The sequence below is a fragment of the Vibrio sp. TRT 2004 genome, from assembly GCF_050113735.1.
Classification (GTDB): Bacteria; Pseudomonadota; Gammaproteobacteria; order Enterobacterales; family Vibrionaceae; genus Vibrio.
The window spans coordinates 57,672-115,342 of the sequence record NZ_JBNJOH010000006.1; the positions used below are offsets into that span (position 1 = coordinate 57,672).

The 57,671-nt window shown below is 45.6% G+C and carries 43 protein-coding genes (2 of these 43 cut by a window edge); 21 read left to right on the forward strand and 22 right to left on the reverse strand.

The window, feature by feature from the left end; genetic code table 11:
- The 11 genes from ACQEXR_RS04350 to ACQEXR_RS04400 all read left to right on the forward strand — a co-directional run.
- On the forward strand, positions 1 to 3,089 hold the 3' portion of the coding sequence (locus ACQEXR_RS04350; RefSeq protein WP_427019809.1) for a response regulator. The gene continues 298 nt to the left of window position 1, outside the view; 3,089 of the gene's 3,387 nt are visible here — the last part of the coding sequence; the start codon falls outside the window, past its left edge; the stop codon is at positions 3,087 to 3,089.
- A 654-nt stretch (positions 3,090 to 3,743) separates the two neighbouring features.
- Entirely contained in the window at positions 3,744 to 5,426 is a 1,683-nt protein-coding gene (locus ACQEXR_RS04355; protein ID WP_331416880.1) for an ABC transporter substrate-binding protein, read from the forward strand.
- 172 nt (positions 5,427 to 5,598) lie between these two features.
- On the forward strand, positions 5,599 to 6,585 hold the full coding sequence (locus ACQEXR_RS04360; RefSeq protein WP_331416881.1) for an ABC transporter permease: 987 nt from the start codon (positions 5,599 to 5,601) through the stop codon (positions 6,583 to 6,585).
- A gap of 2 nt (positions 6,586 to 6,587) precedes the next feature.
- Positions 6,588 to 7,613: an ABC transporter permease gene (locus ACQEXR_RS04365; protein ID WP_331416882.1), complete on the forward strand. Its 1,026-nt coding sequence runs from the start codon at positions 6,588 to 6,590 to the stop codon at positions 7,611 to 7,613.
- A 2-nt stretch (positions 7,614 to 7,615) separates the two neighbouring features.
- Positions 7,616 to 8,599 (forward strand): ABC transporter ATP-binding protein, encoded by a 984-nt coding sequence (locus ACQEXR_RS04370; RefSeq protein WP_138972153.1) that lies wholly within the window; start codon positions 7,616 to 7,618, stop codon positions 8,597 to 8,599.
- Between the two features lie 41 nt (positions 8,600 to 8,640).
- Entirely contained in the window at positions 8,641 to 9,636 is a 996-nt protein-coding gene (locus ACQEXR_RS04375) for an ABC transporter ATP-binding protein (protein WP_331416883.1), read from the forward strand.
- 69 nt (positions 9,637 to 9,705) lie between these two features.
- On the forward strand, positions 9,706 to 11,427 hold the full coding sequence (locus ACQEXR_RS04380; RefSeq protein WP_427019810.1) for a glycoside hydrolase family 9 protein: 1,722 nt from the start codon (positions 9,706 to 9,708) through the stop codon (positions 11,425 to 11,427).
- A 1-nt stretch (position 11,428) separates the two neighbouring features.
- A complete protein-coding gene (locus ACQEXR_RS04385; protein ID WP_331416885.1) occupies positions 11,429 to 12,304 on the forward strand; it encodes an N-acetylglucosamine kinase in 876 nt (291 codons plus the stop codon).
- A gap of 9 nt (positions 12,305 to 12,313) precedes the next feature.
- On the forward strand, positions 12,314 to 14,227 hold the full coding sequence (locus ACQEXR_RS04390) for a beta-N-acetylhexosaminidase (protein WP_426951120.1): 1,914 nt from the start codon (positions 12,314 to 12,316) through the stop codon (positions 14,225 to 14,227).
- An 88-nt stretch (positions 14,228 to 14,315) separates the two neighbouring features.
- A complete protein-coding gene (locus ACQEXR_RS04395; RefSeq protein ID WP_138972158.1) occupies positions 14,316 to 16,724 on the forward strand; it encodes a GH36-type glycosyl hydrolase domain-containing protein in 2,409 nt (802 codons plus the stop codon).
- Positions 16,725 to 16,781: 57 nt separating this feature from the next.
- A complete protein-coding gene (locus tag ACQEXR_RS04400; RefSeq protein ID WP_138972159.1) occupies positions 16,782 to 18,194 on the forward strand; it encodes a phosphoglucomutase/phosphomannomutase family protein in 1,413 nt (470 codons plus the stop codon).
- 632 nt (positions 18,195 to 18,826) lie between these two features.
- Here ACQEXR_RS04400 and ACQEXR_RS04405 read toward each other — a convergent pair.
- The 4 genes from ACQEXR_RS04405 to ACQEXR_RS04420 form a co-directional block, all read right to left on the reverse strand.
- Positions 18,827 to 19,108, reverse strand: coding sequence for a hypothetical protein (locus ACQEXR_RS04405; RefSeq protein WP_427019811.1), 282 nt, complete (start codon positions 19,106 to 19,108; stop codon positions 18,827 to 18,829).
- A gap of 22 nt (positions 19,109 to 19,130) precedes the next feature.
- Positions 19,131 to 19,550: a hypothetical protein gene (locus ACQEXR_RS04410; RefSeq protein ID WP_427019812.1), complete on the reverse strand. Its 420-nt coding sequence runs from the start codon at positions 19,548 to 19,550 to the stop codon at positions 19,131 to 19,133.
- Complete coding sequence (locus ACQEXR_RS04415) at positions 19,540 to 19,815, reverse strand: hypothetical protein (protein WP_427019813.1); 276 nt, start codon at positions 19,813 to 19,815, stop codon at positions 19,540 to 19,542. Before ACQEXR_RS04415 ends, ACQEXR_RS04410 begins: the two co-directional genes overlap by 11 nt.
- A gap of 434 nt (positions 19,816 to 20,249) precedes the next feature.
- The gene (locus tag ACQEXR_RS04420; RefSeq protein ID WP_427019814.1) at positions 20,250 to 21,419 is read right to left on the reverse strand and encodes a PAAR domain-containing protein; all 1,170 of its coding nucleotides are present in this window, start codon (positions 21,417 to 21,419) and stop codon (positions 20,250 to 20,252) included.
- A gap of 431 nt (positions 21,420 to 21,850) precedes the next feature.
- Here ACQEXR_RS04420 and ACQEXR_RS04425 point away from each other — a divergent pair, with 431 nt between their 5' ends.
- Positions 21,851 to 22,090 carry a ribbon-helix-helix domain-containing protein gene (locus ACQEXR_RS04425; RefSeq protein WP_331416894.1) on the forward strand — a complete coding sequence of 80 codons (240 nt, stop codon included), beginning with the start codon at positions 21,851 to 21,853 and terminating at the stop codon, positions 22,088 to 22,090.
- Positions 22,091 to 22,099: 9 nt separating this feature from the next.
- On the opposite strand, the gene ACQEXR_RS04430 is transcribed toward ACQEXR_RS04425, so the two are convergent.
- The 10 genes from ACQEXR_RS04430 to hrpB form a co-directional block, all read right to left on the reverse strand.
- Complete coding sequence (locus ACQEXR_RS04430) at positions 22,100 to 23,131, reverse strand: ABC transporter ATP-binding protein (protein ID WP_138973131.1); 1,032 nt, start codon at positions 23,129 to 23,131, stop codon at positions 22,100 to 22,102.
- On the reverse strand, positions 23,131 to 24,756 hold the full coding sequence (locus ACQEXR_RS04435; RefSeq protein WP_427019815.1) for an ABC transporter permease: 1,626 nt from the start codon (positions 24,754 to 24,756) through the stop codon (positions 23,131 to 23,133). The genes ACQEXR_RS04430 and ACQEXR_RS04435 overlap by 1 nt, the downstream gene beginning before the upstream one ends.
- Before the next feature lie 220 nt (positions 24,757 to 24,976).
- Entirely contained in the window at positions 24,977 to 25,993 is a 1,017-nt protein-coding gene (locus ACQEXR_RS04440; protein ID WP_138973129.1) for a Fe(3+) ABC transporter substrate-binding protein, read from the reverse strand.
- Positions 25,994 to 26,154: 161 nt separating this feature from the next.
- Positions 26,155 to 27,384, reverse strand: coding sequence for an ammonium transporter (locus ACQEXR_RS04445; RefSeq protein ID WP_138973128.1), 1,230 nt, complete (start codon positions 27,382 to 27,384; stop codon positions 26,155 to 26,157).
- A 26-nt stretch (positions 27,385 to 27,410) separates the two neighbouring features.
- The gene (gene glnK / locus ACQEXR_RS04450) at positions 27,411 to 27,749 is read right to left on the reverse strand and encodes a P-II family nitrogen regulator (protein ID WP_331427979.1); all 339 of its coding nucleotides are present in this window, start codon (positions 27,747 to 27,749) and stop codon (positions 27,411 to 27,413) included.
- A gap of 189 nt (positions 27,750 to 27,938) precedes the next feature.
- Positions 27,939 to 28,310, reverse strand: coding sequence for a YacL family protein (locus tag ACQEXR_RS04455; protein WP_138973126.1), 372 nt, complete (start codon positions 28,308 to 28,310; stop codon positions 27,939 to 27,941).
- A gap of 350 nt (positions 28,311 to 28,660) precedes the next feature.
- Positions 28,661 to 31,249 carry a bifunctional aconitate hydratase 2/2-methylisocitrate dehydratase gene (gene acnB / locus ACQEXR_RS04460; RefSeq protein ID WP_427019816.1) on the reverse strand — a complete coding sequence of 863 codons (2,589 nt, stop codon included), beginning with the start codon at positions 31,247 to 31,249 and terminating at the stop codon, positions 28,661 to 28,663.
- A gap of 297 nt (positions 31,250 to 31,546) precedes the next feature.
- On the reverse strand, positions 31,547 to 33,838 hold the full coding sequence (locus ACQEXR_RS04465; RefSeq protein WP_427019827.1) for a patatin-like phospholipase family protein: 2,292 nt from the start codon (positions 33,836 to 33,838) through the stop codon (positions 31,547 to 31,549).
- Between the two features lie 83 nt (positions 33,839 to 33,921).
- Positions 33,922 to 36,297: a penicillin-binding protein 1B gene (gene mrcB / locus ACQEXR_RS04470; protein WP_331416897.1), complete on the reverse strand. Its 2,376-nt coding sequence runs from the start codon at positions 36,295 to 36,297 to the stop codon at positions 33,922 to 33,924.
- Positions 36,294 to 38,747, reverse strand: a complete 2,454-nt coding sequence (gene hrpB, locus ACQEXR_RS04475) for an ATP-dependent helicase HrpB (RefSeq protein WP_427019817.1) — start codon at positions 38,745 to 38,747, stop codon at positions 36,294 to 36,296. The genes mrcB and hrpB overlap by 4 nt, the downstream gene beginning before the upstream one ends.
- Before the next feature lie 54 nt (positions 38,748 to 38,801).
- On the opposite strand from hrpB, the gene sfsA reads away from it, so the two are divergent.
- The 7 genes from sfsA (at position 38,802) to panC (ending at position 44,732) form a co-directional block, all read left to right on the forward strand.
- A complete protein-coding gene (gene sfsA, locus ACQEXR_RS04480; protein ID WP_427019818.1) occupies positions 38,802 to 39,515 on the forward strand; it encodes a DNA/RNA nuclease SfsA in 714 nt (237 codons plus the stop codon).
- Between the two features lie 139 nt (positions 39,516 to 39,654).
- The gene (dksA, locus tag ACQEXR_RS04485) at positions 39,655 to 40,101 is read left to right on the forward strand and encodes an RNA polymerase-binding protein DksA (protein ID WP_006878271.1); all 447 of its coding nucleotides are present in this window, start codon (positions 39,655 to 39,657) and stop codon (positions 40,099 to 40,101) included.
- A 77-nt stretch (positions 40,102 to 40,178) separates the two neighbouring features.
- A complete protein-coding gene (gene gluQRS, locus ACQEXR_RS04490) occupies positions 40,179 to 41,069 on the forward strand; it encodes a tRNA glutamyl-Q(34) synthetase GluQRS (RefSeq protein WP_427019819.1) in 891 nt (296 codons plus the stop codon).
- Positions 41,070 to 41,150: 81 nt separating this feature from the next.
- Positions 41,151 to 42,512: a polynucleotide adenylyltransferase PcnB gene (gene pcnB / locus ACQEXR_RS04495; protein ID WP_427019820.1), complete on the forward strand. Its 1,362-nt coding sequence runs from the start codon at positions 41,151 to 41,153 to the stop codon at positions 42,510 to 42,512.
- Between the two features lie 2 nt (positions 42,513 to 42,514).
- Entirely contained in the window at positions 42,515 to 43,000 is a 486-nt protein-coding gene (gene folK, locus ACQEXR_RS04500) for a 2-amino-4-hydroxy-6-hydroxymethyldihydropteridine diphosphokinase (protein ID WP_138973109.1), read from the forward strand.
- A 22-nt stretch (positions 43,001 to 43,022) separates the two neighbouring features.
- Entirely contained in the window at positions 43,023 to 43,817 is a 795-nt protein-coding gene (gene panB / locus ACQEXR_RS04505; protein ID WP_138973110.1) for a 3-methyl-2-oxobutanoate hydroxymethyltransferase, read from the forward strand.
- A gap of 12 nt (positions 43,818 to 43,829) precedes the next feature.
- Positions 43,830 to 44,732 carry a pantoate--beta-alanine ligase gene (gene panC, locus ACQEXR_RS04510; RefSeq protein ID WP_427019821.1) on the forward strand — a complete coding sequence of 301 codons (903 nt, stop codon included), beginning with the start codon at positions 43,830 to 43,832 and terminating at the stop codon, positions 44,730 to 44,732.
- 62 nt (positions 44,733 to 44,794) lie between these two features.
- Here panC and ACQEXR_RS04515 read toward each other — a convergent pair whose 3' ends face one another.
- The 3 genes from ACQEXR_RS04515 to ACQEXR_RS04525 form a co-directional block, all read right to left on the reverse strand.
- Positions 44,795 to 45,565 carry an ABC transporter permease gene (locus ACQEXR_RS04515; RefSeq protein WP_427019822.1) on the reverse strand — a complete coding sequence of 257 codons (771 nt, stop codon included), beginning with the start codon at positions 45,563 to 45,565 and terminating at the stop codon, positions 44,795 to 44,797.
- Between the two features lies 1 nt (position 45,566).
- Positions 45,567 to 46,484, reverse strand: coding sequence for an ABC transporter ATP-binding protein (locus ACQEXR_RS04520; protein ID WP_427019823.1), 918 nt, complete (start codon positions 46,482 to 46,484; stop codon positions 45,567 to 45,569).
- 172 nt (positions 46,485 to 46,656) lie between these two features.
- Positions 46,657 to 48,327: a SulP family inorganic anion transporter gene (locus ACQEXR_RS04525; RefSeq protein WP_427019824.1), complete on the reverse strand. Its 1,671-nt coding sequence runs from the start codon at positions 48,325 to 48,327 to the stop codon at positions 46,657 to 46,659.
- Positions 48,328 to 48,724: 397 nt separating this feature from the next.
- On the opposite strand from ACQEXR_RS04525, the gene can reads away from it, so the two are divergent.
- Positions 48,725 to 49,393, forward strand: a complete 669-nt coding sequence (gene can, locus ACQEXR_RS04530; protein WP_427019825.1) for a carbonate dehydratase — start codon at positions 48,725 to 48,727, stop codon at positions 49,391 to 49,393.
- 65 nt (positions 49,394 to 49,458) lie between these two features.
- On the opposite strand, the gene hpt is transcribed toward can, so the two are convergent.
- Positions 49,459 to 49,989, reverse strand: coding sequence for a hypoxanthine phosphoribosyltransferase (hpt, locus tag ACQEXR_RS04535; RefSeq protein ID WP_138973116.1), 531 nt, complete (start codon positions 49,987 to 49,989; stop codon positions 49,459 to 49,461).
- A gap of 317 nt (positions 49,990 to 50,306) precedes the next feature.
- On the opposite strand from hpt, the gene ACQEXR_RS04540 reads away from it, so the two are divergent.
- Positions 50,307 to 50,927 carry a LuxR/HapR/OpaR family quorum-sensing transcriptional regulator gene (locus ACQEXR_RS04540; protein ID WP_331427989.1) on the forward strand — a complete coding sequence of 207 codons (621 nt, stop codon included), beginning with the start codon at positions 50,307 to 50,309 and terminating at the stop codon, positions 50,925 to 50,927.
- Positions 50,928 to 51,049: 122 nt separating this feature from the next.
- Here ACQEXR_RS04540 and lpdA read toward each other — a convergent pair whose 3' ends face one another.
- The 4 genes from lpdA to pdhR all read right to left on the reverse strand — a co-directional run.
- Positions 51,050 to 52,477 (reverse strand): dihydrolipoyl dehydrogenase, encoded by a 1,428-nt coding sequence (lpdA, locus tag ACQEXR_RS04545; protein ID WP_138973118.1) that lies wholly within the window; start codon positions 52,475 to 52,477, stop codon positions 51,050 to 51,052.
- A gap of 264 nt (positions 52,478 to 52,741) precedes the next feature.
- Complete coding sequence (gene aceF / locus ACQEXR_RS04550) at positions 52,742 to 54,637, reverse strand: pyruvate dehydrogenase complex dihydrolipoyllysine-residue acetyltransferase (protein ID WP_426951144.1); 1,896 nt, start codon at positions 54,635 to 54,637, stop codon at positions 52,742 to 52,744.
- A gap of 19 nt (positions 54,638 to 54,656) precedes the next feature.
- Positions 54,657 to 57,320: a pyruvate dehydrogenase (acetyl-transferring), homodimeric type gene (gene aceE / locus ACQEXR_RS04555; RefSeq protein WP_269377463.1), complete on the reverse strand. Its 2,664-nt coding sequence runs from the start codon at positions 57,318 to 57,320 to the stop codon at positions 54,657 to 54,659.
- A gap of 31 nt (positions 57,321 to 57,351) precedes the next feature.
- Positions 57,352 to 57,671, reverse strand: the 3' portion of a protein-coding gene (pdhR, locus tag ACQEXR_RS04560) for a pyruvate dehydrogenase complex transcriptional repressor PdhR (protein WP_138973121.1). It continues 472 nt past the right edge of the window; 320 of the gene's 792 nt are visible here — the last part of the coding sequence; its start codon lies off the right edge, out of view — the gene reads right to left on this strand; the stop codon is at positions 57,352 to 57,354.

Sequence of the window (57,671 nt, forward strand, 5' to 3'; positions counted from 1 at the left end):
TAGGCCTTGATATTGAGCAGGCACGCGAGTACGCACAAAAGCGTTATATCCAAGGTTCGGGCGATCAAATCAAAACCTCTATTTTGCCTCAGTCTAGCCTCTTTAATGGTACAGAACGCTACCGCTTGCTTCATAAACGCTATCACTGGGCTTATCTGGAACTTCTCAAGCGCTCTGATTTCGATGATATCTTATTGGTTGATCGAGAAGGAAACGTCACTTACTCGGCGTTTAAATATGACAATTTCGGCACTAACTTGCTAACTGGCAAATATAAAGATGCCAACTTAGGACACACTTTTACCAAACTAAGAAATCTGGTCACTGAAAAACGTAAAACGAACGAAGACTTTACGCCGGTTATTATTTCAGATTTTGCCCAAGAGCAAGGCAAGTCAGTTGCATGGCTAGGCGCACCCATTGTGCAGCAAGGTTATCTGCACAGCTATGCCATGTTTCGTCTGCCGAATAACGGCATCACCAAGCTCATAGCTGATACCAAAAACATCCCTTCGATGAAGACCCTTTTGGTTGGTGCCGATCATAAATCCCGTACTCTCGCATACGAGCAGGAAGATATTGATAAAAGTCGACAAGTGGTGGAGCTCGCCTTGTCTGGATTAACCAGCTTTGGAACCTACTCTAACTCAGAGAAAGAGGCCATCATTGCCGCCTACGCCCCGATTTCGGTTAAAGGTATCGACTGGGCACTGGTCGTTGAAGTACCAGAAAGTGTTGCCTTTGCTCGCATTCATCAACTTGAAACTGTGTTTATTTTCGCGATGTTAACGGCAATCTTACTGGTTGTTATGGCCTCCCACTACCTGTCCAATTTCATCACATCCCCACTTCTTAAATTGACTTGGGCTGCCGAGAAGGTATCTGCTGGCGATCTTGATGCCACCATGATCAACACGCAGCGTAAAGATGAAATCGGACGTCTTGCGGTCAGTTTTGAGCGAATGCAACGCTCAATTCGCGAAAAGATCCTCTTAATCAAAGAGCAAAATGAAGAGCTAGAAAGCAACCTCAAACTCATTCAAAAACAAAATGATGAGTTACAGCTCGCCAATAAACTCAAAGATGAATTCTTAGCGACAACCTCTCATGAGTTACGAACGCCTTTACACGGTATGGTGGGGATAGCCGAAGCACTCACTTCAGGAGCTAACGGCCCAATCACAGCAGAACACAAATACCAGTTAGATATCATTATCAGCAGTGGTCAGCGTCTTGCTACCTTGGTTGATGACTTACTTGATTACCATAAGATGCGTTATGGAAACTTGGATATCGACACCAGTGCCGTAGATTTATCCGGTTCAACGCGCTTAGTACTTGAGCTTTCTTCCCATCTGCTAGGCAACAAACCCATCAGAATTATCAACCAAGTACCTAGTGAACCCGTGTGGGTCAGTGCCGACCCGCAAAGACTTGAACAGGTGCTATATAACTTGGTTGGCAATGCAATCAAATACACCAGCGAAGGCAAAATTGTCATTTCCGCGAACGTTATCGACGATCATATTCGTGTTCAGGTCGTTGATACTGGCCAAGGTATTCCAGCTGACCAGCTCGAACATATTTTTGAGCCTCTGATTCAAGCAGGCAGCGACTCAAGCCGATACCGTCAAGGCGCAGGATTAGGTTTGTCTATCAGTCGTCAGTTGATCGAACTGATGCAAGGTTCTTTGTATGTGAGTAGTCAGCCTATGGTTGGCACCACGTTCAGCTTTACATTACCTATCGCGAGTGAAGAGCAAATTCAGCAAGCAAACCACTATGAAGCGCCCCACTTTATCGCGCCGGATAGCGGAGAGATAGAGTTAGCCGAACCTGTTAGCCTACCAGAAAACCCTGAAGGTCCTCTGCTACTCGTAGTTGATGACGAGCCCGTGAACCTTAGAGTCTTGGATAGTTTCCTAAGACTGGAAGGCTATCGCGTACGCACGGCTAAAGATGGTCACGAAGCACTGGAATCGATTGAGAAAGAGAAACCAGAGCTACTGTTACTGGATATTATGATGCCAGGTATGAGCGGATATCAGGTGTGTGAAACGGTTCGTAAAAAGTACGATCATGCCGCCCTGCCTGTCATCATGCTGACTGCTCTTAATCAAACGGATGACCGAATTCGCGGGTTTAACGCTGGGGCTAACGATTACCTGTCGAAACCATTTAACAAGCAAGAGCTTGCTGCCCGTATCGTTGCCCATCTAACGGCCAGCAAAGCTGAACTACGCCGACTTGAGAACCAGCAACTCCAGCTTGAACTCAAGCACCGAGCAATGGTTGAAGCCAGCCTGTTAGAAACACAAGGACGCCTACTAGAGCAACTAGAAACGGCGCCAGAAGCCATCATCTGTATTCGTGAAGATAACAAGATTCGCTTTGCCAATGAGGCGGCTTCAAAGCTATTTAAACGTTCCACCGAACAGCTAAAACGCTCAAGCGCTGACGAACTTATCGCACCCAAATTCCTTAATGTTGAACAAGAGCATTACTGCGGTACGATTGATGTTTACGTCGAAGATGTCCGACAGCACCTTTCTGCGGATATTTTGAAACTTCCACAAGGTTCAGGCCTGCGTTCGATTTACATCTTCAACGTTGGCGGCAGCATCAATGCAAGCCGCATTAATAACTTGGAAAGCGCAATTGAAGCGTTGTCCAGTTTTGCCTTTGAAGGTGATAAAGCCAAACTGCAAGAACTCAAAGAGCTGGGAGGAGAGTTTACGCGATTGGCTGATCGAGTTGCCGGAGACAGTAAATCCAAACAAGATATTATGCGCGAAGTGTTAGTTGACGCGATGACAAGCGCACTCAACTACTGGGAGTCCGTCACAGGACAAACCAAGTTCTCGTTCGCAGAACAAAGTGGTTTATGGCGCGTCTATCTCGACCGCAGTACTTTGCAAACGCGCACACTCGACAAATATCTACGTGCCGAGACGCTACCGAAAACACCACGCTGGAGAACGGTTCTAAGCTCACTGGATTACATCCTAGAGCACTGCAATGAACAAGGCCCAGAGAGAACGCATATTGAAGGGCTAAGAGATAAACTTCAGCACTTACTGACAAGCTAATACACCTTCAATGCCAAACTAAAAAGCCCGCAGTAAGCGGGCTTTTGATTCTCATCATTTTGCCTTGATTAATACTCAAATACAGTTATTACGACTCGTAAAACAACCTATTGCTTGCCGCCATTTAGCCGCTATTTTTTGTCTAGCAGGTACCCCAATTGATACAAAACCACCAACAATGCGTAAAAAGAACTCAGTTTGCGAAGCCAATCACAACAAGACGGCAGTTTTAATTTAACCCCAAAAATTAACAGAAAACCTCCAAGTGACCCACATCTCACATTTTAACTCCATAAAAAGAAGCCTTATAAAATAAAGAAAATGAAGTTAGCAACCACTCACAAACAAACTGGTGCACATGGACTATTGCGACTCACTTCAAAGGCCTTTTCGTGATTACAATTTAATCAAATTTGGTTTTTTTAACAGTATTAACGGAGATGGTGATGGTTTTGACGTTTTTAACGGGAATAGCAATTGCGAAAATTGACGTTAAGGTGTTTTCTTAGTGTGCCTAAGGCCTACAGGCCACTCTGGATTTTCATATCACCTCCGATTGAAAATCATTAACAAGAGGTGGGCCTTAGTGAGTGTTTATCAATTGATGACATTCCATTCCATAAGTGAAATGAAAGCAAATAGTAAGGAACAGCTATGCTTGCCAACATAAAAAAAACAGCACTAGCAACAGCAATTATTGCTACAGCAACTACCGGATTCGCATCGGTAGCAACAGCCGCTGAACGTAGTGAACTAACTATCCACCCTAAAGAGTTCACAACTTTTGTTCGTAACTTTAACCCATACTTAGGTGCAACTCACTTGCACACTACTTGGGACTTCATCTACGAGCCTCTAGTTGTGTTCAACGAAATGCACGGTAACACACCAGTATTCCGTTTAGCAGAAAACTTTAAAATGGCTGACGACCTAAAGAGCGTAACTTTCGATATTCGTAAAGGCGTGAAATGGTCTGACGGCGAAACATTTGATGCTAACGATGTCGTGTTCTCTTTCAACCTAGTTAAAGAGAAATCAGAGCTAGACCAAAGCGGTATCAACTCTTGGGTATCTTCTGTTGAGAAACTAAATGACTACCAAGTTAAATTTAACCTAACAGAAGCGAACTCAAACGTTCCTTACGAAATTGCTAAAGTACCAGTTGTACCTGAGCACATTTGGAAAGACGTGAAAGATCCTTCAACCTTCACTAACGAGAACCCTGTAGGCTCTGGTCCATTTACAGAAATCGATACGTTCACTGCTCAGCTATACATCCAGTGTGCTAACCCGAATTACTGGGATGCAGACAACCTAGATGTTGACTGTCTACGTGTTCCTCAAATTGCAAACAACGACCAGTTCCTAGGTAAAGTTGTTAACAGTGAAATGGACTGGACGTCTTCATTCATTCCTGACATCGACCGTACTTACGCTGCGGCAAGCCCTAATCACCAGTACTGGTACCCGCCAGCAGGTACTCAGGCATTCGTTGTTAACTTCAAAAACCCTGATGCAGCGAAGAACGAAGCACTTACTAACGTAGACTTCCGTCGTGCATTCTCTATGGCTCTAGACCGTCAAACTATTATCGACATCGCGTTCTACGGTGGCGGTACAGTGAACGACTTCGCATCTGGCCTTGGCTATGCATTCGAAGCTTGGTCTGACGAAAAGACTCACAGCAAGTACAAAGGCTACAACACATACAACGTTGAAGGTGCTAAAGAGTTACTGAAGAAAGCGGGCTTTAAAGATGTAAACAAAGATGGTTTCGTTGACACTCCATCTGGTAAGTCTTTCGAGCTACTAATCCAATCTCCAAACGGTTGGACTGACTTCAACAACACCGTTCAACTTGCAGTTGAGCAACTTGCTGACGTAGGCATTAAAGCGAAAGCACGTACTCCAGATTTCTCTGTTTACAACCAAGCAATGCTTGAAGGTACGTACGACGTAGCTTACACAAACTACTTCCACGGTGCAGACCCATACACTTACTGGAACAGTGCTTACAACTCAGCACTTCAATCTGGTGAAGGTATGCCTCGCTTCGCGATGCACTTCTACAAAAATGACAAGCTAGATGGCCTACTAAACAGCTTCTACAAAACAGCTGATAAGAACGAGCAGCTAGAAATCGCTCACGGCATCCAGCAAATCATCGCTTCTGACCAAGTTACGATTCCTGTAATGTCTGGTGCTTACATGTACCAATACAATACAACTCGATTCACTGGTTGGTGGAACGAAGAAAATCCAAAAGGCCGTCCAAACATTTGGGCTGGTATCCCAGAGCGTCTACTACACGTACTGGACCTAAAACCAGTTAAATAAGTAGTTGTTCTAACGATGCGGCATACGCTCTGTATGCCGCAAAATCCCCCAACGTTTTGATGTGTTCTTTATATGGCGCCAGTCGTCAGGGGATTGTTCGCTCTAAATTCTGTTTTCGCTAGGAGCGACCTGAAACCAGAAACAGGGAAAATCTGGGTAAGTAAGGTGAGTTATGGGTTATTTTTTAAGACGTTTGTCGTTCTATTTAGTCGCATTGTTAGTTGCTGCGACATTAAACTTTATTATTCCTCGTGCAATGCCGGGTGATCCGGTTACCATGATGTTTGCTAACGCTTCGGTCCAAGTAACGCCGGAACGTATCGCTGCAATGAAAGAGCTATTAGGCTTTGTTGATGGCGGGTTGTTTACTCAATACATCGCCTACATGAAAAACATCCTAAGCTGGGAACTTGGAACATCAATCCAGTTCTACCCACTATCTGTTAACAAACTTTTGGGTGGAGCATTTGGTTGGTCACTATTCCTAGCTGGTAGCGCCGTTATCCTCTCATTCTCAATAGGTTCGATACTAGGTATCTTTGCTGCATGGAAACGTGGCAGCAAATATGACGCCTTCGTAACTCCTGGCATGCTTATTATTCAGGCCGTGCCTCAAGTTGTAATCGCAATGTTGGCGCTATTTATCTTTGCGATTGGCCTAAAGTGGTTCCCAACTGGCTATGCATATACCGCAGGCACCGTGCCTGATTGGACAAGCTGGGCGTTCTATAAGGATGCCGCATATCATGCTGTGCTACCTCTATTCTGTGCTTCGATCATTCAAATTGGTGGCTTCCTAGTCAACATGCGTAACAACATGATCAACCTGCTTGCAGAAGACTACATCACGATGGCCAAAGGTAAGGGTCTGAGTGAGAACCGTGTGGTATTCAACTACGCAGCGCGTAACGCTCTACTTCCTAGTGTTACTGCACTTTCAATGTCGCTAGGTATGGCCATCGGTGGTCAGCTAATCGTTGAAATCATCTTCAACTACCCAGGTCTAGGTACTGTATTACTTAACGCTATCAACGCTCGTGACTACCAAGTTCTTCAGGGTCAATTGATCATCATGACGATGTTTATGCTGTCATTTAACCTTATCGCCGACATGCTTTACGTAGTACTTGATCCTCGCCTTCGTAAGGGAGGGAAATAATTATGAAAGATCTATTTAAACTGATTCTAGGTAACGCTTACGCTCGTACGGGCTTAACCATTGTTGTACTGTTCATTTTCATGGCGATTGCCGCACCTTTGATTACCAAACACGCGCCAGATAAGCGCACGGGCAATCCACATGAATACCCAGGTTTCGTCGTTAAGTCAGCCAAAGCAAATCCAGATGGCTGGATCGCACAAAACCTAGCTACCGATCGCCGTACTATGCTGTTGTCGAAAAAAGCAGATCACGTACTGGGTACTAGCCGTATGGGTCGCGACATCTGGTCACAACTGGTTTACGGTGCTCGTATCTCTCTAGGTGTTGGCTTCGGCGCAGGTATCACTGTTTGTTTCCTAGCGACGGTCATTGGTATCTCTGCGGGTTACTTCGGTGGCCGTGTTGACGATTTCCTGACCGCAGCAATGAACATCATGTTGGTTATTCCTCAGTATCCTTTACTGTTCGTACTCGCCGCCTTTATCGGTGAAGCAGGCCCGTTAACCATTGCCATCATCATCGGCTGTACATCCTGGGCATGGGGGGCAAGGGTAATCCGCTCTCAAACTCTGTCTTTACGTGAAAAAGAGTTTGTAAAAGCGGCAGAAGTTCTCGGTGAATCATCGTTCCGTATCATCTTTGTTGAAATCCTACCAAACCTTATCCCAATCGTAGGCGCGAGCTTCATTGGTTCGGTTATGTACGCAATCGGCATGGAATCTATTATTTCGTTCCTAGGTCTAGGCGACCCTAGCACCATCAGTTGGGGCATCATGCTCTACAACGTACAGACCTCTTCAGCAATGCTAATCGGCGCTTGGTGGGAAGTTCTTGCACCTTGTGCAGCCTTAACTCTACTCGTAACAGGTCTTGCTCTACTGAACTTTGCAGTTGACGAAATTGCGAACCCGCAGCTTCGCTCTCACAAAGGTATGAAACGCTGGAAAAAACTGGCTGAGCAGGACAAGAAAGAGCGTCAGCCAGAACTGCCACCACAAAATGCACTATGGAGCGGAGATAAATAACCATGACAGCACCACTCATTTCTATCCGCAACCTTTGCGTTGACTACATTACTGATGCAGGTGACGTACGTGCCTGTAACAATGTCAGCTTTGATATTGCACCTGGAGAAGTATTCGGCTTAGCAGGCGAGTCTGGTTGTGGTAAATCCACCGTTGCTTTCTCTCTGATGCGCCTACATAAGCCACCAGCGTTTATCACCGGTGGCGAGGTTATCTTCAATGGTGAGGACATCCTTAAATACAGCGATGAACGCATGCAATCGTTCCGTTGGAGCGAGATGTCGATGGTCTTCCAGAGCGCAATGAACGCGCTCAACCCAGTACTGACAATGGAAGACCAGTTCTGCGACGTAATCATGCGTCATACCAATATGACGCGTGAACAGGCTCGTAAACGCGCAGAAGGATTGCTTGAAATCGTAGATATTCACCCTAGCCGTTTGAATGACTACCCTCACCAGTTCTCTGGTGGCATGCGTCAACGTCTGGTTATCGCGATTGCACTGGCGCTAAACCCCAAAATGATCATTATGGATGAGCCAACCACCGCTCTCGACGTAGTGGTTCAGCGTGAAATACTGCAAAAGATCTACGCGTTAAAAGAAGAGTTTGGTTTCTCTATTCTGTTCATTACTCACGATCTCTCTTTGATGGTCGAGTTCTCAGATCGCATCGGCATCATGTATTCCGGTGAGTTGATTGAAGTCGCACCATCAAAGCAGATTCTGGAAAGTCCTTACCACCCTTACACCAAAGGTCTGGGTAGCTCTTTCCCTCCATTAACTGGCCCAAAAACGAAGCTTACTGGTATTCCAGGCAACCCACTTAACCTTCTAGAGATACCACAAGGTTGTCGCTTCCAAGCTCGTTGTGACCGCGTGCATGAAACATGTACTCAAGTCCCAACTGCACTAAGACAAATTGAGCCAAATCGTTTCTCTAACTGTCACCTCTATGGCGAGCCGATTGCACAGAGAAAACTCTAGCAAGACGCTGAGAAACAAAGAAAAGATTACTGGAGACAAATATGAGCAAAGATTTTGGCCAACTACTTGTTGAGGGAAAAAACCTGGTAAAGGATTTCCCGATCAACAGTAATGCCTTAAACCAACCTATGATGCGTGCGATCAACGACGTATCGTTCAAAATGTACAAAAGCCGCGGCCTATCCGTGGTGGGTGAATCAGGTTCGGGTAAATCCACTACAGCGAAGATGATCGCAAAAATGTACGCACCAACATCAGGTGTGATTGAGTACAAAGGCCGTGATATTCAAACCATCGATTCTCGTTCGGATCTGATGGCATACCGTGAAGGCGTGCAGATGGTTTGGCAAGACCCATTTGGCTCTCTAAACCCTACTCATAACATCTTTCACCATATTGCACGACCACTGCTTATCCACAAGAAGGTGTCACCTGGCAATAAGAAGGAACTGGAAGAGCGCGTTTATGACCTGCTTGAACAAGTTGGTCTGATCCCGCCAAAAGAGACATCACAAAAATTCCCGCACCAGTTATCAGGCGGTCAGCGTCAACGTGTCAACCTGGCACGTAACATCGCGGTAGGTGCAGAAGTTGTGCTCGCCGACGAACCAACATCAATGCTGGACGTATCGATTCGTGCAGGTGTCCTAAACCTGATGGAAGAGATGAAATTCGAAAAGCAGATGTCTCTGCTTTACATCACTCACGATATCGCAACCGCTCGTTACATTGCGGAAGATCTGGCAGTTATGTATGTGGGACACATGGTTGAATGGGGAGATACTGACGAGATCATCCACGATCCTCAACACCCATACACGCAACTCTTGGTCTCAGCAGTACCAGATCCAAGTAAGTCGATTCACGAAAAACTCAAAGGTAACAAAGGCGAGATTCCGTTGTGGACACCAGCCTCAGTGGGCTGTCCATTTGCCGGACGCTGCCAACACGCTACTGATAAGTGCAGTGAGAAGTTACCAGAAGTCACTCAATTGTCTGACAACCACTTTGTGCGTTGTTACCTATACGAAAAATAATGCCATAAGAGCCAGGAGCGCAAGCTCTTGGCTCAACAACTCAATCACCCCCTATTTTCGGAGATTTTGATGCTGCTACTTACTAACCATATTGGTTATGAAGCCCTTGGGCCAAAGCAGGCTGTTTTGATGACACGTAAAGCACGTCTTTCATCTACCACTGCGCTGTTAGTCTGTGCTGATAGTCACCAAACTGTCGCGACTTTTGCTGTCGAAAAAGGCACAAAAGTGGCCAATTGGCACCAAGGGAATTTTTTCCGCATCGAGTTCTCATCATTCGAACGCTCAGGTCATTACTACCTGCGTGTCGATAACCTACGCTCTGAAGTTTTTAACATTGCACAGGGATTACTGTTGAACACCACGCTTTCAGATGTTCTGCACTACTTTAAGTCTCAGCGCTGCGGCGGACGCTTTGACAAGCAAGATCATTCGATCCCTCTGTTTGGCTCAGAGACTCGCGTTGACGTACACGGTGGCTGGTATGATGCATCCGGAGATGTGAGCAAATACCTTAGTCATCTCTCTTATGCCAACTATCTCAACCCTCAGCAGACCCCTATGGTGGTCTGGAATCTACTTCAAGGGTTAGAACAACTCAAAGAGAATGAGCAAGTCGCTGCATTTACTAAAGTACGCATGACAGAAGAAGCGCTGTTTGGCGCAGACTTCTTAGTTCGAATGCAAAATGAACAAGGCTTTTTCTATATGACCATTTTTGATAAGTGGTCAAAAGACACCAAGCAACGCGAAATCTGTGCATACGAAACACAGCAAGGGCATAAATCAGACGATTTCCAAGCCGGCTTCAGACAAGGTGGCGGCGTTTCAATTGCCGCTTTAGCCGCCGCGTCACGCCTTGATGAAAGCGGTGAATACTCATCGAATGATTACCTTGAAGCCGCAGAAAAAGGCTACTGGCATTTACGCGAATGCAACACGCAATATCTCAATGATCAGCAAGAGAACATCATTGATGAATATTGCGCCCTACTTGCCGCCGTTGAGTTGTACAAATCGACACAGAAATCAGAGTACTTAAGTGAAAGTCGTCAATGGGCTGCAAAGCTTCACAACAGGCAGTGTAGCGATGACCGCTTTGAACATTTCTGGTCAGCAAACCAAGACGGCTCTCGCCCTTATTACCATGCCGCAGAAGCAGGTTTACCCAGCCTTGCTCTATGCCACTATTTATCGATTGAAAACGACCCACAACAGGCGGCTATCAGCCAATCTGTTGTGCAGCGAAGTGTTGAGTTTGAACTGGGGATTACTCAAGCGACAGCCAACCCATTTGGTTACCCACGCCAATATGTAAAAGGTGTGGGAGAACAAAAACGCGATGCTTTCTTTGTCGCCCAGAACAACGAAACAGGTTACTGGTGGCAAGGTGAAAACGCCCGTTTAGGGTCCTTATGTGCAATGGCATTTTTCGCACTACCGCATATCCAAAACCAAGAAACCAAACAACAACTGCTGCGTTTTTCTCAAAATGCTTTGAACTGGATCCTTGGTCTCAACCCATACCACATGTGCATGCTTGATGGACACGGACACAACAATCCTGACTACCTTCCTCAGTATGGATTTTTTAACGCAAAAGGTGGTGTCTGTAACGGTATCACCGCTGGCTTTGAAGATGCACAAGATATCGCTTTTAATCCGCCGGGACAAAAAGACGACATGTTGCAGAACTGGCGTTGGGGGGAGCAATGGATCCCACATGGTGCTTGGTACCTATTGGCTGTAATTACGCAATTTAGCCACTTTTCTCAACAAGAGGAGCAGTAACATGACGCTTTACTATGTCGGGATAGACGGTGGCGGTACTTCATGTCGAGCACGAATTCGCGATGCGGCAGGTCAGTTGGTCGGTGAAGCCAAAAGCGGCAGTGCCAATATCTTACTCGGTGTCAATGTCGCCATGGAGTCGATTATCGATGCGATTGCTCAGGCAGCCACGCTTGGTGGCCTGACAGAAGCCGATTTCAGCAAGATGCATGTGGGTTTAGCTTTAGCAGGGGCTGAGCAAAAGTCTGCATGGCAAGACTTTATGGCACAACCTCATCCTTTTGCTTCCGTCGTACTCAATACCGATGCATACGGTGCTTGTATCGGTGCCCATAACGGTGACGAAGGCGCCATTATGATTGCAGGTACGGGTTCGTGCGGTATCTATCTTAGCGGTAATCAGCAGCATGTGGTTGGAGGTCGTGAGTTTCCGATATCTGACCAAGGTGGTGGCGCAGTTATGGGTCTACGTCTAATTCAACAAGTATTGCTGGCTGACGATGGTATCGTCGAGAAAACGCCACTTGCCGAGCATGTTCTTGACCACTTCAACCATGATATCGACCAAATCGTCACATGGTCTAAAAGCGCGTTACCACGCGACTATGGTCAGTTTTCCCCTGCGATTTTCCACTATGCAACCCTAGGCGACAGCCTTGCTATCTCAATGCTTAAGCAGACGGCTGCTGACATTGAGATGTTCCTAGTCGCTCTACACCAAAAAGGAGCCACTCGTATCTGCTTGATGGGTAGCATTGCTGAGCGAATCAAGGCTTGGCTATCACCTCCGGTACAAGCTTGGGTGGTTGACGCTCAGTTTGATGCCATTGAAGGTGCCCTTATGTTCGCGGCTAAACCCGAACATAACTTGTATTAAGGATCTGTCATGAGCTTTCGTGTCGAACTCGCCGTTCTAGCTGAACAAAAACAGTTTTGTCGCTTTGGCTTAACTGTCCATAACCTTTCTGATCAGGATCTTGCTCAGTGGCAGATCCAATTCATTACTGATCGCTATATTCTGCCAGACAGTTTCACTAACGGGACGATCAAGCAGATCGGTAGTTTCTGCACCGTAGTGCCTGAATGTGACATTCTGACGGCTAATCAACACTACTACTGCGAGTTCAGCATCAACACGGCGCCATTGCGTTTTTACACTGATGGGTTCAAAGATGCCCTGATCATTGCCAACGACGGTGCAACGCAGTGCCCAGTAACCTTAACGCCGATAGCGCTTGCCTCTCCCTATAGAGAGCGCACCCAATTGCCAGAGGTCGAGAGTGCGTCAATTGCATTGATTCCTAGACCTCACAAAATTGAGCAACTGGACGGAAGTTTTCGACTGACTCGCTCCAGCCAAATAACATTGCAAACTTCGCTGGCAGAAAAAGCCGCGACGTGGCTGCAAGTTGAACTTGAGCGATTGTTTGAGTTTACAGTACAGACCATCGGGCAAAGCGATATCGTGTTTCGCAACAATCCAACCCTTGACGAAGGTGAATACCATCTTACCGTCAGTGGAACGGGGATCAGACTAGAATCAGGGTCACATGCAGGTTTTGTTCATGCCAGTGCCAGCTTGCTCCAACTCATTCAATTCAGTGAGCAAAATAAAGAGTTATCGGTACCTTATGTGAAAATTCATGATGAACCACGCTTTAAATACCGTGGCATGATGCTTGACTGTGCACGTCACTTTCACTCGGTGGATATGGTCAAACGGCTGATTAACCAATTGGCACACTACAAGTTTAATACCTTCCATTGGCATCTCACTGATGATGAGGGCTGGCGAATTGAAATAAAGGCATTTCCTCAACTAACCGAGTCGGGAGCCTACCGCGGTCCAGGTACCGTGCTGGAGCCACAATACAGTCACTTAAATCAACGTTACGGCGGTTACTACAACCAAGAGCAGATTAAGGACGTTATCGCTTACGCGCAAGAACGAGGCATCAACGTCATTCCGGAGATTGATATCCCTGGCCACTGCCGTGCGGCAATCAAATCACTACCAGAGTTGTTGTGTGATCCTGCTGATCAATCCCAATATCACAGTATTCAACATTATGACGATAACGTCCTATCACCAGCTTTGCCTGGCACTTATCAGTTTTTAGACAAGGTACTAGAAGAAGTTTCTGAACTCTTCCCTTCTCCTTGGGTACACATTGGTGCTGATGAAGTCCCTGCTGGTGTCTGGCTAGAAAGCCCTGCCTGTCAGGCGTTGATGGCTCAAGAGGGCTACCAAAACGCTAAAGAGCTGCAAGGACACCTACTCCGTTACGCAGAACAGAAACTGCGTTCACTGGGTAAACGTATGGTCGGATGGGAAGAGGCTCAACACGGTAATAAAGTCAGCAAAGACACGGTTATCTACTCTTGGCTGAGTGAAGAAGCGGCTCTTAACTGCGCTAAGCAAGGTTTTGACGTCATTCTCCAACCGGGTCAATCCACTTATCTCGACATGACTCAAGATTATCGTCCAGAAGAGCCTGGCGTTGATTGGGCGGCAGTGATCCCACTGGAGAACGCCTACCGCTATGAGCCATTGGCACAAGTGCCAGATACCGATCCGATTCGCAAACGTATTCTAGGAATTCAGTGTGCGCTGTGGAGTGAAATTGTCACTCACCAGTCACGATTGGATTACATGATATTCCCAAGACTCACTGCGCTGGCTGAAGCCTGCTGGACAGACAGAGCAGGCCGAGATTGGCTCGACTATCTATCACGGTTGAAAGGCCATTTACCTTTGCTCGACAAACAGCAAATCGAATATCGCCAACCGTGGAATTAACAAAGGTGCAAATGCATGGCATTTGCAGTTTTCTCTAGCATTAAAGTTTTGGCTACCAAAGTGGTAGCTTGGTAAAAAGGAAATTAACATGAAATACGGCTATTTCGATAACGACAATCGTGAATACGTCATTACTCGACCTGACGTCCCTGCACCATGGACGAACTATTTAGGCACAGAGAAATTCTGTACGGTTATCTCGCATAACGCGGGGGGATACTCTTTCTACAACTCGCCTGAATATAACCGTGTTACTAAATTCCGCCCGAACGCGACATTTGATCGCCCAGGGCACTATGTGTACCTGCGTGATGACGAAACTGGTGATTACTGGTCAATCTCATGGCAACCAGTCGCGAAAAGCCTAGACGAGGCGAACTATGAAGTTCGCCATGGTCTTTCATACTCGAAGTTCAAGTGTGAGTACAACGACATCACTGCAACCAAGACACTATTTGTTCCTAAAGGTGAAGATGCTGAAATTTGGGATGTTGTGATTAAGAACACTTCAGACAAGCCTCGCACTATCAGCGCCTTCTCGTTTGTTGAATTCTCATTTAGCCACATTCAGTCGGACAATCAGAACCACCAGATGTCTCTATACTCGGCAGGTACGGCATACAAAGATGGTGTGATTGAATACGACTTGTATTACAACACCAACGATTTTGAAGGATTCTACTACCTAGCTTCTACATTTGAACCAGACTCTTACGATGGTCAGCGTGACAGCTTCCTAGGTTTATACCGCGACGAAGCAAACCCGATTGCTGTAGAGACAGGTAAATGTTCGAACAGCGCTCAAACCTGTTACAACCACTGTGGTTCACTGCATAAACAATTCACGATTCAACCGGGTGAAGAAGTCCGTTTTGCTTACATTCTGGGTATCGGTAAAGGCAACGGCGAGCGCTTACGTGCTAAGTATCAGGATCTAGCAAACGTTGATGCAGCATTTGCTGGTATCAAAGCTCACTGGGACGAACGTTGTGCTAAGTTCCAAGTCAAGTCACCAAACGAAGGCCTCGATACCATGATCAATGCTTGGACTCTTTACCAAGCTGAAACATGTGTTGTCTGGTCTCGTTTTGCTTCCTTCATCGAAGTAGGTGGTCGTACTGGTCTTGGCTATCGTGATACCGCTCAGGATGCAATTTCAGTCCCACATGCCAACCCTGCGATGACACGCAAGCGCATTGTTGATCTTCTTCGCGGTCAGGTAAAAGCGGGATACGGTCTGCACCTATTCGATCCAGACTGGTTTGATCCTGAAAAAGCTGACGTTAAGCCTTCAAAATCACCAACAGTCGTACCGACACCATCAGATGAAGATAAGATCCATGGCATCGAAGATACTTGTTCTGACGATCATCTATGGCTCGTTCCTACCATCTGTAAATACGTAATGGAAACAGGTGAACACAGCTTCTTTGATCAAGTCATCCCATACGCAGATGGCGGTGAAGCAAGTGTTTACGACCATATGAAAGCCGCTTTAGATTTCTCTGCTGAGTACGTAGGTCAAACTGGCATCTGTAAAGGTCTGCGAGCAGACTGGAACGACTGTCTAAACCTAGGTGGCGGCGAATCTTCAATGGTTTCTTTCCTTCACTTCTGGGCACTGCAAGAGTTTATCGACCTTGCTAAATACCTTGGCAAAGACGCTGATGTGGCTAAGTACACTGAAATGGCGGCTAACGTACGTGAAGCGTGTGAAACTCACCTGTGGGATGACGAAGGTGGTTGGTACATCCGTGGTCTAACTAAGAACGGCGACAAGATTGGTACGGCACAACAGAAAGAAGGCCGTGTTCACCTAGAATCAAACACACTCGCGGTTCTATCTGGTGCGGTATCGCAAGAACGTGGTGAAAAAGCAATGGACGCCGTAGATGAGAACCTGTTCTCTGAATACGGTCTACACCTAAACTCACCATCATTTGCAACGCCAAACGACGATATCGGTTTTGTTACTCGCGTTTACCAAGGCGTGAAGGAAAACGGTGCGATCTTCTCGCATCCAAACCCTTGGGCATGGGTTGCTGAAGCTAAGCTAGGTCGCGGTGACCGTGCAATGAAGTTCTACGACGCACTGAACCCATATAACCAGAATGACATTATCGAAAAACGTATCGCTGAACCATACTCGTACGTTCAATTCATCATGGGTCGAGACCACCAAGATCATGGTCGTGCTAACCACCCTTGGTTAACAGGGACTTCTGGTTGGGCTTACTTTGCCGTGACCAACTTTATTCTGGGTGTGCGCACTGGCTTCGATGGTCTAACGATTGACCCTTGTATTCCAACTAGCTGGCCAGGCTTCGAAGTAACTCGTCAGTGGCTTGGCGCAACCTACAACATCAAGGTTGAAAACCCGAGCTCTGTAAGCAAAGGCATCAAGTCAATCACAGTGAACGGTCAGGCCGTGGAAGGAACATCTGTACCGGTTCAGCCTGAAGGCAGTGTAAACGACGTGGTGGTTGTGCTTGGTTAATCACCAGCAATGAGCCTCTTTCGAGAGGCTCATTACTTTCAATAAAGGATTATTCATATGATCAAATTTGGTACTGGTGGCTGGCGTGCATTCATAGGCGAAGAGTTCACCAAAGATAATGTCCGTTTAGTGGCACAAGCGGTTGCCAATATTATTAACCACGAGAACGTTGCCCAACGTGGCTTTGTGATCGGTTACGATCGACGTTTCCTGTCCGACAAAGCAGGACGCTGGTTCGCGGAAGTTCTCGCGGCTAACCGCATCAAGGTTAGCTTTATCGACAAGTTCGTTCCGACGCCAATCGTCATGTTCAAAGCTAAAGAGATGGGCTGCGCGTACTCTGCATGTATTACCGCATCTCATAACCCAGCCGATTACAACGGCATCAAAGTGTTTATTGAAGGCGGACGTGATGCGGATGAGATCATTACTGAAAAGATCGAGTCTCAAGTCGCCACCTTGACTCAACAACAAGTTCAATCCGTCGACTTTGAGCAAGCCGTGGAAGACAAGTTGATCGAAATTATCAATCCGATGAACGAATTCGTTGACTCGATCATCGACTTTATCGACATCGAGGCAATCAAAAAAGCCAATCTAAGAGTGTTGATCGATCCCATGTTTGGCGTTGCTAAGAATGCGCTGCAAACCGTGCTGATCAACGGTCGATGTGATGTTGATGTGATCAACGACGGTAAAAACCCAGACTTTGGTGGATTAATGCCGTCTCCAAGTGCCGCAACCTTGTACCGTCTAAAACACCTAGTCGCGGCTGAAGGATACGATATCGGCATTGGTACCGATGGTGACGCAGACCGTTTAGGCATTATCGATGAGAAAGGGAACTTTATTCATCCAAATGAAGTTCTGATGCTACTCTACTACTACTTGCTCGAATACAAAGGCTGGAAAGGCTCAGTCGTGCGTAATATTGCAACCACTCATCTGCTCGATAAGATCGCAGCTGATCATGGAGAGAAGAGCTTTGAGGTACCCGTTGGTTTCAAACACATTAGCTCACAGATGGAAGCCGATGACTCTCTTATCGGTGGCGAAAGCTCAGGTGGTTTAACGATTCGTGGTCACATCAAGGGCAAGGATGGCGTTTTTGCTTCAAGCTTACTGGTCGAAATGATCTCCGTTACAGGCAAAAAGCTTTCTGAGCTGCTTAACGAAATTTATGGTAAGTACGGCTATGCCTACACGGCGGAAGGCGATTGCACATTCAAGCCAGCGCAGAAACAAGCTCTGTACGACAAAATCTACGTAGAAAAACAACTGCCTCAATTTGAGTTCGAGATTGATAAAGTGAGCTACGAGGATGGGGCAAAAGTTTACTTTAAAAACGGTGGTTGGGTGATTGCACGTTTCTCTGGAACTGAACCACTACTGCGTATTTTTGCCGAAATGGAAGATAAACAGACAGCGGAATGTGTTCTTCAACAAGTCAAAGAGTTTTTGCAATTGTAATGCTCTCATGACCCATCCTACCCTATAGGTGAAGAACACTTGCCCGGCTTAATCGCCGGGCTTTTTTTGTTGCAACATCTTGGAGTTCTACACCGAAACCGCCGAAATTTCCGCTCTGATATTTTCATGATCTTTGCCAACTTCAATAACACCTTCATCATTAACTATTTGAGCCAACGGCTATTGCTCTGTGGTTAAGAAGACTATGATTATCCTCGAAATAGCATTAATCACATGTTTCCGGTGGAAGAACGTACGTTTTGCTTGAGTATTTCAATGTAAACTCTCTCTCAGATGTGCATTCTATGTAGCCTTGTTCGTAGAGGTTCTTTTTTAAGGTTGTATTCATATTCCACCCTATTACAAACGCAAACATGGTTAAGAACCCTAGAACAATAAAGACTATTTTAGGAATCCATTTGGCCTGCCGGCCTGTAATTAACGGGATAGTTGAAAATGTGAATGCTATGGTTGATATCATAAAACCAGCGAAAGAAGAGGCATCATTAATAGCCCCACTAACTTTGATTAGATCGCTTTGGTGGTTAAAATTACTTATGACTTTTACAGATTGCTCCCAAGAAATCCAAACCATTGGGCTACAAGCCAACATAAAAAGAAGAGCTTTGAACCTACTCACTCTCATCAATTAACTCCTCTATCTTCTTTTTAATTGGCTTTGTGTACTCATGATGGTCATCTATCTCTGTAACCTTATTCCCTATGACAAATGCAAACACCGCAAAAATACTTAAACCTATAGCTATAGGCAAAGATGCACCAAAAACAAAGGTAGCTACCCCACGAATAACTAACGTAAACCCTTGAGCGAGTACGCCAGCTACAACCCCCTTAGATATATCCGCAGTAAATTGCCCTACGACTTCACCGAGTGTCTTTTCATCGTGAAGCATGCAGTCAACCGAGTTCACAGCTTTAATCACATGTTTCCGGTGGAAGAACGTACGTCTTGCTTGAGTACTTCAATGTAAACTCTCTCTCAGATGTGCATTCGATGTAGCCCTGTTCGTAGAGCTTTTCTTTTAATGTTACATTCATTCTCCAGCCTAGAAAGAAAGCCAACACTGTTATTCCTCCTAGTACAATTAAAACTATTTTAGGTATCCAGAGTAGCTTTTTCCCAGTAATGAAACAGATAAACATTAATATAGAAACAACAAACATTGACCAAGAAAAAGCAAATGTAGATGCGTCGTTGATTGCTCCACTTATGACAATTCTGTTGTTGGGTAATGTATAAACATCAAAAATCCCCATAACATCATTTATTGATAGAAAGAAAATTGATGCAAAAATTAACAAGAAGACAAATGCTTTTGAGCGACTAACTTTCATCAATTAATCTCTCAACTTCTCTCTTCATAGGGTCAGTGTATTTATATTGATTATCTAATTCAGACACTTTCTTACCTATGTAGAATGCACTTATGGCAAAGAATCCAAGTAATAACGCCGTTGGTGGTGTGGCGAAAGCTAAAGTCAAGCCTGCTCTTAATATCAAAGTTGCCCCTTGAGCAACTACGCCAGCGACTACGCCCTTAGATATATCCGCCGTAAATTGCCCTACGACTTCACCGAGTGTCTTTTCATCGTGAAGCATGCAGTCAACCGAGTTCACAGCTTTAATCACATGTTTCCGGTGGAAGAACGTACGTCCTGCTTGAGTACTTCAATGTAAACTCTTGTTCAGATATACATTCTATATAGCCTTTCTCATTAAGTTCTTTTTTTGTGATTGTTGTCATTGTCCATCCTGCTATAAAGCTAATCAAAACCATTCCAGATAAGATGAACAGAATGATCTTAGGCATCCATCTTAGAGACTTACCAGTGAGAAGAACTACGATCGTGAATGTTGTTACTATCAAAGTGATGCTAAATAATGCGAATAATGAAGCGTTGTTGAGGGCACTATAAATTGTAACGATGCTTTCGTAAGCAGTTAAGGTATTGATTACTTGCAATGAAAAGTAACCAAATATTGATAGAAATGGAGCCAAGAATAAACCAAGGTATAGAAATACTTTGAAGCGATTAATTTTCATCAATTAACCTCTCTACTTCTTTCTTCATGGGTTCGGTGTATCTGTATTTTTCGTCAATAGCTGAAACAATTAACCCGATACCAAAAGCTGAAATTGCAAATACGGCTAATACTGCTGCTGTTGGTGGAGTAAAAGCCCATGCAACACCAATTTTAAGTCCTAAAGTAAACCCTTGAGCGAGTACGCCAGCTACAATCCCCTTAGATATATCCGCAGTAAATTGCCCTATGACTTCGCCTAGCGTCTTCTCATCGTGCAGCATGTAATCAACTGCATTAACTGCACCACTAAATACGATTTCAACAAAGATGTTGCCCCTCAAGAAACTGATATTGCCTTGAACAGTATTCAGTGCGTGACCAATTTTTAGCATTTGAGGCGTTGCCTCTTGCCAACGGATACCTAAATCTAAATAGCGAGGTTTGTAGTTCTCAACGACTATATTCATCACGCCATTGATATTGACTGCTTTAGCCGTCGCACCCCACCCACCAAGCTCCTTGGCGACTTCATAAGCACCTTTCAGTCCCATTCCAACGCCAGTGTACTCTTTGCCTGTAGAAAGCTGTCCATGGGTGTCTTTGATAAGTAAATCTAAATACTCATTGGCTTCTTCAATAGTAAGAATTGCAATGCTGACGTTCTCTTGCTGAGAGGTGTCCCATTGATATTTTTTAGCTTGCTTCTGTAAATCTTTATTCCATTCATTTTCAGCAAGATCATACGCTTGCTGCCCTGCAGAAAGTGAAGAGCTCGTACCTGAATAACGCCCTCCCATTGAACTCGCAACACTCTGATAAGTTGCCTTCATTTCTTGTGGACTGGCATGGGGTTTAAAACCATAAACCTGCCCATTACTTTGAGAGAATTTCATCGCTCCAGCAGAAGCAATGAGCGTATTTGAGCCCCAAGAACAATCACAAGCGACGATATCACCATGCAATGCGGCCTGAATATTATCGACAAAGACCGCAATCGTTTCTAAAGGAATGATTTCCCCTTGCCCTTTTTTGCAAGCGGGACACGTCGCTATCATTTTTATCTGCGTGACACCTTCTCCCACATACATGACATTACCGACACCCGATGTCACGACACCTCCTGTCGTCGTTCTATCACCTTTGTGTATTAAACCTCGACCTTCTGCTTGTACTGACATTGTGAGTTCCTTGTTGACTATTTGCGCCCATCAAGGGCATTGGGAGTTCGGAAAATATCCTACGTTAATTGACAATACCTGCCTGTTTTTATTCATTATGATTCGGCTTTATAGCGAGAAAGCGTTCTAAATACTGTTGGCCGTGATACGGAAAACAGCTCGGCTAGAGTATTGTCTTATTCCGTGTATTCGACACAACTCCTTTTGCTGTTTAACTGAAAGTTTGGCCTGATTTCCTTTAGATTGAGCAATCGCTCATTCCTTCACAGGTTTTCAAACGAATCAAGCCTGTTTCAAACTCAGCAACAGTAGCCAAAATATTAAAGAACATCTGCCCATTGGGTCTATTTGATTGTAAATACTTGATCTTTATGCCAGTTTCAAATCTCGATTTGGTCATATCTCGTCGGTAACTCAAGCATTACAAATGGTTGGGCATTAAGTCTCGTTCAGTCCGTATCGATGGTGTCGTCACTAGTATCAGGCTGGAAGCGGTATTTTGGAAGATAATAGAGGACATTGCGAGCGATGCGGATATCTCTGTCGCAGAATTTTTGACTCGGATTTACAATGAAGTGATACAACAAAGAGGTGAGTTAGGTAACTTCACCTCTTTGCTGCGTGTCGCGTGTACCACCTATCTAAATGGTGGCAAACGGATTCAGATTTAACCTAAATGGCTAAAACGCCAGTACGCCTTGCGTTTCCACTTTAACAGAGACTTGCTGACCAATACTCAAAGGTTCTGATGAGCTGGCAAGTAAACGGTGACCACCCGCGTCAATCACGTAACGGCAATGATCTCCCATAAACTGTTGCTCAAGCACGGTCACACTGCTCTCTTCTGCTGCACTGATCTGGACATGCTGAGGGCGAAGTAATAACTCGCAATGCTGACCAACTTCAATGTTCTGCTGTGCTTTCGCTTCTACCATGCCTAACTGGGTCTCATATTCTGAATCAGAAGCCCGAGTCGCTTTGAGATAGCTACCACCACCCAAAAAGTCAGCAACAAACTTACTTGAAGGCTGATAGTAGAGCTCGCTAGCGGTACCATATTGCTCAATCACGCCATGGTTCATCACCGCCATTTTATCAGCGAAGGCGAAGGCTTCTTCACGGCTATGAGTAACGAAAATGGCAGTGACACCCTGTTTCTTAAAGATCTTACGAATCTCGCCAATTAACTCATGGCGCACCTGCGTATCAATATTAGAAAATGGTTCATCGAGCAGCAAAAGATCCGGTTTGTACGCTAGTGAACGCGCTATTGCCACCCGCTGTTGCTGGCCACCTGAGAGTTGGTGTGGGTATCGCTCACCGTAACCATTGAGATGCACTAACTCAAGCATCTCTTCCACTTTGGCTTGCTGTTCAGCAACCGACAGTTCACGTAACCCAAACGCAACGTTCTGAGCCACAGTAAGATGTGGAAACAGCGCATAATCCTGAAAGATCATACCAATATTACGCTGCTCAGGAGGAAGCCAGTTTTTGCCATCATCGATCAGCATGCAATTTAGGCTCATCACGCCAGAACTTAATGGCAACAAGCCTGCAATCGCTTTCAATAGTGTTGTTTTACCGCAGCCACTTGCCCCAAGTAGACAAACAATTTCCCCCTGCTCCACTTCGAGAGAAAGTGACTCAAGAACTGTCGTCTCTTGATCGTACTTACACGTTAAGTTTTGTATTGATAGGGCACAGCTCATCAGTGTGAATGCTCCAGTGAACGGTTAACAATAACTAAAGGGACAAGACCAACTAAAACCAGTAGCACGGCTGGTAACGCCGCTAACTCTAACTTCTCATCAGACGCGAAGTTATAAACATAAGTCGCCAATGTTTCAAAGTTAAATGGTCGTAGCAATAAAGCGGCGTTTAGCTCTTTCATTGACTCAATAAAGACCAGCAAAGCCGCTATCAGCGCCCCACGACGAACAAGAGGCAAATGAACTCGTCTTAACATCTCGTTGGCGTTACATCCCATAGTGCGTGATGCCATATCAAGAGACGGTGAAACTTTGCTTAAACTGCTTTCAATACTGCCAATCGCCACAGCAGAAAAACGCACCACCATAGCAAAAACAATCGCAAACATTGAGCCAGAGAAAATCAATCCTGGACGCTCCCACTCCATGTACTTTGCAACATCATTGACGAAGTGGTCCATAGACAATACCGGAACCATAACACCAATGGCTAAAACCGTTCCTGGAACAGCATAGCCCATCGACGATAGGCGCATAAAGGCTAAGCTTTGACGGCTAGGGTTGACACGCTGAGAAAAATTAACGATCAACGCAACCATTACACCAATGAATGCCGCCGCAAGAGATACGTAAAGACTATTTAACGCATATTCGCGGAACTCAGCCGTCCAACTCTGTGCGAAATACTTGTATGCATAGATAAGCAACTGACCAAGAGGGAGAATGAATGCCACGCAAACCAGTCCCCAACACCATGTTAGCGCCAACCACTTTTTCCACCCGGCGAGATCGTAACGAAAATCTTCGCGGCTACTAAACTGACTCTGAAATAGCTTCTGTTTTCTACGGCTATAGCGTTCTGCACTTAAGAGTAAAATCACCACCACCAGCATAATGGCTGAAATTTTTGCCGCCGCAGTGAGGCTCGAATAGCCTAACCAAGTGTCATAAACCGCGGTGGTTAATGTATTGACTGCAAAATAGCTAACCGTTCCAAAATCACCCACGGTTTCCATTGCCACCAAAGAGAGGCCGACGGCTATCGAGGGGCGTGCAAGAGGAAGCGAGATACGACGGAAACTTTCCCACGGTGAACACTTGAGCAATCGAGCCGATTGTAGCAAAGAGACATTCTGCTCCATAAACGCGGCACGACATAATAAGTAGACGTATGGGTAGAGCACCAGTGACAGTACAATAGTCGCTCCTGTCAGTGTTCGAATATCAGGAAACCAATACTCACCAGGTCCCCACCCTGTCAGATCACGCAGAAAAATCTGTACCGGACCTGCAAAGTCAAACCAGTCCGTAAAGATATAACCGACGATATAGCCAGGCATCGCCAGTGGTAACACCAATGCCCATTGTAAAATGCGTTCACTCGGAAGGCGGCACATCGCCATAATCCAAGCCGATGGAATACCAAGCACCAAGGATAGCAAGATCGTTCCTATAACAAGAACGACGGTGTTATACGCATAGGTCGGCATTACCGTTGACATCAAATGACTAAAAAGCTCATTTGTTTCGCCCACAGCAGTAGTGAATATCGCTAAGATCGGCAAAACCAGTAGTAAAGCAAGCGCTCCACTACTGGTTTTCCATAGGTAATTTTTTTCTTTCATCGCCTAATTACAACGAGGCTGTATGAAACATAAATGCAGTTGCAAATACATCTCATATCCCTTTGATAGTTTAAGGGTATTTATACCCATATACTCAAAGGAGTTCAAGGTGAACTGCTCTTAGCCGTGAGTATAAAAACAAACAACCCCAAGTAACTTAACGAAAAGCGACTTGAGGCTGTATTTTAGTCAGTCATATTCGACTCACTACCTAAAACTATTATAGGTCGAACTTCACTTCGTCTAGCAGTTTGATTGCTGCTTCGTGGTAGTTAGCAACGTCATCTAGAGAAATCGTGTCAGGCTTGAAGTCCCCCCAAGATGCCACTAGCTCAGAACGCTTAACACCCTCTTTTACTGGGTATTCGTAGTTAACTTCTGCGTACAGGCTTTGTGCAGTATCACCCGCTAGGAACTCCATAAGTTTCTGAGCGTTTTCTTTATTTGGTGCGTACTTAGCCATTGCCATACCAGAAATATTTACGTGAGTACCTGTTGTTTTCTGATTAGGGAAGTTAATGTAAACCGCGTCAGCCCAAGCTTTTTGCTCAGCATCGTTAATCATATTACCTAGGTAGTAGCTGTTACCTAGAGAAACATCACATAGGCCTTCTTTGATCGCTTTAACTTGTGCACGGTCATTACCTTGAGGTTTACGTGCTAGGTTCGCTTTTACGCCTTCCAACCACTCTTTCGTCGCAGCTTCACCTTCGTGAGCAATCATCGCAGAAACTAGAGATACGTTGTATGGGTGCTTACCACTACGTGTACAAATTTTGCCTTTAAATTCAGGCTTAGCTAGGTCTGCGTATGTAAAGTCTTCACCTAGACGACCAACACGGTCACGAGAAGAGTAAACGCTACGAGTACGAGTTGTTAGAGCAAACCACTCGTTATTGGTATCTTGGTATTGAGCAGGGATGTTCTTTTCTAGCACTTCACTCTCTACAGCTTGAACTAAGTTTTTCTTAGTCAGCTCAGAAAGACGGCTAATATCAACGGTTAGGATAACGTCTGCTGGGCTGTATTCACCCTCTTGCGCTAGCTTCTCTGCCAGACCTGTCTTAGCAAACTTAACGTTTACTTTGATACCAGTTTCTTTTGTGAACTCGTTGAACATTGGCTCAACTAGGAATGGCTGGCGGTAAGAGTACACGTTAACTTCTTCTGCAGCCATCGCAGCTGAAGGAGCAATTGTTGCACATGCTAATGCAGAAAGAGTTAGCAGCTTTTTCATTGGTTCAATCCTTTAGTATTCGAAATGATAACGTTTATCAGTTGCGTTATTATATTCATCATAGTCGAGAAAACAATGATGAAAAACAAAAAAACCTGCTCATTTGAGCAGGTTTTTGATAAGTTTATTTGTAACTGTTTGTTACGTCACATCTAGTATAATTACTTCACTGTCACGAATTCAGGGTAAGCACCTACGCCACAGTCATGCATATCCATGCCTTCCATCTCTTCATCTTCAGAGACGCGAATACCCATAGTAGCTTTCAGTACTGCCCACACCGCAAGGCTTGCACCAAATACCCAAGCGAAGATAACTCCAGCACCAAGAAGCTGTGCACCAAATGAGGCATCACCATTGCTTAGTGGAACAACCATCAGGCCGAAGAAACCACATACACCGTGAACCGAAATCGCACCAACTGGATCATCAATCTTCAGTTTGTCCAAGCCGATGATGCTGAACACTACGAGCGCTCCCGATACCGAGCCAATCGCAACCGCATACAGTGGCGATGGAGAGAGAGGATCCGCAGTAATAGCGACTAGACCTGCTAACGCACCATTTAGAATCATCGTAAGGTCGGCTTTACCCCAAGTGGTCTTACATACAAGTAGTGCTGCAATGGCACCCGCCGCTGCTGCTGCGTTAGTGTTCAGGAAGATCTGACCGACTGCTGTCGCATTTTCAAAGTCTGACACCATCAACTGTGAGCCACCGTTGAAGCCAAACCAACCAAACCACAGGATGAATGTACCCAGTGTCGCTAGCGGCATGTTAGAACCAGGAATTGGGTAGATTTCACCATTTTTACCGTACTTACCTTTACGTGCACCCAGTAGTAGAACACCCGCTAGTGCTGCTGATGCGCCCGCCATGTGTACGATCCCTGAACCTGCAAAGTCACTGAATCCCGCTTCAGATAGGAAACCTCCGCCCCAAGTCCAGTAGCCTTCCATTGGGTAGATAAACGCTGTCAGTACCGCAGAGAAGATAAGGAATGACCAAAGCTTCATACGCTCAGCAACCGCTCCTGAGACTACAGACATCGCTGTAGCAACGAAAACTACTTGGAAGAAAAAGTCAGATTCAAGTGAATGATCCGCGCCCTCTCCTTGTGTACCAATCAAGGCACCAAATGATGGTAGCCAACCACCTTCGCCGTTATCGACATACATGATGTTGTAGCCAACGACTAAATAGGTGGTACATGCGATCGCGTACAAGCAGACGTTCTTAGTTAGAATTTCTGTCGTGTTTTTTGAACGAACAAGACCCGCCTCCAACATTGCAAAACCTGCGGCCATCCACATAACCAACGCACCTGAAATGAGGAAGAAAAAGGTGTCTAGTGCGTAACGTAACTCTGTTACTGTTGTCGTTAATTCCATCGTATTATCTCCAGTCCTTTGAATTCTTAAAGTGCTTCAACGTCCATTTCACCCGTGCGGATGCGAACCGCCTGACTCAGGTCATAGACAAAAATCTTGCCGTCACCGATTTTTCCCGTGTGCGCAGCTTTAGATATCGCCTCAATGACGCGGTCTACATTTTCTGCCTGTGTCGCTATCTCTAACTTTACCTTTGGTAGGAAGTCGACTTGATATTCCGCACCACGATAAAGCTCGGTGTGTCCTTTCTGACGGCCAAAGCCTTTCACTTCTGAAACCGTCATCCCTTCGATACCGACATCAGCAAGCGCTTCTCGAACATCGTCTAATTTAAATGGTTTGATAATCGCGTTTATAAGTTTCATTGCATCCTCTCTGAAGCTGTCATCCTTTTTGTTATTAAGTAATCCAAGCTGCGTGCCAAGTTTTTAAGTTATTGATAATTAATAAAAACACATAAAATTCATGACCTGATAACAAAAAAGGCGCACCATTTAGGTGCGCCTTGCTCACAATTTTAAGGCAAGCGCTCAATCGCTCACCATAGAAGTGCATTACTTGGTCGTCAGGAATGTTTTCCACTGTGCGATCAGATCTTCAAAGTCCTCAATACCGCAACTTGCCGTGCTTTCACTATCATAAAAGTCAAACTCACTATCACTGTCCATTTCCTGCCCATGAGCCAGCACGTTTTCTTGAACAATGACCTCATCGCCTTGAATACTCAGTGAGATCTCGGTTCCTTCGAGTTGGTGTTCCAGTTGAGGATTTAAGCGAGCGTTTTCGATCAAGCGTTCGACTTGTTCGATTTTTTGCCAGTCTTTACTGACTTCTTCTTGCAACCAGCGACCTACGATTTCATGCCCCATACTGGACTTAACATAGTATTCGCCCATGAGGGTATTTCTAATAAATTCAAATTCCATAGGACGCCTCTGCTTATTCCACCAAACTTAATCGGCGGCAGTATACAGGGTCAAGAATCGAGAATCGAGAATCGAGAATCGAGAATCGAGAATCGAGAATCGAGAATCGAGAATCGAGAATCGAGAATCGAGAAAATTATGGCTTGTTAAGGGCTGGTTCTGTCAACACCTTGTGGAGGTAAGGTTCAATCACTTCACTACTCGCCCATCTCTCGAAGGGCGAAGCACGGCCTAAATTCTCGCAGGGCGAAGCCCGCTCTCACAGTGAAGCGTTCTCTGAGGCGAAGCCCGAAAAAAAGCGCCCACCTTGCGGTGGGCGCTTTCTCAGCAATTCAGTATTCCAGAGCTTGTTAAGCTGGCTCTTGGAAAATCACTGTATCTGCTTTTGCCGTGTACTGAGACATCTTATGGAAGTTCAAGTAACGGTATGTATCCGCTGCCGTTGCATCAATCTTAGATGCGTACTCTAAGTACTCTTCTTTCGTTGGGATACGGCCAAGAATCGCACCCACCGCAGAAAGTTCAGCAGAAGCTAGGTAAACATTCGCACCTGTACCTAGACGGTTCGGGAAGTTACGAGTCGACGTAGACATCACTGTCGACTTATCAGCAACACGTGCCTGGTTACCCATACATAGTGAACATCCCGGAGTTTCAATACGAACCCCAGCACGGCCAAAGATACCGTAGTAACCTTCTTCAGTTAGCTGATCCTTATCCATCTTAGTTGGTGGAGCAACCCACAGACGAGTGCTAAGAGAACCATTGAACTCTTCTAGCATCTTACCCGCAGCACGGAAGTGACCAATGTTGGTCATACAAGAACCGATAAACACTTCTTGAATCTCAGTACCTTGGACGTCAGACAGTAGACGAGCGTCATCTGGGTCATTAGGAGCACATAGGATTGGCTGGTCGATGTCAGCAAGATCGATTTCGATAACGTGAGCGTACTCTGCATCAGAGTCAGCTGTCAGCAATTCAGGATTTGCTAACCACGCTTCCATCCCTTTAATACGACGCTCAATAGTACGTACATCACCGTAACCTTCCGCGATCATCCACTTAAGCATAGTGATGTTCGAGTTTAGGTACTCTTCGATAGACTCTTTTGAAAGCTTCACTGTACAGCCAGCTGCACTGCGCTCTGCCGAGGCATCAGAAAGCTCAAATGCCTGCTCTACAGATAGATGCTCAACACCTTCAATCTCTAGAATACGACCTGAGAATTCATTGATCTTACCTGCTTTTTCAACCGTCAATAGACCTTGCTGAATTGCGTAGTAAGGAATGGCATGTACTAGGTCACGTAGAGTGATACCTGGCTGCATTTCACCTTTAAAGCGAACCAAAATTGACTCTGGCATATCCAGTGGCATTACACCAGTCGCGGCTGCAAATGCAACAAGACCAGAACCTGCTGGGAACGAGATACCTAGAGGGAAACGAGTATGCGAGTCACCACCTGTACCGACAGTATCAGGCAATAGCATACGGTTTAGCCATGAGTGGATAACACCGTCACCAGGACGTAGAGAGACACCACCACGGTTCATGATGAAATCTGGTAGTGTGTGGTGAGTGTTAACGTCAACAGGTTTCGGGTACGCAGATGTGTGACAGAATGACTGCATCACAAGATCCGCAGAGAAGCCAAGACACGCGAGGTCTTTTAGCTCATCACGCGTCATTGGGCCAGTTGTATCCTGTGAACCTACTGTTGTCATCTTAGGTTCGCAATACTGACCTGCGCGAACACCTTCAACGCCACACGCTTTACCAACCATCTTCTGAGCCAGCGTGTAGCCTTTGGTTGAAGCTGAAGGATCGACTGGCTTAGCAAACAAATCCGTTTCGCCTAAACCAAGCGATGCACGTGCACGGCTTGTTAGACCACGACCGATAATCAGAGGGATACGACCACCAGCGCGAACTTCATCAAGCAGAACTTTACCTAGCTCAAAGCTAGAAATTTCAACGCCATCTTTACGAACAACACCTTCATAAGGGTAGATATCAATCACATCACCCATGTTCATGTCTTGCACGTTCAGTTCGATAGGTAGTGCACCAGAATCTTCCATTGTGTTGTAGAAGATTGGGGCAATCTTACCACCCAGACACACGCCACCTGTGCGTTTGTTTGGTACGTAAGGAATATCTTCACCCATAAACCAAAGTACAGAGTTTGTCGCTGATTTACGAGAAGAACCTGTACCAACAACGTCACCAACATAAGCAAGTGGGATGCCGTCTTTTTGTAGTTCTTCGATCTGGCTAATAGGACCAACGCTGCCTGGTTGATCTGGGTTGATACCTTCACGTTCCATTTTTAGCATCGCTTTTGCGTGCACTGGAATATCAGGACGAGACCAAGCATCTGGTGCTGGAGATAAGTCATCAGTGTTCGTTTCACCGGTAACTTTGAATACTTTAACAGTAATTTTTTCCGCTACTTTCTCTTTAGCCGTAAACCACTCAGCATCCGCCCAAGATTGTAGGACTTGCTTAGCTGAATCATTACCTGCTTTTGCTTTCTCTTCTACATCATAGAAAGCATCAAACATCAGTAGTGTATGAGAAAGCGCTTTAACAGCGATAGGAGCCAACTCAGCGTCATCTAGCAGCGAGACTAATGGCTCAATGTTGTAACCACCTTGCATAGTGCCAAGCAGCTCCGCCGCTTTTGCTTTGCTGACAAGTGGTGATGAAACCTCACCTTTAGTGATAGCGGTTAAGAAACCTGCTTTAACATACGCAGCTTCGTCTACACCTGGTGGGATACGGTTTTCTAGGAGGTCAAGAATAAACTCTTCTTCACCTTGAGGCGGGTTCTTCAGAAGTTCCACAAGGCCTGCAACTTGCTCGGCATCTAGTGGTTTAGGAACAACTCCTTCGGCAGCACGCTCTTCGACGTGTTTACGGTAGGCTTCAAGCACGACTTTTTCCTCTCATTGCGGTTCCTCCCTCTTATTGCTATTTGTTCAAAGAATAAGGGAGTGAACATCCTTGGAAACTTGGCTCTCCATGCCATATTTTTCATTCAATCTTGACTGAGAAACAGTGCCAGAGAGGCCAAACTGTGGGCGGTAGAATAGCAAATTTAACCTTAAATTAAAATCTCATCATTTTGACCAACATAGCAACTTAAGACTAAAGTTCTATGATTTTCACTGGTCAATCCCGCCTATTCCCATACTTTGAGAATGGCGGAAATGGACATATAAACACCAGAGCTACTTAAAGGTAGTACCGATAATTAGGTAGTATGAATCATAGTCATTTTCGGTACGCCCGTAACCAAACATAACCGGCCCAATCGGTGAGTCAACCCCTGCAAATACAGAACCTGCGGTATACAAAGGTGCTTCGTTGATTTCGAGATCCGGATCAGACCAAACCCCACCATACTCAAGCGATGCACCGACATAAAACGGGGAACTAAACAGGCCAAAGTCGTTGTCAAACCAGCGATAGCGGTAAACCACGCTACCAAACACTTTGTTCTGACCAATTAAGCTGTTTCTTGGGACACCAGATAAGTTAAGAAAGCCACCAATCTCTTCAGGATCAATTGGCACCGAAGAATTCTTACTCTCTACAAAACCCAGATCGACATTTGCGACCAAAGTATGGCGTGAAAACGTATGTGCAGCGATCATTTTCGCTCCGATTTCATACGATGTGTCTTCAACTCTCTGGTTCTCAACCAACACACTATCACCGACGCTTTTGTCGTGTGAGACGAGATAATTGAGATCCAAGTAAAAACCAGAGCGCGGAAAACTGTAGTTGTCGAGAGTATCAATCCGATAGTTCGCAAACGCCCCTAAGCGATGAAACGCAACATCACCAAAACTAGGTAAAGTCGAGAGTGTGCTCTTGCCATCGGTGTACCTTACCCCTGCCATGAAACGTCGCCACAAGGTATCTTGATAACCAATCGCCCACTGGCTAACCCACTCAGTATACGCAACTGGTACGTAATTCTTGGTTGCCTCTAGGCTTGTATCATCAAAGCCAGTCACTGGCGCATTACGTTTTTCATTGCTGTACGTGAGAGCTAACGTTGTAAAGGTCTTTTGGCTCGAAAAGAATGGCGAGAAAAACTCCGCTTCGATGAGCTTATCTGTGCCGATTTCAAAATTGGTACGTAACTCTGCGCCATGGGAGTTGAGGTCGGTAAAATTGGTCGACACACCAATGGAATACTGGCTATCGGTTGAAAAATCATCTTCAAGGAAAAAACGGAAGTTTACGTAATTCGGTCCCCAAGACTTCTCATCAACATCAACGATCAGGGCATCTTGCCCATCGATTTCATCATAGCGATAAGTCACTAGTTCAAAACGGTCTAAAGCGTAAAGATCTTGGATACTTTTCTCTACCTGATCCAAGGTGTACTGCTTACCTGCTTCAAGCTCAAGACGGTTTTCAAGAAGGGTGTCTGTATAGTGGGTGTTATTATTGATGACCACTTTATCAACGGTAATTTCATCACCATATCGCAGTTCACGTCGGACATTCTGTTTCTGTTCAATATAGTGTTGATAGTCTGCCGTGGATAGGCTCAGTTTCTGCAACTCTGCTTTCCTCGCCATCGTTGCCTGATAACCTTTTTCAAATGCCTGCGGCATTTTATCAAACTCAGTGGTCTCCATATCGCCAACATCAGGCTGCAAGAAAAAGTCTTTGTCTGTTAGTAATTCAGCCTGACGCGCTGTCGTACTGCGGACCAAATAGTTGGAAAGTTGGTCTGCCACCGTAAGGAACGTGGTGAAGTCTTCTTCATTTTTGTATTCCGTACCGATATCAACCGCGATAACAATATCAGCCCCCAAGTCACGCGCAACGTCTACTGGCATATTGTTCGTAACGCCACCATCCACCAACATCTGACCATTGAGTTGGTAAGGAGGCAGTGCGCCGGGAACCGACATACTGGCCATCATGGCATCAACCAGATAGCCCTGACTGATCACAACTGGTTTCAGTTCAATAATATCGGTCGCGACAGAACGGTAGGGAATGGCGAGATCATCAAAAGAATCAAATGGAGGTAAATTGCCCGACGTTTCACGGAGCAATTTAAGCATTCCCTGCCCCTGTACGATCCCACGACTAGCTCGAATCTCCCCCCAGCGTAAACCAAGGTCAGTGGTTAACTGATATCTATCTTCGTATTCCTTGTCCTGTACTTTTCGCTGACTACGGTCGACTCGATCTCGATAACCACTGTTCCAGTCAACGGTATCAATGAAAGACTCGATTTCATCGGCGCTCATACCGGTCGCATACAAGCCCCCTACATAAGAGCCCATACTGGTACCAGTGATTACATCAACAGGCACCCTTAGTTCTTCGAGCGCTTTTAGCACACCAATATGCGCTGCGCCTTTCGCGCCTCCACCGGCTAAAACAACTGCTACTTTGGGCCGCGTATCAGGTTGCGGCTCTGTCTGTGCTATCGCATTAAAGGCAACGCTTCCAAACAAGCATAATAGGAGGCCTGCTAATTTTTTCACGATACAAATCCCTTTCTACAGTCGTTTTAACGTTTATACTGACAGACTTAATCAGCGTAAAGTACTAATATTCAACACCATGCGTGTTACCAACTAAATAATTTCTGTAACCATTGTTTAGGCTGGCTATCACACTGCTGCTTCATTGCGCCATTGATGTCCCACACTGGCAATGTAAACTCGTTTCCACAATCCAAATCCAGACTACCCTGAGCCGTTTTAGCAAAACCAAGCGTACTGATTCCCTGAGGCCAAGGTAGGGTTAACTTTTCAGGAATACGGTGCTCTAGGTACTCAGCGTAAACTCGCAATGCACCACTTGAACCGGTTAACTTCGTCGGTTTGTTGTCATCTCGGCCTAACCAAATCGTGGTCACTTCTCGCCCATCGACGCCGACAAACCAACTGTCTCGAGTATCGTTACTGGTTCCGGTTTTTCCTGCTAACGCCGCCCAGCCAAACTGGCTGTTGAGATGACGCCCTGTTCCTTCCAAGACGCCTCGCTTCATTGCGTATGTCGTTAACCACGCGGCCTGCTGATCAACGGTTTGTGACACTTTCGGTAATGACTGGTACAGCACATTCCCTTCCAAATCAATCACGGACCGCAAGGCTGACAGCTGGGCTTGTTTTCCCGAGTTAGTCAGCGTTTGGTACATCTGCGCGACTTGAAATGGCGTTAACGTAAATGAACCAAGAAACATCGACGGAACCGGACGAATTTCATTCTTGTCTACGCCAAGTTTTTCCAACGTGTTGACCACATTGGCGATACCAACCTGCATCCCTAGCTCGACCGTAGGTACATTGAGCGACTTAGCTAAAGCGATATACAAAGGCACATCACCACGGAACTGACGGTCATAATTTCTAGGCGACCAGACATCACCTTTACTGCCTTTCAAGCTAATCGGTTTATCGTGCAGCGTCGTGGCCAGATTGTATTTCTCTGGTTGTTCCAATGCCGTGAGGTAAACCGCAGGCTTGGCTAATGAACCAATTTGTCGGCTGGCATTCAAAGCTCGGTTGAAGCCATCGTAACCGGTTCGTTTCCCTCCGACCATGGCTCGTATTTCCCCTGTGTGCCTGTCGACAGCGACAGCTGCGCCTTCAAGAGATTTACCCGCCACATCAGCAAGTTGCGGAATTTTCTTTGCGATTGCTCGTTCAAGTTCTTGCTGAGAAACAGGATCCAATGATGTAAATACACGTAAGCCGATATCTGACTGAAATGCATCCCCTGCCTTCTGTTCTAGTTCAATCTTCAACTGCTGAAAATAAGCGGGTTGGCGGCTGGCAATTTTCGGATTGTCCTGAATATCAAGGGGGCGACTTGCCGCCATATCATACTGTTCTGCCGTGAGAATGTTTTGCTGCATCATTAGGCGTAACACTAAATCTCGACGCTCTTTCGCACGCTCAGGAAAGCGCACCGGATTGTAGTAGGAAGGACCTTTTACCATGCCCACCAGCAGAGCAAGCTGGTCAATGCGCAGTTCTTGGATCGGCTGACCAAAGTAAAGTCGCGAAGCAAGACCAAAGCCATGAATCGCCTCGCCGCCACTTTGACCGAGATAAACCTCGTTCAGATACGCCTCTAGTATGCGATCTTTGCTGTAGCGATAATCCAGAATCAAAGCAATGTAGGCTTCTCGAACTTTACGCCATAAGGTTCGATCACTGGATAGAAAAATATTCTTGGCCAACTGCTGAGTCAGAGTACTGCCACCCTGCACAGTTCTGCCCGCCTTTACGTTAGCAACCATCGCTCGTGCAATCGCAACAGGCGAAACGCCATCATGTTGGTAAAAGTTGCGATCTTCTGTGACGAGTAGGGCATCCACCATGACTTCTGGGAACTGGTCTCGACGCAAAAACAGCCGCTGTTCATCGTGGTTTTTCTCCAACATACCAAGCATTTTCGGCTCAATACGTAAGTAGCCTAAATCGCCTTTCTTTTCTAGTGATTGAATGCGCTCTAGCTGGCTTGAAGAGAAATGGAGCATCACATGACGATCAGGCTCTGGACCATCACTAAATTCAAATGGTCGACGAATCACTTCAATTTTTGTCGAAGAAGAAGAGTACTCACCAGGGTAGCGAGGTTGGCGGACTTTGCGGTAATTGAGCACGTCTAACTCATTGCGCACTTCTTGAATCGTAATATCTTCGCCCGGAGCCAAGTTAAGGATTCGCGCATAAACCACAGTAGGCAAATCAAATAATTGCCCTTCAAAGCGTTGTTTAACCACACTATCTAGATAGATACCAACAAACAGCAACAAAGCGAAGCCAGCTAAGCCGACCTTCCAGCTAATGCCCCATAATGTTTTCAGCCACCTACGTTGGGGCGGCTTACTAGGCTTACGCTGAGGCGATTTCGCGCTTCGTTTACCAGATGGCTTCTTGGCGGTTGTGGATGTTTTTGCCTTACTGGTTGTGGTGGTATTTTTCTTGGTCATGAGTTCAATTGTCGTTTTGTTTTCGTTGTCGCTACATGGTTAGCGGGATCATCAGGCCAAACGTGTTTTGGGTAGCGACCTTTCATCTCTTTTTGCACTTCGATATAAGCACCCGCCCAAAAGCTAGCAAGATCTCGGGTCACTTGCAGAGGTCGCTGCGCCGGAGAGAGTAGTTCCAACACTAAACGCTTCCTGCCCTGTGCTATTTCTGGAGAAGCCTGCTCACCAAATACTTCTTGCATTCGTACTGATAACACGGGTTCCTGACCTTGCTGATAGCGAATTTTTTTCTTGCTGCCTGTCGGCAACTGGTAATGCGTTGGTAGCCATTTATCAATGTCTTGGTTCAGTGGCCAACCTAAATACGCCAATAACGCCGCTTCTAATTCGACTTTGCTTAACGCTTTAACCGATCCAATCCCATTGAGATATGGTTCTAACCACTGCTCTAAATTGTCTAACAGTGCGTTGTCTGTTAACTCCGGCCACGCTTGCTCTGGCAACCATTCTTGACCGCAACGCACTCTTTCCAGTAACTCAAGGCTGTGTGGCGTCCAATTTAATACCGAAAGACCGTTACGACGAATGAAATTAAGTAAAGCTTGCGTCATTTTTTCGCGAGGTGGCTCAGGCAATGCTTTCCTCTCTACCACTAAGCGACCAAGTTTACGCTGTTGTTCAGCAATAAGTCGCCCTTTCTGCTCATCCCAGTCAACAACCTCTTGCTCCACAAACAGATCGGGAAAGAGATTGTGTAAAACAAACATATCCAGTTCGACAGCAGAATAAATCATTGAAGAGTCAGACTGGCTGCGCATCAGGTCGATAACCACCAAATACTCACTTGCAGCCAGCTTTTCAACCTCTTGCAGTTCAGCACCATGTCCATTGGCAAGAATAAATCGTCCCTGCTGATGACTTCTCGCTTGGGCGATTCGGTCAGGAAACGCGGTGGCCAACAAAGGAGCCACCAGTGACTCATCAAGCGCCGCGAGTTCAAACCGACACCCAAGTCTATTGGCAAGCGTATTTGCACGTTGTAGAACGACTTTCTGTCGGCTATGGCGGCCTTCTTTTAAGCGATGAACACTATGCATAAAGTTAATCGTGTTTCGCTCAGGGTCTTCCAACAGTGCGACAACAGCAATTGCTGTCGCCTGTGAATGCTCGGCTCGGGCAATAAGGCTTGCCATTCTCGGATCTAATCCTAATATTGCAGCCAGTGAGCCTGATTCCGTCAGTTGGCCTTTTTCATCCAATAAGTTGAGCTGACGCAATAACCCTTTTGCCTGACTGATTGCGCTCGAAGGCGGCACATCCAGCCAGCTTAACTCCGCAGGGTTCTGGGTTCCCCACTGAGCCAACTCTAAAACTAAATTTGATAAGTCGGAATGAAGAATCTCAGCTTGGGGAACGTAGGGCTGTTGCGCGAGCTGAGCTTCGCTGTATAGGCGGACACAAATACCTGATTCGATACGTCCGGCACGTCCTGCTCTCTGCTCTGCCGAAGATTGGGAAATACGAACTTGCTGGAGCCTTGTAATACCACTTTTCAAATCAAATTTGGCTACTCGCTCCAACCCTGAATCGACCACCAGTCTGATCCCTTCGATTGTCAGGGAGGTTTCAGCAATATTGGTCGCTAACACCACTTTTCTTTTACCTTGTTGACAAGGTTCGATAGCGGCTTGCTGCTGTGCAAAATCTAACTGACCATATAATGGACAGACCTGAATATCGTCGGCGAGGTTATGCAAACGCTCTTCAACGCGTTTGATGGCAGAAACCCCTGGTAAAAACGCAAGTAAAGAGCCGGTTTCTTTCGCCATAAGAGAGGTAATCTGTTTGGCCATCAGATCCTCGAGTCGCTCATTTGGTTTCGCTGGCTGATAATGATACTCAACAGGGTAGCTTCGCCCATGAGATTCAATATAAGTCGCAAGGGGAAGCAATTGACTTAACGCATTTTGGTCTAATGTTGCAGACATCACGACCAGTTTAAGATCTTCACGCAGTGCATCCTGAATTTCCAAACAGAAAGCCAGCGCAGTGTCTGCATGGATACTGCGCTCATGGAACTCATCAAAAATGATCAAATCGATACCCGTTAACTCCGGATCCGATTGAATCATTCGCGTCAGAATCCCTTCCGTCACCACTTCTAACTGAGTATTCGTACTCGTTTTGTTCTCGCCTCGAACACGATAACCCACCCGTTGCCCCACACTTTCACCCAATTGGTTAGCCAAATAACGGGCGATATTGCGTGCTGCAAGCCGTCTTGGTTCCAACATAACAATTTTTCCTTCCACCGCTCGTTCGAGAAGCAGTTGCAAAGGAAAATAGGTCGATTTACCGGCTCCTGGAGCAGCTTTAAGGATCAATTGCGAGCTTGAGCGAACACCAGAGAGTAAATCTGGCATCACGCCTTGAATAGGCAGTTGTGACAATGGGAAGGCCTTATGGTGTAATGATGCAAATATTGTACATAAATCCAGTTGTAAATGAAGTTTGAACCTATACTTGAGCCTGCTGTCCTCATTAGGCGCTATAAACGCTTTTTAGCGGATATCACTTTACCTGATGGTAGTGAACGAACCATTCACTGCGCCAACACTGGCGCTATGACGGGTTGCGCCACTCCGGGAAATAAAGTTTGGTACTCGACCTCAGCCAATCCTAAACGCAAGTACCCAAATAGCTGGGAGTTGAGTGAGACGCAAGCGGGTCATCGCATCTGCATTAATACCGCTCGCGCTAACCAATTGGCAGTCGAAGCGATAAAGTCTGGGGTGATAACTGAACTTCAAGAGTACGACCAACTTCAAACTGAAGTAAAATATGGCAATGAAAATAGCCGGATTGATATCTTGCTCAACGCTAAAAATAAACCAAAATGCTATATAGAGGTAAAAAGCGTCACCTTATTGGATAAGGACAAATTAGGCCAAGGCTATTTCCCTGATGCAGTGACCACTAGAGGTCAAAAACATTTGAGAGAGCTGGCTCAGATGGCTCAAAATGGAAGCAGAGCTGTACTTTTATTCACTGTTTTACATTCAGGTATTGAAAAAGTATCTCCTGCCCACCATATAGACGCCGACTATTCACAATTACTTAAATATGCACAAGAACAAGGGGTGGAAATCCTGTGCTATAAAGCACAACTTTCACACCATGAGATAAAGCTGGTTAAGGCGCTAGATTTCAGCCATTAACAAACAAAAGTGATGTAACCTTCACATTGACAGTAAGTTTACTCACCAGTATTTGCCTCACAAGATTCTTTTTGCTATAGATACCCGCCTTAAAATAAACTGCGAGCGCAGTTGACTAGGTGTTAGTAGGAGATGCTGCATGCCAGAATCAAAGAAAAAAGCGCTAGGCATCCTAGCCATTGCAGGGGTTGAGCCATACCAAGAGAAAGCAGGTGAAGAATACATGTCACCTGAGCAGATGGCTCATTTTACAAAAATTCTGTCCGCTTGGCGCAACCAGCTCAGGGAAGAAGTTGATCGCACTGTACACCACATGCAGGATGAAGCAGCAAACTTTCCAGATCCAGTTGACCGCGCGTCTCAGGAAGAAGAGTTCAGCTTAGAACTACGCAACCGTGATCGTGAGCGTCGTCTAATCAAGAAAATTGAAAAAACTCTTAATAAGATTGAAGAAGATGATTTTGGCTTCTGTGAATCTTGTGGCGTTGAAATCGGTATCCGTCGTCTAGAAGCACGCCCAACGGCTGACCTTTGTATTGACTGTAAAACTCTTGCAGAAATCAAAGAGAAGCAAATGCAAGGCTAATTACGGCTTTGTTATGACTACTGAAGGGAGCCTTGGCTCCCTTTTTGGTTTGTTATACCTATTAGCGCAATAATACTATGAGTTACATCGGTCGCTTCGCCCCATCCCCTTCAGGACCTCTTCATTTTGGTTCACTGATCGCTGCGCTTGGCAGTTACTTTCAAGCAAAATCTAACCAAGGTAAATGGCTAGTTCGAATTGAAGATTTAGATCCCCCACGCGAAATGCCGGGCGCTAGCCGCCTGATTTTGGAAACGCTGGAGGCATACCACCTTCACTGGGATGGAGAGGTCGTTTACCAAAGTCAACGTCATTCACTTTACCAACAACAGATTGATCGTTGGTTAGACTCTGGCCAAGCGTATTTTTGCCATTGCACACGCAAGCAAATTAAAGAGTTAGGTGGCTTTTACACTGGTACTTGCCGCGATCTTAAACTCACTAGTAGTGAACAATGTGCCGTTCGTCTGCGAATGTCTCATCCCGTGTATCAGTTTGAAGATAGACGCCACGGTATACTCAACATTCCAACTGCTCTGGCAGATGAAGATTTTATTATAAAGCGACGAGATGGCTTATTTGCGTACAACCTTGCTGTAGTATTAGATGATATTGACCAAGGGGTGACGGAAGTCGTCAGAGGGGCAGATCTGATTGAGCCAACCGGAAGACAAATCACCTTATATCAAATGCTTGATGCTAAACCTGTAAACTATTTGCATCTGCCTTTAGCGCTTGATAATAATGGACAAAAATTGTCCAAACAAAATCATGCGAAAGCCATTGATAACCAGAATCCTAAGCCAGCACTCATCGATGCTATGACATTCTTAGGGTTTGATATTGATGAAGAAATTAGTACTGCGAGCTTAGATGAAATCATCCTTTGGGGGATAGAGAATTGGCACTTATCACAACTGCCTTCATCGACTGAGATCACACCAATATTCTCAAACCGCTCGCTGTAAGCTATTATTAGCCGCAAATTCGCCCCTTATGGGCCTAAGAAATTAAACTCAAGCAAGGTTGGCTTGACCAATTATTGCCATATGCACATGAATAAAAACGATTATACACCCGGCGAAACAGGAAAATTTTCTGAGCTCGCTCTAAATATTATTACTCGCCAAGAGCACAATATCTCGCGCAAACAGATCAGTGATAATGCATTGAAGGTGCTATACCGTCTTCATGGTGCAGGCTTCGACGCATATCTTGTCGGAGGCGGTGTTCGAGACTTGCTGCTTTCTCAGCAGCCGAAAGATTTCGACATCGCGACCAATGCAACCCCTGAACAAATCAGACAGCTTTTTAAAAACTGCCGTCTCATTGGCCGCCGTTTCCGTCTAGCGCATATTATGTTTGGTCGCGACATTATCGAAGTGGCGACCTTCCGAGGCCACCACCAAGAACCTAGTAAAAACGTTTCTCAGCAATCAAAAGAAGGCATGCTTTTGCGTGACAACGTCTATGGCACCATAGATGAAGATGCTGAACGCCGCGACTTTACCGTCAACGCAATGTATTACAACATCAGCGATTACTCTATCCACGATTACGCACGTGGTATCGAAGATTTAGAGGATAAACTCATTCGCCTGATTGGTGATCCTGATACCCGTTACCGCGAAGATCCAGTGCGTATGCTGCGTGCGATCAGATTTGCGGTAAAACTGGACTTCGATATTGAAGAAGACACCGCAGCTCCGATAGAAGAACTGGCAACATTACTGCAAGAGATCCCTGCTGCACGACTCTATGAAGAGTCCCTTAAAATGCTTCAGTCTGGCCATGGCCTAGAAACTTATCATCTGATGCGTGAATACAACCTTTTCCAACAGCTTTTCCCGACCATTGCTGAGTTCTTCACTGAAGATTACTCATCGCAAACTGAGCAAATGCTGGATCTCGTGCTCGATTCTACTGATCAGCGTATCGAAGAAGGTAAACGCATCAACCCTGCATTTATGTTTGCAGCCATGCTGTGGTATCCACTGCAAGAGAAAGCCAAACAGCTGATGGAAAAGCGCAATCTCTCGTTCTACGATGCGATAATGGAAGCAAGCAACTTTGTACTTGATGATCAAGTTCGAACAATTGCGATCCCACGCCGCCACACCGCGACTATCCGCGAAATTTGGCAGCTCCAGCTGCGTATGCCACGTCGTAATGGCAAACGCGCATTTCGTCTAATGGAACTTAACAAGTTCCGTGCTGGCTACGACTTCCTCGAAATGCGAGGTGAAGTGGAACAAGGTGAAACCGCACAGTTAGCCAAATGGTGGGAAACGTTCCAGAACGCTGGTCGCAATATGCGCCAAGCTATGGTGGCAGATCTTGACGCTTCAATCGAAGGTCAACCTAAACAGCGCCGTCGTAAGAACTACCGCAAGAAGAAGCCTAAGGCATAACAATGATCACTGTTTTTATCGCACTAGGCAGTAATCTTAGTGATCCTGTCTCTCAAGCGAATGCGGCAATTGATGCCTTAAAACAACTCCCTAAGTCCGAGTTTATCCAAACCTCATCGCTGTACAGCAGTACACCGATGGGGCCTCAGGATCAACCTGACTACATCAACGCAGTTGTCGAAATTAAAACCGAATTAACGCCTCTTGAACTACTCGATTGCACACAAACAATTGAACTAGAGCAAGGGCGTGTCCGTAAAGAAGAACGCTGGGGCCCAAGAACCTTAGATCTCGATTTGATTCTTTATGGCAATGAGGTGATTGATTCCGAGCGTTTGGTCGTTCCTCATTATGGAATGAAAGAGCGTGAATTCGTGCTCTACCCGCTCGCAGAAATCGCACCAAATTTAACCCTCCCATGTGGGACCAGACTGGAAGACTTACTTAAAGTCGTTGAGCAAAACGGTCTGCGTATTTGGCAATCATAGCCAACTCCTGTAAGGAAAAATCATGAAAAAAATTACTATTAGCGACTTGATGAAATGGAAGCAAGAAGGTCGTAAATTTGCCACTTCTACCGCTTACGATGCGAGCTTTGCTCAGTTATTTGAAAGCCAAGAGATGCCGGTGCTGCTAGTCGGTGACTCACTAGGAATGGTTTTACAAGGCACTCGTGACACACTACCAGTGACTGTCGATGATATTGCCTACCACACGCGCTGTGTGCGTGCTGGCAGCCCAAACTGCCTACTAATGGCAGATATGCCATTTATGAGCTATGCCACGCCTGAACAAGCTTGTGAGAGCGCGGCTGCTTTAATGCGTGCTGGCGCCAATATGGTCAAAATTGAAGGTGGCGACTGGTTAGTCGACACAGTGAAAACACTCACAGAGCGTGCCGTTCCTGTCTGTGCACACCTCGGCCTAACGCCACAGTCAGTCAACATCTTTGGTGGCTTCAAAGTTCAAGGTCGTGAGCAAGACAAAGCGGATCGCATGGTACGTGATGCACTTGCACTACAAGAGGCAGGGGCTCAAATCATCCTACTTGAGTGTGTACCGCAAGAACTTGCAGCGCGCATCACCGAAGTGTGTGAAGTACCAGTGATCGGCATCGGTGCGGGTAATGTGACTGACGGCCAGATCTTAGTAATGCACGATATGTTCGGCATTTCAGCTAACTACATGCCAAAATTCTCGAAAAACTTCCTTGCTGAAACGGGTGATATGCGCAGCGCTGTCGCTAAGTACAAGCAAGATGTTGAAAGCGGTGCCTTCCCTGACGAAGCACATACAATCGCCTAAGGAATGATAGCCATGCAAACTTTTGCTGAAATTTCCGCTCTGCGTGAGCAAATCAAACAGCACAAACGTGATGGCCGCAAAGTTGCGTTTGTACCAACTATGGGTAACCTCCATGAAGGTCACCTTACGTTAGTCCGTAAGGCTCGCGAGAATGCGGACATCGTTGTTGTTAGCATCTTCGTAAACCCAATGCAGTTTGATCGTGCTGATGACCTCAACAACTATCCACGCACGTTAGATGATGACTTAAGCAAGTTAACGACCGAAGGCGTTGATTTGGTCTTTACCCCGACTCCAGAGATTATCTATCCTCTGGGAATTGAGAATCAGACCACTGTTGAAGTCCCTGGCCTGTCTAATATTCTTGAAGGTGCATCTCGTCCAGGGCATTTCCGTGGCGTCGCGACCGTTGTCACCAAGTTATTCAATATCGTCCAACCCGACGTTGCTTGTTTTGGTGAAAAAGACTTCCAGCAACTCGCCATTATTCGCAAAATGACTGAAGACTTGGCTCTGGATACCGAAATCATTGGCGTACCAACCGTTCGTGAAATGGATGGACTGGCAATGAGCTCACGCAATGGCTTACTCACGATTGACGAACGCCAACGAGCCCCAGTTCTGGCACGTACGATGCGTTGGATCAGTAGCGCCATTCGTGGTGGCCGCGATGACTACGCGTCTGTAATTGAAGATGCCAGCGATCAGTTACGCGCTGCCGGGCTACACCCAGATGAAATCTTCATTCGCGACGCCCGTACACTTCAAGTGGTATCCGCTGAAACCACGCAGATCGTTATCTTGATGTCTGCGTTCTTAGGTAAAGCACGCCTGATTGATAATCAAGTGGTGGAAATCTCAGTTGAGAGCAAAGAAGAAGATCCGTCTGAATCGACTTCGATCTCGGCGGAATAACTAAATCTCCCCCCAAAAAAAGGGTTGGCATTTAAGCCAACCCTTTTTTGTTATCTTACTCTTTAGCTTCTCAAGCCAATTCCTCGTGTCACTAGATAATGTGCAACGCCGTATAGCAGGACGACAAAAACACCAAGAACACAGAATGAAGTGACTATACCGACATCAGAGACACCGAGAAAGCCATAACGGAATGCGTTTACCATGTAGACGATTGGGTTGATCTTCGACACCCCCTGCCAAAACTCTGGTAGCAAGCTGATGGAGTAAAACACACCACCAAGATAGGTCAGTGGAGTCAACACAAAGGTTGGAATGATCGAAATATCGTCGAAGGTTTTAGCATAGACCGCATTGATCAAACCGCCCAATGCAAAGACTACTGAGGTCATAAATACCGTTGCGATGATAATGCCCCAGTGATCAACTTGGAGATCAACAAAAAACAATGACACAAAAGTAACGATCGTACCAACCAATAAACCACGCACGACCCCGCCCATCACAAAGCCTAAAATGATCACATAATTTGGTACTGGCGCGACCAACAACTCTTCTATATTTCTCTGAAACTTCGCACTAAAGAAAGAGGAGGCCACGTTAGAATATGAGTTGGTAATCACCGACATCATGATCAATCCCGGGACGATATATTCCATATAGCTGAAACCATTCATTTCACCAATTCGCGAACCAATTAGGCTACCGAAAATGATGAAGTACAAGGTCATCGTAATGGCGGGTGGCACCAGTGTTTGTACCCAGATACGAGTAAAACGGTTAACCTCTTTAGTCAGCAGGCTACAAAATGCAGTCCAATATAAACGATACATATTATTGGCTCCCCACTCGTACAATACTGACAAACAACTCTTCAAGACGATTGGCTTTGTTACGCATCGACAGCACCTTAATACCCTGCTCCGATAGCTGAGAAAATATGCCATTCAATCCCTGAGTTTTCTCTATTTCGATCTCTAACGAGTCATTAGAAAAAATCTGAGTCTTCACACCCTGCAACTCTGGTTGTGCCGAGCCTTCTTCAAGATCAAGAATAAATGTCTCCACATCCAGTTTGCTCAGTAGCGCCTTCATGGTGGTGTTTTCGATCAGTTCACCTTTATTGATGATCCCAATGTTACGGCACAACATTTCAGCTTCTTCTAGATAGTGAGTCGTTAGAATGATAGTGATCCCCTGCTCTTGATTGATTTCTTTCAGGAACTCCCACATTGAACGGCGTAGTTCAATATCGACACCCGCAGTAGGTTCATCCAGAATCAATAGCTGAGGTTCGTGCATAAGAGCCCTAGCGATCATTAAACGTCGCTTCATCCCGCCAGACAAATTTCGTGAACGTTCGCTACGTTTTTCCCACAGATCGAGCTTAGATAAATACTTTTTTGCTCTCTCTTTGGCTACGGATTTTGACACACCATAGTAACCAGCCTGCTGAAGCACTATCTGTTCAACGGTTTCAAACTGATTAAAATTGAATTCTTGTGGCACAAGACCGAGGTTCTGTTTGGCTAGCTCAAGATCTTTATCAATATCAAAGCCAAACACTTTTACCTGACCAGAACTCTTATTAACCAATGATGATATGACTCCGATCGTGGTCGATTTTCCGGCACCATTTGGACCTAGTAAGGCGTAAAAATCACCTTTTTTGACATTTAAGCTAATGCCTTTTAGCGCTTCAAGTCCACCCGCGTAAGTCTTGCGGAGCTGCTCAATTTCTAATGCATACATAAGTTACGACTGCCATTGCTTTGCGTATTCGAAATTTAGTTTATCGTTGAATGACGATGATTACAATTAAACCTTTCGAATATTTTGGAAATAATATTTACCTAACTTAGCCACAAACAAAAACGCCACCGAACGAGGTCGGTGGCGCTTTTTTTACTCTAAAACATCAGACTTATATCGCTTCGTCCTGATGTTCATCACTTCCCACATGCTTCACTGCGGCTTTTAATGCTTCATAGCGGAATTTATAAGTGTTCCCTTCTGGCACTAAATCAATGACGTGGAATTTATCCAATTGTTGGCGTGTCTGTTCATTCGGACACAGCAAGTAAACCTGACATTTAGCATCCAATGCGTCCTTGATAGCGTTTTCCAGTGCCAGTCCCACCGTAACATCAATCATTGGTACATCGGTCAAGTCTAGGATCATGACTTCATAATCAGAAATGCTGCTATGTTGACGCGAAATTGCCTTAGATACACTGAAAATCATCGGTCCAGACAAGTAGAAAAAGAGAACCTTACCATTCGCTTTATCCAACAAGCCTCGTTCACTGTCGGTTAAAGGCACATCATCTTCATCTGCATCACTGATGGCTTTCACTTGTCTTGCTTGCTCACGGCTTAAACGCTCAATAATAATAATATTGGAGATAAATACACCCAGTCCGACAGCTGCAATCAAATCAACGAATACAGTCAGCAGCATGACACCGTACATGATCGCCATACCAGAAAAACTGACTTTGTGCGCGCGTTGGATAAAACTCCAATCTAAGATATTGAAACCGACATAGACGGCAATACCGGCTAGCACCGCCATTGGAATTGGCTCAGTCAAACCACCCGCGACAAGAACCACCAGTGCCAACATCAGAGCACGAATCACACCAGATAACGGAGAGCGTGCACCAACTTGGATGTTGGTAACCGTTCCCATTGTTGCTCCTGCACCAGGCAGAGCGCCAAACAGACCTGAGATCATGTTTGCCAAACCTTGGCCACGAAGCTCTTTATCTGAGTCATGTTCTTTACGCGTTAAGGAGTCACCAATGACCGCTGTCAGCAAGGTGTCAATACAGCCTAAAGTACCCAGCACTAAGGCATCGATCACCATCTCAGTAAACATCGCCGAATCAATCTGAGGGATCACCAAAGAAGGCAGTCCTGCTGGGATCTCACCAATGCGACGGATGGCATCGGTATCAAATAGAATGACGGAAAGTAAGGTCACAACGATCAGTGCGACTAATTGAGCTGGAACATACTTACGATAATGTTTAGGAAAGAAGAACAGAATCGCTAGGGTCAGCAAACCAAGAAACAGCTCGCTAAATCTCATGTTAGCAACCGTTTCTGGCAACGCAGAAAGCGTTCCCATTACGCCACCGGATGGGGCGGCATGACCGAGTAGTGGAGAGAGTTGGAGAATAATTAATATAACGCCAATTCCCGACATAAAGCCGGAGATCACGCTATATGGCATTAAAGTGACATATTTTCCAAGCTTCAACGTACCGAGTAAAATTTGGAATGCACCTGCCATCATAACAACAGTAAACGTCATTGCCATACCGGTTTCTGGGTACTTCGCCACCATACTGGTGAGTACCGCTGTCATGATAACCGTCATAGGACCGGTAGGTTCAGAGATCAGTGTGTTTGATCCACCAAACAAGGCCGCAAATAAGCCGACCATGATGGCTCCCCAAAGGCCAGCCTCAGCACCCGCTCCTGAAGCGACACCGAAAGCAAGTGCTAACGGTAAAGAAATAATGGCGGTTGTCACACCACCAAACAAATCCCCTCTGAGATTTATATCTTCAAAACGACTCGCGAACACAACTTTGCTCCATGCTTATTACTCAACATTACCCACAGACACCGTCGGTGGTGACGCCACTGTGGTTATGTATTGGCATTACAACGTCTTACTCTAAAGTCACATCCATCTATGCTCGTTCTTAGACGGCATAACCTTAGAATTTGTAGGCAAAAATGACGCTAAATGCTGCGAAATAGCGCTATTTACATCATGTTATCAAATGTTATCGAGTAGAGATAAGTGTTAATCGCATCCTATAACTCATACTTTATAACCATTTGTTAGGATAACGACTAAGTTTATGATTTTTGGCACTCAAACACGTCAGATGAGTACCTTTTTGGCCAATTTAACTAGGAAGGAAATTGTAACATTGTGTATAGTGGTGCAAGTATATTTTAAAGGTTGTGAAGAAATGCCGGAAATTAAACAGCTATTTGAAAACAATTCCAAATGGTCAGAATCGATTAAAGCAGAACGTCCCGAATACTTTGCGAAGTTAGAAGAAGGCCAAAGCCCAGGCTTTCTTTGGATTGGTTGCTCAGATAGTCGCGTACCCGCAGAACGTCTTACCGGACTTTACTCGGGGGAGTTGTTTGTTCACCGAAATGTCGCCAATCAGGTAATACACACCGACCTCAACTGCCTCTCTGTCGTCCAATATGCCGTCGATGTGCTCAAAGTTAAGCACATTATCGTTTGTGGTCACTACGGTTGTGGTGGTGTTAACGCTGCGATTGACAACCCACAACTCGGTCTTATCAATAACTGGTTACTGCATATTCGAGATCTCTACTTCAAGCACCGTAATTATTTAGATGCCATGCCTGTAGATAAGCGTGCTGACAAATTGGGCGAAATCAATGTCGCGGAGCAGGTTTATAATCTGGGTAACTCCACTATCTTGCAAAACGCTTGGGAGCGTGGACAAGAAGTCGAAATTCATGGCGTGGTCTATGGTATCGGTGATGGCAAACTCGAGTATTTAGGGGTTCGCTCCAGCTCTCGGGAGTCTGTAGATACGTCATACCAGAAAGCAATGGAATCGATTCTGAACTCAGAACACCATTTACTGTGTCGTTAAGCACAACCAAAAACGCCCGCTATTGAATGCGGGCGTTTGCTTTGCGTCACTTCACCGAGTTTTACTTACTCTTGAGGTACAACTTTGCCAATGTATGGTAGGTGACGGTATTTCTGTGCATAGTCGATACCAACACCAACAACAAATTCGTCAGGTATTTCAAAACCAATCCACTTCACATCCACGTCAACTTCACGACGAGATGGCTTGTCTAGCAGAGTACATATTTCGATTGATTTAGGCTCACGAAGACTCAAAATCTCCTTAACCTTATTTAGCGTATTACCTGTATCAATAATGTCTTCTACAAGCAGAACATCCTTACCTTTGATGTCGTCATCAAGATCTTTAAGGATGCGAACATCACGTGAACTTTCCATCGTGTTGCCATAACTAGAAGCGGTCATAAAATCAACTTGATGAGTAAGCTCAATCGAGCGAGCCAGATCCGCCATAAATACGAATGATCCGCGTAGCAAACCAACCATGACTAGATCTTCACTACCTTGGTAGTGCTCAGTAATCTGCTTACCTAACTCTTTTACTCGCTCGCTGACTTCTTGCTCAGAAATCATTACTTCTACTGTATGTTTCATACCAATCTCGTTTTTCACGTTCTCTGTACCAGGTCAATGAATGACCACTTACGTACAGTCTGATGCTTTAAGGGCGTAGTTTAGCACTAGCCAGCATCAAGGAAAAACGTTTGCCTAAAATAATGATCGATAAATTTAATGTTTCAGGTTGATCTTTAGCACGACATTAACAAAAGTGATTATAAAATAAGCAGAAATCGTTGACCTGACACATATGCACCATTACACTCATAGAGCGTCATGCAATTTATAAAATACTAAAATAGGGCAAAGCCCAGACAATTATATTAACAACTCATTTGGCAAGGAAATTAACTATGGACTCTATAGCTAAAAGACCGCGTACGCGTCTATCACCGCAAAAACGTAAGCAGCAATTAATGGAAATCGCTCTCGAAGTGTTTGCACGTCGTGGCATCGGGCGTGGTGGTCACGCTGATATTGCTGAAATTGCACAAGTCTCTGTCGCTACCGTTTTTAACTATTTCCCTACTCGCGAAGATCTTGTTGATGATGTACTTAACTACGTGGTACGTCAGTTCTCAAACTTCCTCTCAGACAATATCGATTTGGATATCCACGCGAAGGAAAACTTAAACAATCTAACCAACAATATGGTTGATTTGGTGGTTAATGACTGCCATTGGCTAAAAGTTTGGTTTGAGTGGAGCGCATCGACTCGTGATGAAGTGTGGCCACTGTTTGTGACTACCAACCGTACTAACCAGCTATTAGTAAGAAATATGTTTGTTAAAGCGATCGAACGTGGTGAAGTATGTGAACAGCATGAACCTGCACATCTGGCTACGTTATTCCACGGAATCTTCTATTCACTGTTTGTTCAAGCCAACCGAATTCAAGATGAAGTGGTTATGTCTCGATTGACACAAAGCTACCTTGATATGCTTTGTATCTACAACCATGCTGAGAATGCATAATTTTTACGAGTAAATGTTAAAGGCCTACCCTTTGTTGAGTAGGCCTTTTTTCTGTCTTGGCGAAATCGAACAATAAAAAAACCGCTGAACAATCAGCGGTTTTTTAGCGTCTCTACGAAAAATTACTTTTTCTTTTTCGCTTTAGGGTTTGGTAGGTCAGTGATAGTACCTTCAAACACTTCCGCTGCTAGACCCACAGACTCGTGTAGAGTTGGGTGAGCATGGATAGTTAGAGCGATATCTTCCGCATCACAACCCATCTCGATAGCTAGACCGATTTCACCTAGTAGCTCGCCACCGTTAGTACCAACGATAGCACCACCAATTACACGGTGCGTGTCTTTATCGAAGATCAGCTTAGTCATACCATCAGAACAGTCTGAAGCGATCGCACGACCAGATGCAGCCCATGGGAATGTCGCTGTTTCGTAGTTAATGCCTTCCGCTTTCGCTTCTTTCTCAGTCTTACCAACCCACGCCACTTCTGGCTCAGTGTAAGCAATTGAAGGAATAACTTTAGGGTCGAAGTAGTGTTTCTTACCAGAAATAACTTCTGCTGCAACGTGACCTTCATGCACACCTTTGTGAGCAAGCATTGGTTGACCAACAATGTCACCGATCGCGAAGATATGAGGAACGTTAGTGCGCATCTGCTTATCGACTTTGATGAAGCCACGCTCGTCAATTTCTAGACCCGCTTTCTCACCATCAATCAATAGACCATTTGGAACACGACCGATAGCAACAAGAACAGCATCGTAACGCTCAGCTTCTGCTGGCGCTTTCTTACCTTCCATTGAAACGTAGATACCGTCTTCTTTCGCTTCAACCGCTGTCACTTTCGTTTCTAGCATTAGGTTGAACTTGTTCTTCACACGCTTGGTGTAAACTTTAACGATGTCTTTATCTGCCGCTGGGATAACTTGGTCGAACATCTCTACGACGTCTACCTTAGAGCCAAGAGACTGGTATACCGTACCCATTTCTAGACCGATGATACCACCACCCATAATCAGTAGTTTTCCTGGTACTTCTTTCAGCTCTAGAGCATCCGTTGAATCCCAGATACGTGGATCTTCGTGTGGAATGAATGGCAATTTGATAGGACGAGAGCCTGCTGCGATGATAGCGTTGTCAAAAGTAACCGTTGTTGACTCACCTTCACCTTCTACAAGAATAGTGTTAGGACCAGTGAACTTACCGTAACCATTAACAATGTTAACTTTACGCATCTTAGCCATACCGCCAAGACCACCAGTAAGTTGGTTTACAACTTTCTCTTTCCAGATACGAATTTTGTTGATATCTGTTTGTGGCTCACCGAAAACGACGCCGTGTTCAGCCATCGCTTTAGCTTCTTCAATTACTTTTGAAACGTGCAGAAGCGCCTTAGATGGGATACAACCAACATTCAGACATACACCACCTAGGGTGTTGTAACGCTCGATAAGTACAGTTTCAAGACCTAAATCTGCACAACGGAATGCAGCTGAGTAACCAGCAGGACCAGAACCAAGTACAACAACTTGGGCTTTAATTTCTTTGCTCATTGTGACCTCTTGTAGTCATTATCCCTAACAGGCTGAGTGGGTATTGATTTATATGTTCAAGTCGATTTGTTTTAAACAGTTATTTTCAGACCGCCAACAGTTTACAGAGATGTTAATGGAGTGAAAAGTAAATCAATTTAGCCTGTGAGCTAGACAACAATTCGATGGGTAAAACCTTATTGAATCTAAGGTCTGCTATCAAATTGTCTGGTAATTATTATTAGCAGAGGCGGCTTAATTGCCGCCTCTTAATCGTCTATCGAATTAAAGAACTAGACGACGGATATCTGATAGTGCGCCATTTAGGAACGTAATGAAACGTGCACCTTCAGCACCATCGATCACACGGTGGTCGTATGATAGAGATAGTGGAAGTTGTAGACGCGGTTCAAATTCTTTACCGTTCCAAACTGGTTTAATTTCAGATTTAGATACACCTAGGATACCAACTTCTGGCGCGTTAACGATTGGAGTAAACGCAGTACCACCGATACCACCAAGGCTTGAAATCGTGAAACAGCCACCCTGCATATCTGCTGCAGTAAGCTTACCAGCACGTGCTTTCTTAGAAACCACCATTAGCTCTTCAGATAGCTCGTAAATGCCTTTCTTGTTCACGTCTTTAAATACAGGAACAACTAGGCCGTTTGGCGTATCTACCGCGATACCGATGTTCACGTATTTCTTCAGAATTAGGCTTTCACCATCTTCTGATAGAGACGAGTTGAACGCTGGGAACGCTTCAAGTGCTTTAGCTGCCGCTTTCATGATGAACACTAGTGGAGTGATCTTCATGCCAGAATCTTTCTTCGCTTCAATCGCGTTCTGCTCTTTACGGAATGCTTCTAGCTCAGTGATGTCTGCATTATCCCACTGTGTAACGTGAGGGATCATTACCCAGTTACGGTGTAGGTTCGCACCAGAGATCTTCTTGATACGTGATAGAGGTTGAACCTCTGTCTCACCAAACTTGCTGAAGTCAACTTTTGGCCATGGTAGTAGACCAAGAGCCGCGCCGTCACCTTTGCCAGATGCTGCTGCACCTGCGCCAGACTCAAGACGCTTAAGCGCTTCTTTAACGTAAGACTGAACGTCTTCTTTGAGGATACGGCTCTTACGACCAGTACCTTTAACCTTAGATAGGTTAACGCCAAACTCACGAGCTAGGCGACGAACAACTGGAGACGCATGTGCGTACTCGTTGTTTTCTTGGAAATCGCCAGCTGCTGCCGCTGGTGCTTCTGCTTTAGGAGCTGCCGCAGCAGGCGCTGCTGCTTGTGCTGGAGCTGCTACAGGTGCAGGCGCTGCGCCCGCCACTTCGCCTGCCGTTGTAGAGAAAATCATGATGAGTGAGCCAGTAGACACTTTGTCGCCAGCTGCAATCTTGATTTCTTTAACCGTACCCGCGAATGGTGCAGGAACTTCCATTGAAGCTTTGTCGCCTTCAACAGTGATGAGCGATTGCTCTTCTTCCACTGTATCGCCAACTGCGACCATGATTTCAGTCACTTCTACTTCGTCGCCACCAATATCAGGCACGTTCACTTCTTTTGCTGCAGAGGCTGCTGGAGCTGCTGCCACTGGAGCTTCTACTGCTGCTGGTGCCGCTGATGGAGCGCCGGCAGTTTCGAATACCATGATTAGAGAGCCAGTCGATACTTTATCGCCAGCGGCTACTTTGATCTCTTTTAGAGTACCTGCAAATGGTGCTGGAACTTCCATAGAAGCTTTGTCGCCTTCAACAGTCAGAAGAGATTGCTCTTCTTCAACACTGTCGCCAACTGCAACCATAATTTCAGTCACTTCTACTTCGTCGCCACCGATATCTGGTACGAAAACTTCTTTCAGTTCTGCCGCTGCTGCTGGAACTGGAGCCGCTTCTGCCGCAGGAGCAGGCGCAGCTTCAGCTGCACCCTCGGCTTCGACATTCTCTTCAACGAATAGCATGATTAGAGAACCAGTAGAAACCTTGTCGCCTTCTGCGATTTTGATTTCTTTAACGATACCTGCTTGAGATGCAGGAACTTCCATAGAAGCTTTATCGCCTTCAACTGTGATCAGAGACTGCTCTTCTTCAACCTTGTCGCCAACGCTTACAAGAATCTCAGTAACTTCAACCTCATCCGCACCGATGTCTGGTACATTAATTTCGATTGCCATTTCTTATCTACCTTCTCAATTAAGCGTATAGCGGGTTAGTTTTTTCAGTGTCGATGTCAAACTTAGCAATAGCTTCAACTACTACTGATTTCTCAACATCACCACGCTTAGCTAGTTCAGAGAGCGCTGCTACTACAACGTAACCTGCGTTCACTTCGAAGTGACGACGTAGGTTTTCGCGGCTGTCAGAACGACCAAAGCCATCAGTACCCAGTACTTTGTAAGACTCAGAAGGCATAAACGCACGAACTTGTTCTGCGTAGTTCTTCATGTAGTCAGTTGCTGCGATCGCTGGCTCTGTACCCATAACTTGAGCAATGTAAGGTACTTTGTCTTCTGCTTCTGGGTGCAGCATGTTGTCACGCTCTACCGCTTGGCCATCACGAGTTAGCTCGTTGAATGACGTTACAGAGAACACGTCAGATGCAATGCCGTACTCTTCACTTAGGATTGTTGCCGCTTTACGAACTTCGTTCATGATAGTACCAGAGCCCATCAACTGAACTTTAGACTTGTCACCAGCGTAAGATTCAAGCTTGTAGATACCCTTACGGATGCCTTCTTCCGCGCCTTCAGGCATCGCAGGCATCGCGTAGTTTTCGTTCATTACTGTTAGGTAGTAGAACACGTTCTCTTGCTCAGGGCCGTACATGCGACGGATACCGTCTTGCATAATAACGGCAACTTCGTATGCGAACGTTGGATCGTAAGAAATACAGTTAGGAACTGTGCCCGCCATAATGTGCGAGTGACCATCTTCGTGCTGTAGACCTTCGCCGTTCAGCGTTGTACGACCAGCAGTTGCACCTAGTAGGAAACCACGAGCTTGTTGGTCGCCAGCTAGCCATGCCATATCACCTACACGTTGGAAACCAAACATTGAGTAGTAGATGTAGAATGGGATCATTGGCAGATCGTTAGTGCTGTATGACGTTGCAGCTGCAACCCAAGATGCCATTGAACCTAGCTCATTGATACCTTCTTGAAGTACCTGACCTGATGTTGCTTCTTTGTAGTAAGAAACAATGTCGCGATCCTGTGGCGTGTAGTTCTGGCCGTGTGGGTTGTAAATACCGATCTGACGGAATAGACCTTCCATACCAAACGTACGTGCTTCATCACAGATGATAGGAACAATGTTCTTACCAATGTTTTTGTTCTTAAGCAGGATGTTAAGAGTACGAACGTAAGCCATGGTGGTAGAAATATCACGCTTCTGCTCTTCTAGTAGCGGCGCGAACTCTTCTAGCTCAGGAACTTGGAAGTCTTGAGTAAATTTAGGTAGGCGCTGAGGCGTGTAACCTTTCAATGCTTTACGACGAGCGTGTAGGTATTCGTATTCCGCTGAACCTTCTTCAAGTTTCAGGTAAGGAAGTGCCTTCACTGCTTCATCCGTTAGGATGTCTTGAAGACCTAGACGGTCACGTAGATGTAGTACGTGAGTCATATCCATCTTCTTAACTTGGTGCGCGATGTTTTTACCTTCAGCCGCTTCACCCATACCGTAACCTTTCACTGTCTTAGCTAGGATTACAGTTGGACGACCTTTAGTTTCTGCCGCGTTTTTGTATGCTGCGTAAAGCTTAGAAGACTCGTGACCACCACGCTTAAGAGCGAAGATTTCGTCATCTGTCATGTCTGCAACGAGTGCAGCTGTCTCAGGGTACTTACCAAAGAAGTGCTTACGTACGTACGCGCCATCTTTAGATTTAAATGTTTGGTAGTCACCATCTACAGTTTCGTTCATCAGCTGTAGAAGTTTACCTGTTGTATCTTTAGCAAGCAGAGCATCCCAGTTGCTACCCCAGATAACTTTAACAACGTTCCAGCCAGCGCCTTTAAATAGACCTTCTAGCTCTTGAATGATGCTGCCGTTACCCATTACAGGGCCATCTAGACGCTGTAGGTTACAGTTAACTAGGAAACATAGGTTATCTAGCTTCTCACGCGCAGCGAAAGACAATGAACCACGTGATTCTGGCTCATCCATCTCACCATCGCCTAGGAAAGCGTATACACGTTGAGCAGAAGTATCTTTCAAACCACGGCCGTCTAGGTACTTAAGGAAACGCGCTTGGTAGATCGCAGAAATTGGACCTAGACCCATAGAAACGGTAGGGAACTGCCAGAACTCAGGCATTAGTTTAGGGTGTGGGTATGATGGGATACCTTTACCGTCTACTTCTTGACGGAAGTTATCTAGCTGCTCTTCAGTTAGACGACCTTCAACGAATGCACGAGAGTAGATACCCGGTGAAATGTGACCTTGGTAGTAAACTAGATCGCCACCGTCCGTCTCGTTTGGAGCGCGGAAGAAGTGGTTGAAACATACTTCGTAGAATGCAGCAGAAGACTGGAAAGACGCCATGTGGCCGCCTAACTCAAGGTCTTTCTTAGATGCACGTAGAACGATCATGATTGCGTTCCAGCGGATGATAGAACGAATACGGCGCTCAAGTGTTGTGTCACCTGGGTAAGCGGGTTCTTGGTCTGCAGGAATCGTGTTGATGTAGTTAGTTGTGATACCTGTTGGCATATCAACACCGTCTAGACGTGCTTTGTCTAGAACTTGCTCTAATAGGAACTGAGCACGCTCTACACCTTCTTCACGTACAACTGACTCAAGTGCTTGAAGCCATTCTTGAGTTTCCAGTGCATCTACGTCATGCTTCATATCAGACATGGCGATCTATCCTTCTATTGGTTGGATCTACTTATTTAAGTAACCGTTTCTTGTTTAAAGAATCGTTACCTTGCTGAATTCGACGCAAAGAGCGCTCTCTGCGTGACTCTTCACGAGTCAAATCCAACAATGTTTCTTCGATATAAGCTAAGTGTGAGTGTGACATTTCACGTGCCTTTTCCGGCTGACCCGAAACAATCGCATCCACAATATTAGCTCGGTGTTTACTTACTTTCTCGACCACTTCATCGCGGCGATGTAAGAGCTTTAAATTCTGTAAGACGTTTTGCTCAAGCAAAGGAGCCAAACTACGAACAATATGCAGCAACACTACGTTGTGTGCAGCTTCCG

Excerpts from the sequence above, each read along its gene's own strand:
- ACQEXR_RS04355 (WP_331416880.1), top strand. The coding sequence starts at position 3,744 with ATGCTTGCCAACATAAAAAAAACAGCACTAGCAACAGCAATTATTGCT.
- ACQEXR_RS04360 (WP_331416881.1), top strand. The coding sequence starts at position 5,599 with ATGGGTTATTTTTTAAGACGTTTGTCGTTCTATTTAGTCGCATTGTTA.
- ACQEXR_RS04365 (WP_331416882.1), top strand. The coding sequence starts at position 6,588 with ATGAAAGATCTATTTAAACTGATTCTAGGTAACGCTTACGCTCGTACG.
- ACQEXR_RS04370 (WP_138972153.1), top strand. The coding sequence starts at position 7,616 with ATGACAGCACCACTCATTTCTATCCGCAACCTTTGCGTTGACTACATT.
- ACQEXR_RS04375 (WP_331416883.1), top strand. The coding sequence starts at position 8,641 with ATGAGCAAAGATTTTGGCCAACTACTTGTTGAGGGAAAAAACCTGGTA.
- ACQEXR_RS04380 (WP_427019810.1), top strand. The coding sequence starts at position 9,706 with ATGCTGCTACTTACTAACCATATTGGTTATGAAGCCCTTGGGCCAAAG.
- ACQEXR_RS04385 (WP_331416885.1), top strand. The coding sequence starts at position 11,429 with ATGACGCTTTACTATGTCGGGATAGACGGTGGCGGTACTTCATGTCGA.
- ACQEXR_RS04390 (WP_426951120.1), top strand. The coding sequence starts at position 12,314 with ATGAGCTTTCGTGTCGAACTCGCCGTTCTAGCTGAACAAAAACAGTTT.
- ACQEXR_RS04395 (WP_138972158.1), top strand. The coding sequence starts at position 14,316 with ATGAAATACGGCTATTTCGATAACGACAATCGTGAATACGTCATTACT.
- ACQEXR_RS04400 (WP_138972159.1), top strand. The coding sequence starts at position 16,782 with ATGATCAAATTTGGTACTGGTGGCTGGCGTGCATTCATAGGCGAAGAG.
- ACQEXR_RS04405 (WP_427019811.1), bottom strand. The coding sequence starts at position 19,108 with ATGCTTCACGATGAAAAGACACTCGGTGAAGTCGTAGGGCAATTTACT.
- ACQEXR_RS04410 (WP_427019812.1), bottom strand. The coding sequence starts at position 19,550 with ATGAAAGTTAGTCGCTCAAAAGCATTTGTCTTCTTGTTAATTTTTGCA.
- ACQEXR_RS04415 (WP_427019813.1), bottom strand. The coding sequence starts at position 19,815 with ATGCTTCACGATGAAAAGACACTCGGTGAAGTCGTAGGGCAATTTACG.
- ACQEXR_RS04420 (WP_427019814.1), bottom strand. The coding sequence starts at position 21,419 with ATGTCAGTACAAGCAGAAGGTCGAGGTTTAATACACAAAGGTGATAGA.
- ACQEXR_RS04430 (WP_138973131.1), bottom strand. The coding sequence starts at position 23,131 with ATGAGCTGTGCCCTATCAATACAAAACTTAACGTGTAAGTACGATCAA.
- ACQEXR_RS04435 (WP_427019815.1), bottom strand. The coding sequence starts at position 24,756 with ATGAAAGAAAAAAATTACCTATGGAAAACCAGTAGTGGAGCGCTTGCT.
- ACQEXR_RS04440 (WP_138973129.1), bottom strand. The coding sequence starts at position 25,993 with ATGAAAAAGCTGCTAACTCTTTCTGCATTAGCATGTGCAACAATTGCT.
- ACQEXR_RS04445 (WP_138973128.1), bottom strand. The coding sequence starts at position 27,384 with ATGGAATTAACGACAACAGTAACAGAGTTACGTTACGCACTAGACACC.
- glnK (WP_331427979.1), bottom strand. The coding sequence starts at position 27,749 with ATGAAACTTATAAACGCGATTATCAAACCATTTAAATTAGACGATGTT.
- ACQEXR_RS04455 (WP_138973126.1), bottom strand. The coding sequence starts at position 28,310 with ATGGAATTTGAATTTATTAGAAATACCCTCATGGGCGAATACTATGTT.
- mrcB (WP_331416897.1), bottom strand. The coding sequence starts at position 36,297 with ATGACCAAGAAAAATACCACCACAACCAGTAAGGCAAAAACATCCACA.
- sfsA (WP_427019818.1), top strand. The coding sequence starts at position 38,802 with ATGAAGTTTGAACCTATACTTGAGCCTGCTGTCCTCATTAGGCGCTAT.
- dksA (WP_006878271.1), top strand. The coding sequence starts at position 39,655 with ATGCCAGAATCAAAGAAAAAAGCGCTAGGCATCCTAGCCATTGCAGGG.
- gluQRS (WP_427019819.1), top strand. The coding sequence starts at position 40,179 with ATGAGTTACATCGGTCGCTTCGCCCCATCCCCTTCAGGACCTCTTCAT.
- pcnB (WP_427019820.1), top strand. The coding sequence starts at position 41,151 with ATGCACATGAATAAAAACGATTATACACCCGGCGAAACAGGAAAATTT.
- folK (WP_138973109.1), top strand. The coding sequence starts at position 42,515 with ATGATCACTGTTTTTATCGCACTAGGCAGTAATCTTAGTGATCCTGTC.
- panB (WP_138973110.1), top strand. The coding sequence starts at position 43,023 with ATGAAAAAAATTACTATTAGCGACTTGATGAAATGGAAGCAAGAAGGT.
- panC (WP_427019821.1), top strand. The coding sequence starts at position 43,830 with ATGCAAACTTTTGCTGAAATTTCCGCTCTGCGTGAGCAAATCAAACAG.
- ACQEXR_RS04515 (WP_427019822.1), bottom strand. The coding sequence starts at position 45,565 with ATGTATCGTTTATATTGGACTGCATTTTGTAGCCTGCTGACTAAAGAG.
- ACQEXR_RS04520 (WP_427019823.1), bottom strand. The coding sequence starts at position 46,484 with ATGTATGCATTAGAAATTGAGCAGCTCCGCAAGACTTACGCGGGTGGA.
- can (WP_427019825.1), top strand. The coding sequence starts at position 48,725 with ATGCCGGAAATTAAACAGCTATTTGAAAACAATTCCAAATGGTCAGAA.
- hpt (WP_138973116.1), bottom strand. The coding sequence starts at position 49,989 with ATGAAACATACAGTAGAAGTAATGATTTCTGAGCAAGAAGTCAGCGAG.
- ACQEXR_RS04540 (WP_331427989.1), top strand. The coding sequence starts at position 50,307 with ATGGACTCTATAGCTAAAAGACCGCGTACGCGTCTATCACCGCAAAAA.
- lpdA (WP_138973118.1), bottom strand. The coding sequence starts at position 52,477 with ATGAGCAAAGAAATTAAAGCCCAAGTTGTTGTACTTGGTTCTGGTCCT.
- aceF (WP_426951144.1), bottom strand. The coding sequence starts at position 54,637 with ATGGCAATCGAAATTAATGTACCAGACATCGGTGCGGATGAGGTTGAA.
- aceE (WP_269377463.1), bottom strand. The coding sequence starts at position 57,320 with ATGTCTGATATGAAGCATGACGTAGATGCACTGGAAACTCAAGAATGG.